Annotated in this window: 44 protein-coding genes and 3 tRNA genes (1 of these 47 cut by a window edge); 8 read left to right on the top strand and 39 right to left on the bottom strand. The window is 61.4% G+C overall.

All coding sequences use genetic code 11. From position 1 onward, the window contains the following. Both CXQ81_RS06735 and CXQ81_RS06730 read left to right on the top strand, forming a co-directional pair. Positions 1-1556, top strand: partial view of a TonB-dependent siderophore receptor gene (locus CXQ81_RS06735; protein WP_101336830.1) — the 3' portion only. 718 nt of this gene lie to the left of the window's left edge; the window shows 1556 of its 2274 coding nt (coding positions 719-2274); its start codon lies off the left edge, out of view; it ends in the stop codon at positions 1554-1556. 300 nt (positions 1557-1856) lie between these two features. Continuing rightward, complete coding sequence (locus CXQ81_RS06730) at positions 1857-4382, top strand: sulfite reductase flavoprotein subunit alpha (RefSeq protein ID WP_101336829.1); 2526 nt, start codon at positions 1857-1859, stop codon at positions 4380-4382. A gap of 101 nt (positions 4383-4483) precedes the next feature. On the opposite strand, the gene CXQ81_RS06725 is transcribed toward CXQ81_RS06730, so the two are convergent. From CXQ81_RS06725 to ptsP, 7 genes are all read right to left on the bottom strand, one after another. Then, positions 4484-6025 (bottom strand): alkaline phosphatase, encoded by a 1542-nt coding sequence (locus CXQ81_RS06725; protein WP_101336828.1) that lies wholly within the window; start codon positions 6023-6025, stop codon positions 4484-4486. 314 nt (positions 6026-6339) lie between these two features. Beyond that, on the bottom strand, positions 6340-6918 hold the full coding sequence (locus tag CXQ81_RS06720) for a hypothetical protein (RefSeq protein ID WP_157832236.1): 579 nt from the start codon (positions 6916-6918) through the stop codon (positions 6340-6342). Further along, positions 6899-8170, bottom strand: coding sequence for a PAAR domain-containing protein (locus tag CXQ81_RS06715; protein ID WP_101336826.1), 1272 nt, complete (start codon positions 8168-8170; stop codon positions 6899-6901). Before CXQ81_RS06715 ends, CXQ81_RS06720 begins: the two co-directional genes overlap by 20 nt. Before the next feature lie 576 nt (positions 8171-8746). Beyond that, on the bottom strand, positions 8747-9118 hold the full coding sequence (locus CXQ81_RS06710) for a DUF6124 family protein (RefSeq protein ID WP_101336825.1): 372 nt from the start codon (positions 9116-9118) through the stop codon (positions 8747-8749). A 951-nt stretch (positions 9119-10069) separates the two neighbouring features. Further along, positions 10070-11812 (bottom strand): PTS fructose-like transporter subunit IIB, encoded by a 1743-nt coding sequence (locus CXQ81_RS06700; RefSeq protein ID WP_101336823.1) that lies wholly within the window; start codon positions 11810-11812, stop codon positions 10070-10072. Positions 11813-11823: 11 nt separating this feature from the next. After that, a complete protein-coding gene (gene pfkB, locus CXQ81_RS06695) occupies positions 11824-12765 on the bottom strand; it encodes a 1-phosphofructokinase (protein ID WP_053259616.1) in 942 nt (313 codons plus the stop codon). Continuing rightward, positions 12765-15626, bottom strand: coding sequence for a phosphoenolpyruvate--protein phosphotransferase (ptsP, locus tag CXQ81_RS06690; protein ID WP_101336822.1), 2862 nt, complete (start codon positions 15624-15626; stop codon positions 12765-12767). The genes pfkB and ptsP overlap by 1 nt, the downstream gene beginning before the upstream one ends. 296 nt (positions 15627-15922) lie before the next feature. On the opposite strand from ptsP, the gene cra reads away from it, so the two are divergent. Then, positions 15923-16918: a catabolite repressor/activator gene (gene cra / locus CXQ81_RS06685; RefSeq protein WP_053259614.1), complete on the top strand. Its 996-nt coding sequence runs from the start codon at positions 15923-15925 to the stop codon at positions 16916-16918. 2 nt (positions 16919-16920) lie between these two features. Beyond that, positions 16921-17709: a TatD family hydrolase gene (locus tag CXQ81_RS06680; RefSeq protein ID WP_101336821.1), complete on the top strand. Its 789-nt coding sequence runs from the start codon at positions 16921-16923 to the stop codon at positions 17707-17709. A 1-nt stretch (position 17710) separates the two neighbouring features. On the opposite strand, the gene CXQ81_RS31715 is transcribed toward CXQ81_RS06680, so the two are convergent. From CXQ81_RS31715 to CXQ81_RS06660, 4 genes are all read right to left on the bottom strand, one after another. Then, a complete protein-coding gene (locus CXQ81_RS31715) occupies positions 17711-18415 on the bottom strand; it encodes a methyl-accepting chemotaxis protein (protein ID WP_371860896.1) in 705 nt (234 codons plus the stop codon). A gap of 1528 nt (positions 18416-19943) precedes the next feature. After that, positions 19944-20780, bottom strand: a complete 837-nt coding sequence (gene ampE / locus CXQ81_RS06670) for a regulatory signaling modulator protein AmpE (RefSeq protein ID WP_007922276.1) — start codon at positions 20778-20780, stop codon at positions 19944-19946. After that, complete coding sequence (gene ampD, locus CXQ81_RS06665; RefSeq protein WP_101336819.1) at positions 20777-21337, bottom strand: 1,6-anhydro-N-acetylmuramyl-L-alanine amidase AmpD; 561 nt, start codon at positions 21335-21337, stop codon at positions 20777-20779. Before ampD ends, ampE begins: the two co-directional genes overlap by 4 nt. A 62-nt stretch (positions 21338-21399) precedes the next feature. Continuing rightward, a complete protein-coding gene (locus tag CXQ81_RS06660; protein ID WP_101336818.1) occupies positions 21400-23604 on the bottom strand; it encodes a DUF1631 domain-containing protein in 2205 nt (734 codons plus the stop codon). Between the two features lie 341 nt (positions 23605-23945). On the opposite strand from CXQ81_RS06660, the gene nadC reads away from it, so the two are divergent. Then, the gene (gene nadC / locus CXQ81_RS06655; protein ID WP_007922269.1) at positions 23946-24794 is read left to right on the top strand and encodes a carboxylating nicotinate-nucleotide diphosphorylase; all 849 of its coding nucleotides are present in this window, start codon (positions 23946-23948) and stop codon (positions 24792-24794) included. Between the two features lie 66 nt (positions 24795-24860). Here nadC and CXQ81_RS06650 read toward each other — a convergent pair whose 3' ends face one another. Beyond that, positions 24861-25157 carry a DUF6388 family protein gene (locus tag CXQ81_RS06650; protein ID WP_007922267.1) on the bottom strand — a complete coding sequence of 99 codons (297 nt, stop codon included), beginning with the start codon at positions 25155-25157 and terminating at the stop codon, positions 24861-24863. 338 nt (positions 25158-25495) lie between these two features. On the opposite strand from CXQ81_RS06650, the gene CXQ81_RS06645 reads away from it, so the two are divergent. After that, entirely contained in the window at positions 25496-26392 is an 897-nt protein-coding gene (locus tag CXQ81_RS06645) for a hypothetical protein (RefSeq protein ID WP_101336817.1), read from the top strand. A gap of 103 nt (positions 26393-26495) precedes the next feature. Here the strand turns inward: CXQ81_RS06645 and CXQ81_RS06640 are convergent, their stop codons facing one another. The 4 genes from CXQ81_RS06640 to CXQ81_RS06625 form a co-directional block, all read right to left on the bottom strand. Further along, complete coding sequence (locus CXQ81_RS06640) at positions 26496-27620, bottom strand: agmatine/peptidylarginine deiminase (protein ID WP_101336816.1); 1125 nt, start codon at positions 27618-27620, stop codon at positions 26496-26498. Positions 27621-27702: 82 nt separating this feature from the next. Then, complete coding sequence (locus tag CXQ81_RS06635) at positions 27703-28806, bottom strand: extracellular solute-binding protein (protein ID WP_101336815.1); 1104 nt, start codon at positions 28804-28806, stop codon at positions 27703-27705. A gap of 2 nt (positions 28807-28808) precedes the next feature. Beyond that, on the bottom strand, positions 28809-29717 hold the full coding sequence (gene aguB, locus CXQ81_RS06630; protein WP_007922261.1) for an N-carbamoylputrescine amidase: 909 nt from the start codon (positions 29715-29717) through the stop codon (positions 28809-28811). 4 nt (positions 29718-29721) lie between these two features. Then, the gene (locus CXQ81_RS06625; protein WP_101336814.1) at positions 29722-30771 is read right to left on the bottom strand and encodes an agmatine/peptidylarginine deiminase; all 1050 of its coding nucleotides are present in this window, start codon (positions 30769-30771) and stop codon (positions 29722-29724) included. Between the two features lie 133 nt (positions 30772-30904). Here CXQ81_RS06625 and CXQ81_RS06620 point away from each other — a divergent pair, with 133 nt between their 5' ends. Then, positions 30905-31765 (top strand): LysR substrate-binding domain-containing protein, encoded by an 861-nt coding sequence (locus CXQ81_RS06620; RefSeq protein ID WP_101336813.1) that lies wholly within the window; start codon positions 30905-30907, stop codon positions 31763-31765. A 136-nt stretch (positions 31766-31901) separates the two neighbouring features. Here CXQ81_RS06620 and CXQ81_RS06615 read toward each other — a convergent pair. The 16 genes from CXQ81_RS06615 to rlmE form a co-directional block, all read right to left on the bottom strand. Next, a tRNA-Thr gene (locus CXQ81_RS06615) sits at positions 31902-31977 on the bottom strand. A 137-nt stretch (positions 31978-32114) separates the two neighbouring features. Then, complete coding sequence (gene pnp / locus CXQ81_RS06610; RefSeq protein WP_007920885.1) at positions 32115-34220, bottom strand: polyribonucleotide nucleotidyltransferase; 2106 nt, start codon at positions 34218-34220, stop codon at positions 32115-32117. A gap of 196 nt (positions 34221-34416) precedes the next feature. Then, positions 34417-34686 (bottom strand): 30S ribosomal protein S15, encoded by a 270-nt coding sequence (gene rpsO, locus CXQ81_RS06605; RefSeq protein WP_009042128.1) that lies wholly within the window; start codon positions 34684-34686, stop codon positions 34417-34419. 140 nt (positions 34687-34826) lie between these two features. Next, positions 34827-35744 (bottom strand): tRNA pseudouridine(55) synthase TruB, encoded by a 918-nt coding sequence (gene truB, locus CXQ81_RS06600; RefSeq protein ID WP_007920884.1) that lies wholly within the window; start codon positions 35742-35744, stop codon positions 34827-34829. A gap of 3 nt (positions 35745-35747) precedes the next feature. Continuing rightward, a complete protein-coding gene (gene rbfA, locus CXQ81_RS06595; RefSeq protein WP_007920881.1) occupies positions 35748-36143 on the bottom strand; it encodes a 30S ribosome-binding factor RbfA in 396 nt (131 codons plus the stop codon). Between the two features lie 159 nt (positions 36144-36302). Further along, positions 36303-38816, bottom strand: coding sequence for a translation initiation factor IF-2 (gene infB, locus CXQ81_RS06590; protein WP_007920879.1), 2514 nt, complete (start codon positions 38814-38816; stop codon positions 36303-36305). 26 nt (positions 38817-38842) lie between these two features. Continuing rightward, entirely contained in the window at positions 38843-40324 is a 1482-nt protein-coding gene (gene nusA, locus CXQ81_RS06585) for a transcription termination factor NusA (protein ID WP_007920878.1), read from the bottom strand. A gap of 47 nt (positions 40325-40371) precedes the next feature. After that, positions 40372-40830, bottom strand: coding sequence for a ribosome maturation factor RimP (rimP, locus tag CXQ81_RS06580; protein WP_157832235.1), 459 nt, complete (start codon positions 40828-40830; stop codon positions 40372-40374). A 130-nt stretch (positions 40831-40960) separates the two neighbouring features. Continuing rightward, positions 40961-41037: transfer RNA gene (locus tag CXQ81_RS06575), tRNA-Met, on the bottom strand. A 96-nt stretch (positions 41038-41133) separates the two neighbouring features. After that, a tRNA-Leu gene (locus CXQ81_RS06570) sits at positions 41134-41219 on the bottom strand. A 29-nt stretch (positions 41220-41248) separates the two neighbouring features. Next, positions 41249-41632: a preprotein translocase subunit SecG gene (gene secG, locus CXQ81_RS06565; protein WP_009042126.1), complete on the bottom strand. Its 384-nt coding sequence runs from the start codon at positions 41630-41632 to the stop codon at positions 41249-41251. Between the two features lie 4 nt (positions 41633-41636). Further along, a complete protein-coding gene (gene tpiA / locus CXQ81_RS06560) occupies positions 41637-42392 on the bottom strand; it encodes a triose-phosphate isomerase (RefSeq protein WP_007920876.1) in 756 nt (251 codons plus the stop codon). A gap of 66 nt (positions 42393-42458) precedes the next feature. After that, positions 42459-43796, bottom strand: a complete 1338-nt coding sequence (gene glmM, locus CXQ81_RS06555; protein WP_101336811.1) for a phosphoglucosamine mutase — start codon at positions 43794-43796, stop codon at positions 42459-42461. A gap of 16 nt (positions 43797-43812) precedes the next feature. Next, positions 43813-44664 (bottom strand): dihydropteroate synthase, encoded by an 852-nt coding sequence (gene folP / locus CXQ81_RS06550; RefSeq protein ID WP_101336810.1) that lies wholly within the window; start codon positions 44662-44664, stop codon positions 43813-43815. A gap of 8 nt (positions 44665-44672) precedes the next feature. Continuing rightward, positions 44673-46577, bottom strand: a complete 1905-nt coding sequence (gene ftsH, locus CXQ81_RS06545; protein ID WP_009046930.1) for an ATP-dependent zinc metalloprotease FtsH — start codon at positions 46575-46577, stop codon at positions 44673-44675. Positions 46578-46778: 201 nt separating this feature from the next. Beyond that, complete coding sequence (gene rlmE / locus CXQ81_RS06540) at positions 46779-47408, bottom strand: 23S rRNA (uridine(2552)-2'-O)-methyltransferase RlmE (RefSeq protein ID WP_101336809.1); 630 nt, start codon at positions 47406-47408, stop codon at positions 46779-46781. A gap of 106 nt (positions 47409-47514) precedes the next feature. Here rlmE and CXQ81_RS06535 point away from each other — a divergent pair, with 106 nt between their 5' ends. Continuing rightward, on the top strand, positions 47515-47823 hold the full coding sequence (locus CXQ81_RS06535) for a YhbY family RNA-binding protein (RefSeq protein WP_007920867.1): 309 nt from the start codon (positions 47515-47517) through the stop codon (positions 47821-47823). A 12-nt stretch (positions 47824-47835) separates the two neighbouring features. On the opposite strand, the gene CXQ81_RS06530 is transcribed toward CXQ81_RS06535, so the two are convergent. The 7 genes from CXQ81_RS06530 to dnaK form a co-directional block, all read right to left on the bottom strand. Then, positions 47836-48240 (bottom strand): hypothetical protein, encoded by a 405-nt coding sequence (locus CXQ81_RS06530; protein ID WP_007920864.1) that lies wholly within the window; start codon positions 48238-48240, stop codon positions 47836-47838. 28 nt (positions 48241-48268) lie between these two features. After that, positions 48269-48745, bottom strand: coding sequence for a transcription elongation factor GreA (gene greA / locus CXQ81_RS06525; protein WP_007920862.1), 477 nt, complete (start codon positions 48743-48745; stop codon positions 48269-48271). Further along, positions 48742-51963 (bottom strand): carbamoyl-phosphate synthase large subunit, encoded by a 3222-nt coding sequence (gene carB / locus CXQ81_RS06520; RefSeq protein ID WP_007920860.1) that lies wholly within the window; start codon positions 51961-51963, stop codon positions 48742-48744. The genes greA and carB overlap by 4 nt, the downstream gene beginning before the upstream one ends. Positions 51964-52067: 104 nt before the next feature. Beyond that, complete coding sequence (gene carA, locus CXQ81_RS06515; RefSeq protein ID WP_007920857.1) at positions 52068-53204, bottom strand: glutamine-hydrolyzing carbamoyl-phosphate synthase small subunit; 1137 nt, start codon at positions 53202-53204, stop codon at positions 52068-52070. Between the two features lie 258 nt (positions 53205-53462). Next, positions 53463-54269: a 4-hydroxy-tetrahydrodipicolinate reductase gene (gene dapB, locus CXQ81_RS06510; protein ID WP_007920855.1), complete on the bottom strand. Its 807-nt coding sequence runs from the start codon at positions 54267-54269 to the stop codon at positions 53463-53465. Positions 54270-54279: 10 nt separating this feature from the next. Next, complete coding sequence (gene dnaJ / locus CXQ81_RS06505) at positions 54280-55404, bottom strand: molecular chaperone DnaJ (protein ID WP_007920853.1); 1125 nt, start codon at positions 55402-55404, stop codon at positions 54280-54282. 324 nt (positions 55405-55728) lie between these two features. Then, positions 55729-57645, bottom strand: coding sequence for a molecular chaperone DnaK (dnaK, locus tag CXQ81_RS06500; protein ID WP_007920851.1), 1917 nt, complete (start codon positions 57643-57645; stop codon positions 55729-55731). Positions 57646-57671 lie beyond the last annotated feature (26 nt).

Genomic DNA, 57671 nt, shown 5'->3' with positions numbered 1-57671 from the left:
ACCGCTGGGGCGTGGCACCGTCCCTGACCTTCGGCCTGGGCACCCCGACCCGCGTCAACTTCAGCTACTACCACATGGAAAGCGACGACCTGCCGGATTCGGGCATTCCCTACGGCTACAGCTCGGCCAACGCCACCGCCCACAAGCACGACAAACCCACCGACGGCGGCGACAGCGACAACTTCTATGGCTTGAAGGATCGGGACTTCCGCAAGACCCGCGCAGACATCAGCACCGTCTCCATCGAGCACGACCTGAACGACAACATGACGCTGAAAAACACCCTGCGTCATGGCAACACCGGCCAGGACTACATCCTCACCCAGCCGGACGACAGCAAGTTCAACGTCAACAAGTACGGCACCGTGTGGCGTCGCGCCAACTCGCGGGTGTCCACCACCGAAACCACCACCAACCAGACCGACCTGTTCGGCGAATTCCAGGCCCTGGGCTTCAAGCACACCTACTCCACCGGCCTTGAGTTCACTGGCGAAGAGACTCGCGTCAGCAGCTACAACATCGCCGGCAACACCGCCAAGGTCTGTAACCCGGGCAGCATCCCCAGCTGCACCTCGCTGAGCAATCCGAACCCGGACGATGCCTGGACCGGCGACATCAGCCGCAACTACTACGGCACCAACACCAAAGCCACCAGCCGCGCGGCCTATGTGTTCGACACCATCGAACTCGATCCGCAATGGCTGCTCAACGTCGGCCTGCGCTACGACACCTTCGACACCGTGGCCAATACCGACACCGCCACCGGGCGCACCAAGATCAAGGACGACAGCCAGTTCTGGAACTGGCAGGCCGGCCTGGTGTGGAAACCGACGGACAACGGCAGCGTTTATGCCTCCTACGCGACCTCGGCCTCGCCAGCGGGCGGCCTGGTGGGTGAAGGCGCGGACGGCAACCCGCTGTCCGCCGGCGCCAGCGTCAGCGATCTGCAACCGGAAGAAACCGTCAACTACGAGCTGGGCACCAAGTGGGACGTGTTCAACGACCGCCTGTCCCTGACCGCCGCGGTGTTCCGTACCGAGAAGAAAAACACCCGCATCCTGGTGGATGCCCTGACCTACCAGAACGCCGGTGAGTCCCGCGTCGACGGCCTGGAGCTGTCGGCCAGCGGCAAGATCACCGACAAGTGGCAAGTCTTCGCCGGCTACAGCTACCTGAAAAGCGAGCTGGTGGACGCCGGCCTCAACGGGCGTAACGGGGTCGTCAGCGCCGGTTCGAACAAAGGCAATGAAATGCCGAACACGCCGAAAAACAGCTTCAGCCTGTGGACCACTTATGAAGTGCTGCCGAAGCTGACCGTCGGTGGCGGTGCGTTCTATGTCGACGAGGTGTATGGCGATGCCGGCAACACCGTGTATGTGCCGTCCTACACCCGCTACGACGCCATGGCCAGCTACAAGCTGAGCAAGAACGTCGACCTGCAGCTGAACGTGCAGAACCTTACCGACAAGACCTACTACGACAAAGCCTACTCGGCGCACTTTGCCAACCAGGCAGCCGGCCGTACCGCCTTGTTCACCACCAACTTCCACTTCTGACGGGTTTCACCTGTAGCCGCTGCCGCAGGCTGCGATCGGGGCGCAGCCCCGCAAAGCTGGCGCTGCGGTATGCCTGACCTGTACGGGCGTCGGGTTTGGCGACTGCTGCGTCGGAATGCCGCCCAAGCCGATCGCTGGAGGACCTGCGGTCCTATCGCAGCCTTCCGCAGCGGCTACAAACGCATGAGCCCCACCTGTTTCGGCAAGTGGGGCTTTTGTGCGTAAGAAAGAATGTTTCTCGACAACTCACGGCATAATGCGCGCCGTGGCACAGACTTAAGAACCAACGAGGCGGTCGATGTGTTGAAGAAAACCCTGTTCCAGTTGCACTGGTTTTTCGGCATCAGCGCCGGCCTGGTCCTGGCCTTGATGGGCATTACCGGAGCGACCGTGTCGTTCCAGGATGAAATCCTGCGTGCCCTCAACCCCTCCACACTGCAGGTGGAGAAACAGCCGGCCGGGGTCCTGCCGCCCGCCGAGCTGGTGGAAAAAATCCAGGCGGCCTCGGGCAAGACCGTGTCGATGCTCACCGTGGAAGCCGACAGCGGCAACGCCGCCCGCGTGTGGTTCACCCCGCCACCGGGCCAGCGCCGTGGCGAAATGCGTTATTTCGACCCCTACACCGGCGAATTCATGGGCGCCGCCCTTGGCCAGGACTTCTTCGGCCTGATGCTGCAACTGCACCGTTTCCTGGCCATGGGCGACAGCGGCCGGCAGATCACCGGCGCCTGCACCCTGATCCTGATTTTCTTCTGCCTGTCCGGCCTCTACCTGCGCTGGCCGCGCCAGGTGGCGAGCTGGCGCGCCTGGCTGACCCTGGACTGGGCGAAAAAAGGCCGTGGCTTCAACTGGGACCTGCACGCCGTGGCCGGGACCTGGTGCCTGTTGTTCTATCTACTGGCCGCGCTGACTGGCTTGTCCTGGTCCTACGAGTGGTACAACAAGGGCCTGAACAAACTGCTGGCCGACTCGCCACAGAGCCAACGCATGAAAAACCGGGGCGCGCCGCCCCAGGGCCCGGCGCCGACCGCCGACTACAACGCCATGTGGCTGGGCATCTACAGCACCGCCGGCAAGGACCTGAGCTCCTACAACATCCGCATGCCGGCGGTGGCCGGCCAGCCGGCGACCGTGTTCTATCTGCTGAAGAATTCGCCCCATGACCGGGCGCTGAACCAGATCACCATCGACCCGAACAGCGGCGTAGTCAGCCGCCATGACCGCTACAGCGACAAGAGCCTCAAGGCGCAGTTGCTGACCAGCATCTATGCCCTGCACGTGGGCAGTTACTTCGGCATTGTCGGGCGGATCCTGGTGACCATTGCTTCGCTGACCATGCCGCTGTTCTTCATCACTGGCTGGCTGCTGTACCTGGATCGCCGGCGCAAGAAACGCCAGATCAAGGACGCGCGCCAGGGCCTGAGCGCCGACACCGGCGATGCCTCGGCCTGGCTGATCGGTTTCGCCAGCCAGAGCGGTTTCGCCGAACAACTGGCCTGGCAGACCGCCGGGCAATTGCAGGCCGCCGGCGTACCGACCAGGGTCCAGCCGCTGGCCAGCGTCAGCGAGCAGGACCTGCTCAATACCCAGAATGCATTGTTCGTGGTCAGCACCTTCGGCGACGGCGAAGCACCGGACAGCGCCCGGGGCTTCGAGCGCAAGGTGCTGGGCCGCGCCCTGTCCCTGGACAACCTCAAGTACGCCGTACTGGGCCTGGGCGACCGGCAATACCCGCACTTCTGTGGTTTTGCCAAGCGCCTGCATGGCTGGCTGGCCGAGCATGGCGGCAACACCCTGTTCGCTCCGGTGGAAGTCGACAGCGGCGACAGCTACGCCCTGCGCCACTGGCAGCAGCAACTGGGCCAGTTGATCGGCCAGGCGCCGGTGGACCTGTGGCAGGCGCCCGCCTACGACAACTGGACCCTGAACCAACGCCTGCTGCTCAACCCCGACAGCAGCGGCTCCGGCGTCTACCTGCTGGGCCTCACCCCGGCGCAACCGAGCAGCTGGCTGGCCGGCGACCTGGTGGAAGTGCTGCCGCGCAATTGCGCGTGGGCCATCGAGTTCTTCCTCGACGGCCTCGGCCTGGACGGCAGCGCCACGGTGCAGCTCGACGGCCTGACGGAAACCCTGACCCAGGCCCTGGCCAGCCGCCAGCTCCCGGAAAACCGTGCCCACCTGGTGGGCCTGCATGCCCAGGCGCTGGTGGATGCCCTGGTGCCGCTGGCCATGCGCGAATACTCCATCGCCTCGATTGCCAGCGACGGCCAGTTGGAACTGTTGGTGCGCCAGGAACGCCACCCCGACGGCAGCCTGGGCATCGGCTCCGGCTGGCTCACCGAGCATGCGCCGGTCGGTTCGGCCATCAGCCTGCGGGTGCGGCGCAACAGCGGCTTCCATCTGCCGGCCGAGCCTTGCCCGCTGATCCTGCTGGGCAACGGCACAGGCCTGGCCGGCTTGCGCAGCCTGCTCAAGGCGCGCATCGCCGACGGCCAGCAAGACAACTGGCTGATCTTCGGCGAGCGCAACGCCGAGCATGACTTCTACTGCAAGGACGAGTTGCAGGAATGGCTGACCGCCGGCGACCTGCGCCGCCTGGACCTGGCCTTCTCCCGCGACCAGGCCGAGAAGATCTACGTCCAGGATCGCCTGCGCCAACAGGCCGAACGCCTCAAGCAATGGCTGGCCGACGGCGCCGCGATCTACATCTGCGGCAGCCTGCAAGGCATGGCCTCGGGCGTGGATCAGGTGCTCAACGAAGTGCTGGGCGCCGAGGTCGTCGAACGGCTGATCGAGCAAGGCCGCTATCGCCGCGACGTCTACTGACCCACTCCACGCTTCTGTAGGAGCGAAGCTTGCTCGCGATAGGCCAAAGGCCGGCAGCGGCCTTGATACCGCCATCGCGGGCAAGCCTCGCTCCTACATGACTACACCGGCTGCAACTTGCGCTCGAACACCGCCACCCCGTCCAGGTCCCGCAGCGTCACCTTCAACTCCCCACTCTGCCCTTCGATCTGCACCTCGCCGAAGAACTGGAACCCGGCGAACGGCGAGGTGTTCTGCGCCGGCGGCGCCTTCTGGAATACCACCTCCGGGCCGAAGGTCTTGTCCAGCGCGTTGGGCCCGAAACTGCCGGCATTCAAAGGCCCGGCGACGAATTCCCAGAACGGTTCGAAATCCTGGAACGCCGCGCGGTCCGGGTGGTAATGGTGCGCCGCGCAGTAATGCACATCCGCCGTCAGCCATACATGGTTGCGCACCTTGTGCTTGCGCAGGAACGCCAGCAACTCGGCGATCTCCAGCTCGCGGCCCTGGGCCGGGCCCGGATCGCCGTTGGCGATCGCCTCCCAGCGCGGCACGCCGGGGCTGACCTCGCCGTCCGGCACGCCAAGGCCGATGGGCATGTCGGCCGCCACCACCTTCCACTGCGCCTTGGAGTGCTTGAGCCCCTGCTTGAGCCAGTCCAGCTGCTCACGGCCAAGAAACGGCTTGGCCGCGCCAAGGTTGTCGTCGTTGCCGCCGCGATAGCTGCGCATGTCCAGCACGAACACATCCAGCAGCGGCCCGTAGCTCAACTTGCGATAGATCCGCCCGCCCTGATCGGCGCTCTGCAAGCGCATCGGCGCGTATTCCAGCCAGGCCTGCCGCGCGCGCCCCACCAGGGTGTGGATATCTTTGCTGGTGTAGCGCTCATCCAGCACCTTGCTCGGCGACCAGTTGTTGACCACTTCGTGGTCGTCCCACTGCCAGATCTGCGGCACCTCGGCGTTGAAGCGCCGCACGTTCTCGTCCAGCAGGTTGTAGCGGTAGTTGCCGCGGTATTCATCGAGGGTCTCGGCGACCTTGCTCTTGGCTTCGGTAGTGATATTGCGCCATACCCGGCCGTTCTCGGTGGTCAACTGCGCCGGCACCGGGCCGTCGGCGTAAATGGTGTCGCCGCTGTGGATAAAAAAGTCCGGCAGGCGCCGGCGCATGGCCTCGTAGATACGCATGCCGCCAATGTCCGGGTTGATGCCAAAACCCTGGCCGACGGTGTCGCCGCTCCACACAAAACGAATATCGCGGCGAGCCTGCGGCACGCTGCGCAAATGGCCGAACCAGGGCTTGCTGCGCACGCCGGTCTGCGCGTCCTCGAAATACACCCGATAAAAAATCGCCTGATCGGTGGGCAGCCCACCCAGCTCGACCCGCGCGGTGAAGTCGGTGCGGGCATCGGCCAGCGGCGAGACGAAGCGCCGCGGATTGCTGAACAGGCTGCGGGTATCCCACTCCACCACCATCCGCGCCGGCCGGTCGGTACGGCTCCAGACCATCGCCCGATCGCCAAGCAAGTCCCCGGACTGCACGCCATCGACCATCTTCGGCCGGTCCTTGGGCGACGCGATCACCGCCGGCGCCAGCCCCGGCAGCAACAACCCCGCCCCCGCCACCTGAATCAAACGCCGCCGACCGAGAGTGAAATCGCTCATGGTTGCTCCCTGACCACCTGTCAAAAGGCAACCTTAGTAGGCGGCGATGAAGGGGATATGACAAGGGACGGGGCTGGCAAATGTCATGGCTGCAAAAACGGGACGCGGTGTTATTCCCGGCACTGGCGGATGCTGGGGGATAAGCGTTGGGGCTGCCTATACGGCAGTGAACGCCTGTTCCGCGAGTGCAGACATTCGTTCAGGCTCGATCATCTGTGGCGAGCTGCTCGTAATCGAATGCTACCTGCCCGCCGCAGCTGTCAGCGTGTGCTCATTCAGGGTGATTCAAGGACGGAAAGGATCAGGCCCGCCATTTACTGTGGAGCAGGACAGCTCTTGGCGGCGGCCTGGAGCGCCTTTGCGTAGTCCACGTAGGTTTCTAGATCGTAAGGTTCGGCGGTTATTTCAAAGCTCGACTCTCCGTCGTAGCCGATCTCCTGCCAGACTTCCAGAGCCCATTTCCGACCATTCTGCGATGCTACCAAGTCAAAAGTATGGCTATTCAGATCACTGCTTTCACCTAGAAAGGAGTAGCGATAATGCAGACTCTTGTACCAGTTAGGTATCGCCGTAATTGCTCTAATGGCGTTTTTTGCGAGTCCCTTATCGGTCTCATTCAACTCATACATTTTGCCAATGATGAATTTTCCAGTTCGTTCTAGTTCTGCTATCGGTACAGGCAGCGGTTCTCGACTGATCAACCGAGAATACTGGCAGTCAAACACCCAGCGACCAGTCTTCACATAGTCGTCGGCGTAGATCACCACGCCGTTGCCCAAGTCCGTCTTGTATACGCTCGTCATTACTTTGAATCCGTAGTTGGCCGCAATCAGAAACAAAGGAGAAAAAATGCTAAAGGCTATCCAGAAGCCTTTACTTCGGTAAAAACTCAAAGTGGCCTCCCGGTACGCCAAGGGGTGTATCACCAGAAATCACGGGATTGATAGCGCCCATGGTCTGGTAAGTGAATTCGAGTAAACGATGGCTATTCTTTCGCTCCTTTTCCAGTGTTTCCCACTTCCTGCACCATTCTTTCCCAGGTGCTGCGTTGCCACTGATTCCGCAAAGATCGCCCATGCGGCGCTCCTCGAACGAACCCCAGGTGTTCTTGTAGTCCGAGCGTCGAACAAAGGCGTGCACCTTGATCTGCAGATGATTGGCCAGCAACTGCGCCAGGCTCTCATTCGTCTGCGAAAAGAACTGAATGCCGTCTTCGACGGGGAAGTCCGAGCGATTACCCATGCCGGTCCTACAGGCGTAACTGTCGATCTGCGCCGAACTGGTAAACGCCGAAGGTAAAATTTTACCGTAGCTCAGTACATCCAAGGACATTTGGAAGTCCCCGGCAAGCTGATAGCCAAAGGCGATCCGATGCGGCACGCCGTGGCTGAATAGCGATAGGTGTTCGATGGGGGATTGCTTACGGTCCTTGCCCTGGTTCAGGTAGTCGATCAGCTCCTGGACGTTGGCCACGCCAATAAAGCCAGCACCATAGGCATCAGCGGATTCACGTGCCGCACTGAGCATTGCTTCGCTGTATGACGGGGTGAACACTACCAGCGTCCGCGCCAGGGCGGGCTTGCTGCGCTTGAATTCGGCCAGTTCGCGCACAGCCTGGCCGATGAACATCATCTGGTTGCCCGAGCTTGTGTCGTGCTGGCTGCCGGCGACTGCGATTAGCTCGGGAGTCAACGGCTCCTTCGGGGTTGTTAAGGACGAACTGCCAGGTTGCACCAGAGCGCCCGAGAGCAAGGCGCGCTGCTCCAGTTGTGGATCGGCCAACAGCTCAGACATCAGCTGATCGTTCACTGAGCCGTCCGCGCGCACGGCACCTAGCTTGGCGAAGTCAACGATAGCCTGGATTGCTGCACCACCGAACTGGAAGCCTCCGAAAGTATCGGGGCTGCCCGAGATGATCGTTCCGCCGTGACTGGTAGGGCTGCCCAGGTGAGCCATTGGGCGCCCGTTCAAGATGATCGAGGGAAACCCCGTGGTGATAACCGCACCACAACCGCAAGTGTCACCGACTCGGGCGGCGCCCATGAAGTTGATGTTTATGTCACCAGAAGCGGAGGTAATTGGAGTGGTGCCATGACCGGGAAGTGGGCAGATGTGTTTGTCACCCAGGCGAGCAGAGGGGAGCATTTATCATCCTTGCGTTAACTGATCCGTGAGGGAGGCTCTGATTCTTTGCAACTCCCCGAACCTAGCAAGTGGCGAAAGGCAAGGCTGTAAGACGATTCTGAACTTTGATGAGGTGGCTGTTTTGGTAGTTCGCCTCTTACGGGTCTACAGACAAAAAAACGCCCCGACCGGGATCGAGGCGAGCTCCCACTCTACCGACCATTAACGCCAGTCGTTAACGCGAGTTGGGCCATACCTTCAATGCGTTTATGGCAGCTGCCTATTCGGCAGTGAACTACGCGCGGCGGGTGCGCGGGTTGTCGATATTTTTCTAAGCTGCCTATTCGGCAGTGAACTAGACAAATATCCCAATAGCACCATGATTTCAAAGAGAAATCATGCTGAACACCGTATTTACCCCTCTTTTCGGGGACCTTTGTAAGTGCTTGATTTACATAGGTCCGGAATCCGCTCGGAAAAAAGGGTCAGCGTCAGGGAGCAGAGCACCGGTGCTCAGACTAGCGTCATGGATTTGCTTTGTCTGACCCGACCAGCCGCGAATATCAAGAAGGATCGCAGCCAGCGGGCCGTTGCCGATCAGCGACGATTTCCGTCGAGCAAGGCATCCACCACTCCGCGCGCCATCTCCACGGAATGCACCAACGACCAGATCAGGCCACGCTCGATACCGCTGGCGTGTTCGGTGATCTCGTCGGAAACCTCCTCGGCGGATTTAAGCAGCATGGACACGTGAAGCAACGCCTCTTCGGCGCTGATGCCGGGACGGACGGTGAAGAGCGAATCCTTACCCGCAGGCCCCGCCGCGGTGGGTTTCAAGGCTGCGAGCAACGAACCTTCCACCGGATGGTTGGCCAGCGCCTGACAGACCTGCTCATTGGCCTGGTCGTGGTCTGGATTGCGGCGTGAGAACGGCAGGGAAACGGGTGGATCGGGGACGAGTTTTTTCATGGTGTAACTCCCGAGCAATGGAGCTTTCACCCGTCGCTGCTAAACGATTGAGGGTGGCAGCTGGACGCGGGTTAGCAGACCAGGGCTCAGGAACCCGGCGCACCCGAAGGTGCCCCACGTACAGCCGCCATAACAGACCAGCCAGAATGAAATCCGACCGTGAAGGCATGGTGTCTTAATACGCCTGAGACTTACCGAGCTGCTAAACCCGATCACTGAAAAACCAGTGACAAACCCGAGGCTAGACAGCGCCCTTCCCAGACGCAAGCGGCCCGGAGTTTCTCGGAAAAGCCTTACAAAGGAAAGCGAAGCGCCTCACTTTCAGACAGCGTCTTACACGACAAACCTGTCAGCCGCGGGACCTGATCGCGAGCAAGCTCGCACCTACAAAAGGCTCCGATATAACCGCGATCTCTGTAGCCGCTGCCGAAGGCTGCGATAGGACCGAAGGTCCTCCAGCGGGCTCAAGATCCTGCGCCTGCTGCGCAGTCGATCGCAGCCTCGCAGGCTCGGCAGCGGCTACAGGGTTTAGCGCCGACTGGTAGGTCGCGCATGCCTTTGGCTTTGGCTTTGGCTTTTGATTCTGCTCTTGATCCACCCGCCCCATCGGGAGGCCGAGCGGAGGTGTTCATCAGGGGGATGGCGCGCAGCGCCCCTCGACGCAGTCGAGGACATCGTATGGAGGTCGAAGCGAAGCCGACCGGAGTCGATGCCCCCTGAGGGACGCCGGAGCGAGGGAACCTGAGCGCAGCGAAGGCCGTACGCAGGGGCAAGCGTTTTTGCTTACTTTTTTGGCGTCTGAAAAAAGTGAGTCGCCGTAAGGACGAAACCGCCAGCAGCCGTGACCGCAGAAACGGATATGTACCCCGTCCAAAAAATGCAGCGCCAGCGCGAACGCCATCGCGGGCAAGCCTCGCTCCTACGGAAACGAGGCAAGCCCGCCTGAGGCACTCAGGCCTTGACCGGCTCCAGCGCCAGCTCAGCCGCCTCCGGCCGCTTCACCACCGCATACACCACCGCCGTCAACAAACTCCCCGCCACAATCGCCAGCAAATACAACAACGCATGATTGATCGCATTCGGAATCAACATCACAAACAACCCACCATGGGGCGCCATCAGCTTGCAGCCGAAATACATCGACAGCGCCCCGGTCAGCGCGCCGCCAGCGATGCTCGCCGGGATCACCCGCAACGGGTCCTTGGCGGCGAACGGAATCGCCCCTTCGGAGATAAAGCACAGCCCCAGCACCAGCGCCGCCTTGCCGGCTTCCCGCTCGCTCTGGGCAAACTTGCGCCGGGCGATAAAGGTGGCGATGCCCAGGCCAATCGGCGGCACCATGCCGGCGGCCATGGTCGCCGCCATCGGTGCATAACTCTGCGACGCCAGCAGCCCCACGGAGAAGGCATAGGCCGCCTTGTTGATCGGCCCGCCCAGGTCGACGCACATCATGCCGCCGAGCAATACCCCCAGCAGGATCGCGTTGGTGGTACCCATGCTGTCGAGGAAGTGGGTCAGGCCGGCGAGCATCCCCGCCACCGGCTTGCCGACCACGTAGATCATCACCAGGCCGGTGAACAGGCTGGCCAGCAACGGGATGATCAGGATCGGCTTCAAGGCCTCCAGGCTCTGGGGCAAGCGCGCGTATTTACTGATGGCCTTGGCCGCATAGCCGGCGATGAAACCGGCAATGATCCCGCCGATAAAGCCCGCGCCCAGGGTGCTGGCGAGCATGCCGCCGATCATCCCCGGCGCCAGACCCGGGCGGTCGGCGATGGAATAGGCGATGTAACCGGCCAGCAGCGGCACCATCAGCTTGAACGCAGTGTCGCCGCCGATCTGCATCAACGCCGCGGCCAGGGTGCCCTCCTCCTTGAACGCGGTGATGCCGAAGACGAAGGACAAGGCGATCATCAAGCCCCCCGCCACCACCATCGGCAGCATGAACGACACACCGGTCAGCAGGTGCTTGTAGACCCCGGTTTTCTCTTGCTTGGCCGGCGCCGCGCCAGCGCCCGCCGCTGCCGATTCCACCTGGCCTTCGGCCAGGGCCTTGTTCAGGGTCGCCTCCGATTGTTTGAGGGCGATGCCGGTGCCGCAGCGGTAGATCTTCTTGCCGGCGAAGCGCTCGGTGGGCACTTCGATGTCCGCGGCCAACAGCACCACGTCCGCCGCGGCGATGGCTTCGGCGCTCAACGGATTGCGCGCACCCACCGAGCCCTGGGTTTCCACTTGCAGCTCGTACCCCAAGCGCTTGGCGGTCTGCTGCAAGGCCTCGGCCGCCATGAAGGTGTGGGCCACGCCGGTCGGGCAAGCGGTGACCGCCACCAGCCGGGGCGCGTTCTTGCTGGCCGGCGCCGGCTCGGCCACGGCTGCGGCCGCGACATACACCTGGGCCTCCTCGGCGCCACGGCGCAGCACGCCGTCGACGTCCTGCAGGGCCACGGAGGGCGAGCTCTGGAACACCCGCTTGCCAACGAAACGCGACATGTCCAAAGGCCCGGTGCTGACCACCAGCACCCACTCGGCCGCTTCGAGGGTGGCGGCCGACAACTGCCGTTCCGGGTGCGCCTCGTCATGGACTTCGACACTGGTGCTCCAGCCCTGGCGCTGGGCCGCGGCATCCAGCAACCGGGCGCACAGCACACTGGTGACCATGCCGTTCGGGCAGGCGGTAACAATGGCTAACTTCATGACCAACCCTCTTATTGTTCTATGAGGGGATGAACGCGCACCCCCTGTTCAAGCTGTGCCAACTGCGCGGCATCGGTGATGCCGAAACCGATCTGGGTCACGGCCATGGCGGCGATGGCCGTGGCGGTGCGCAGAGTCTGTTCAAAAGCGTGGGCGCTGAGCAGGCCGTGGAGCATACCGGCCAGCAACGAGTCGCCAGCGCCGACGGTACTGGCCACGCTGACCTTGGGCGGCAACGCCTGCAGGGCTGGCGCGGCACTGAACCAGTTCACGCCTTCGGCGCCATGGGAAATCACTACATGCTCGACGCCCTGGGCGTGCAGGCGCCTGGCGGCTGCGGCCTGGGTCGCCAGCGACAGCAGCGGGCTGCCCAGGGCCTCGGCCAGTTCCTCGGTGTTCGGCTTGACCAGCCAGGGCCCGGCGGCCAGGCCGGCGCGCAGGGCTTCGCCGCTGGTGTCCAGCGCCACTTTCAGCCCCAGTGCCTTGAGACGGGTCAGCAAGGCGTGCAGCCATTGCGGGCTGACGCCGCGCGGCAGGCTGCCGGCCACCACCACCGCGTCATGCCCCGGGGCGATCTGTTCCAGGCGTTCGAGCAGCGCCTGTTGCGCCGCCGCGTCGACCTCCGGGCCGGGGCCGTTGAGGTCGGTGATGCGCCCATCCTGTTCGGCCAGCTTGATGTTGCTGCGGGTTTCCCCCGGCACGCGAATAAAGGCGTCGACAAAACCGCGCCGGGCGAACAACGCCTCGAAGGCCTGGGGATTGTCTGCACCAAGAAAGCCGCTGACGGTCAGCTGATGGCCAAGGTCGGCCAGCACCTGGGCCACGTTCACGCCCTTGCCGGCGGCGTGAGTGTGCATGGCTTCGCTGCGGTTGACCTGCCCCGGTTCCAGGCGCGTCAGCTGGACGGTGAGGTCCAGCGCCGGGTTCAGGGTCAGGGTAAGAATCTTTGCCATTACATGGCCTCCACAAGGGCGCGCACATCGTTCGCGCTGCCGACGGCCAGGGCCTGTTCAGCAAGGGTTTGCGCCTGGGTCAGGCTGAGTTCGCGAATGCGTGCCTTGACCTCGGCGATGCTACGTCCGGAGACGCTCAGTTCGTCCACGCCCAGGCCGACCAGCACCGGCACCGCCAGCGGATCGGCCGCCAGCTCGCCGCACACGCCGACCCACTTGCCGTGGGCATGGGCCGCGCGCACGGTGATGTCGATCAGTTGCAGCACCGCCGGGTGCAGGCCGTCGGCCTGGGCCGACAGGGTCGGGTGGCCACGGTCGATGGCCAGGGTGTATTGGGTCAGGTCGTTGGTGCCGACGCTGAAGAAGTCCACTTCCTTGGCCAGCACCGGCGCCAGCAAGGCGGCGGACGGCACTTCGATCATGATCCCCAGCTGCAGGTCAGCCACCGGGATTTCCTGGCGCAGGCGCTCGGTCATGTCGCGGGCGGCGCGCCATTCGTCGACGCTGCCGACCATGGGGAACATGATCCGCAGCGGGCGGTTGTCCGCCGAGCGCAGCAGCGCGCGCAGCTGGGCTTCCATGATCTGCGGACGTTGCAGGGTCAGGCGGATGCCGCGCACGCCGAGGAAGGGGTTTTCTTCCTTGGCGATCGGCCAGTACGGCAGCGGTTTGTCGCCGCCGACATCCAGGGTGCGCACCACCAGCGGCCGCCCGGCCAGGCCATCGAGCACGCGGCGGTATTCGGCTTCCTGGGTGGCTTCGTCCGGCGCTTGCGGGTGGGCCATGAAAATCAGCTCGGTGCGCAGCAGGCCAATGCCTTCGGCGCCGTTGTCCACGGCGCTGGTCACGCCCGCGCTTTCACCGATATTGGCGAAGACCTCGACGTGATGGCCATCAGTGGTGTGCGCCAGTTGATGGCGCTGTTCGGCGGCGGCCTTGAGCCGTTGCTCGCGGGTATCGCGCTCTTCGGTGGCCCGTTGCAGGGTGCCGGCATCGGCATCCACATGCAGGCGACCGCGCTGGCCATCGAGCAGCAGCGGCGTGCCCGGCTTGAGCAGCAGCACGCCAGCCCCGGCGCCGACCAGCGCCGGAATCCCCAGGGCGCGGGCAACGATCGCGCTGTGGGCGGTGGCGCCGCCACGGGCGGTAAGAATGCCGGCCACCCGCGCCGGATCGAGGCGCGCCACGTCCGACGGGCCGACCTCATCCATCACCAGGATGTAGGGTTCATCCGGCTCGACCGGGGTCTGCACTCCGCACAGCTGGGCCAGCACCCGGCGGCCGATGTCCCGCAGGTCGGCGGCGCGTTCGGCCAGCAGCGCATCGTGCAAGGCTTCCTGTTGCCGGGCGGCGGCTTCGATCACCGTCATCCAGGCCGCTGCGGCGCTTTCGCCCTGCTTGAGGCGGGTGTCGACTTCGTCGGTCAGTTCCGGGTCGTCGAGCATTTCCTGGTGGGTCACGAAAATCTCGCGAATCGCCTTGGCCTTGCTGCGCTGGATCAGGCCGTCGATGTCATGACGGACCTCGGCCAGGGCCTGTTGCAGGCGCTCGCGCTCGCTGGCGGTGGATTCGCCGCGCAACGGGTAGTCGAATGGCTGGATCACCTGGATATGCGCCGGGCCGATGGCGATGCCGGGCGCCGCCGGGATGGCCTGGACCAGGCTGCCGGAAGCCGGCGCGCTGATGGGCACCTCGATTTCTTCCGGCACTTCCTGGGGCGCACTGGCTTGCGCCACCGGCTCGACTTCTTCCCCCAGCCCTTCGGCGATGGCCGCCAGCAAGGCTGGCAGGGCGTCGGCGGCGATGTTCGGTTCGGCGATCAGCTCCAGGGTCTGGCCACGGCGGGCGCCGAGGCTCAGCAGCTTGCTCAGGCTCTTCACCGAGACGGCGGAGCCCGGTGTGTCGACGATGCGCACGCGGATCTCGCCCTCGAAGCTTTTCGCCAACTGCGCCAGGATCTTCGCCGGGCGCGCATGCAAGCCATGGGCGTTGGCCAGCACGATGCGCGCGCTCGGCCAGTCGGCCGGCAGTTCGCCACCCAGCACTTCCAGCACCGCACGGCTGCTGGTGGCCCGGCCCAGTTCATGGCCACGGCCTTCGATCAGCAGCGCGCACAGGCGCTCGAGCAGGGCCTGGTGGGCCTCGCCCAGGCTGGCCAGGCAGAACAGCCCGGCCAGGGGTTGGCCGAGGTAACGAATCGGTTTGTCCGGGGTGACGAAGGCCAGGCCCGGGCGCTTGACGGTCTGCTCGCTGTGCAGCCACCACAGGCCATCGCCCAGGGGCAGCGCCTCGACCTGTTGCAGCACGGCGGCAAAACCGTTGCTGACGCAATCGGCCTGGCGCAACAGGCGGGCGCCGCGCCATACCAGTTCTTCGAAATCTTCGGCGGCCACGCCCAGGCCGATCATCTGCGCATCCAGCGCCAGCTCCTGTGGCGCGCCTTGCAGCAGTTTCAGCAGGGCTTCGGGCGAGCTGGCGCGACGCAGGGCCTGGCCCAGGTCGGTTTCGCCGAGGGCGCGGGTCAAGAGTTGCAGCAGGCGCAGGTGTTCGTCGGATTTGGCGGCGATGCCGATCGCCAGATAGACGATCTGGCCATCGCCCCAGTCCACGCCCTCGGGAAATTGCAGCAGGCGCACGCCAGTGGCGAACACCTGGTCGCGGGTTTCCGGGGTGCCGTGGGGAATGGCAATACCTTGACCGAGAAAGGTCGAGCCCTGGGCTTCGCGGGCCTGCAGGCCAGCCAGGTAACCTTCGGCGACCAGGCCGTCGGCCACCAGTTTGTCGGCGAGCAGGTGCAGTGCGGCGGACTTATCCACGGCCGACTGGCCCATGGATATCTGCTCAATAGTGAGCTCGAGCATGCTTTCTCCTATTTAGCGCTGGGGCGCTAGGTATTGTTTTGAGTGAATCAGTCAGGCGGCGTTAATGCCACAAACGGGACCGTCGGCTTGGCAAGGCCCTGTTTCCGTTTGCTCATATTCCTAGAAAATACGCGTGCTGAAACGTTTAATCTACAATGACGGGCACGTTACTCGATAATCAATCATCCTTGAAGTCCTACCTGTCGGCTGCACGTTCCGACATTGGTCGCCTGCCCATATCGGTTAGGATTGGCGAAAATGTCGGGGCAAGCTCCAGAAAACAAGGAAAACCCGGGTTGAAACTCAGCGATATCGCCAGACTGGCCGGTGTGTCCGTCACCACCGCCAGCTACGTCATCAACGGCAAGGCCGAACAGCAACGCATCAGCAACGCGACCGTCGAACGGGTCCGGGCGGTGGTCGAGGAACATGGCTTCACGCCCAACCCTCAAGCCGCCGGGCTACGCAGTCGGCGGACCCGGACCCTGGGTTTCATCCTGCCAGACCTGGAAAACCCCAGTTACGCGCGTATTGCCAAGTTGCTCGAGCAAGGTGCCCGCGCCCGTGGCTACCAGCTGCTGATCGCCAGCTCCGACGATGCCCCGGACAGCGAGCGGCAGTTGCTGCAACTGTTCCGCGCGCGCCGCTGCGATGCGCTGTTCGTCGCCAGTTGCCTGCCGCCGGAGGATGACACCTATCGCCTGTTGCAGGCCCAGGGCCTGCCGATCATCGCCATCGACCGGGTGATGGAGCCGGAGTTTTTCTGCTCGGTGATCAGCGACGACCAGCAAGCCAGCCTGCAATTGACCCGCAGCCTGCTGCAGCCCCAGCCGCGGCAGATCGCCCTGATCGGCGCCCGCCCCGAGCTGGGCATCAGCCGCGAACGCGCCGCCGGCTTCAAGCAGGCGCTGGAAGGTTTCGACGGCCAGGTGCTGATCGAACAGGGCGAAGCCTTCAGCCGCGACTGCGGGCGCCAGTTGATGGAGGCGCTGCTGGAGCGCCTGGGCCATCTGCCGGATGCCCTGGTGACCACCTCCTATGTGTTGCTGCAAGGGGTGTTCGACGCGCTGCATGACTTTCCGCTCAAGTCGCGGCCGCTGCGCCTGGGCACCTTCGGCGATACCCAACTGCTGGACTTTTTGCCGCTGCCGGTGAATGCCATGGCCCAGCAGCACCAGCTGATCGCCGACAAGGCCCTGCAACTGGCCCTGGCCGCCATTGAAGAAGCCCATTACCAACCCGGCGTGAACGCCATCGCCCGGACCTTCAAGCAGCGCATTCACGAGGCTTGAACGTGGAACTGATCGACAGCCACACCCATCTGGATTTTCCGGATTTCGACGCGGATCGTCAGGCGCTGCTGGCGGCCAGCCGCGCCCTCGGCGTGCGGCGGATGGTGGTGCTGGGGGTTTATCAGCGCAATTGGCAGCGGCTCTGGGAGCTAGTGCAGAGCGATGCCGACCTGCACGCCGCCTTCGGCCTGCACCCGGTTTATCTCGACGAGCACCAACCGGCCGACCTGGTTGAGCTGGGCGACTGGCTGAGCCGCCTGGCGGGCCATCCGCAGCTGTGCGCGGTGGGTGAGATCGGCCTGGACTATTTTCTCGAACAGCTGGATCGCCAGCGCCAGCAGCAGCTGTTCGAAGCGCAACTGCAACTGGCCGCGGACTTCCAGCTGCCGGCCCTGCTCCATGTACGGCGCAGCCATGCCGCGGTGATTGCCACCCTCAAGCGCTTCAAGCTCAAGCGCGCCGGCATCATCCACGCCTTCGCCGGCAGCCGCGAGGAAGCCCGCGAGTACCTCAAGCTGGGGTTCAAACTGGGCCTGGGGGGCGCCGCGACCTGGCCGCAGGCCCTGCGCCTGCGCAAGGTCATCGCCGACTTGCCGCTGGACGCGGTGGTGCTGGAAACCGACTCGCCGGACATGGCGCCGGCCATGTACCCCGGCCAGCGCAACAGCCCGCAGCACCTGCCCGACATCTGCGCGGCCCTGGCCGAAATCATGGCCATCAGCCCCGAACAATTGGCGGCGGCCAGTACCGCCAACGCTTGCGCGCTGTTCGGCTGGCCCCACAGCGCCTGAATCAGACCCGGAACGCGCTGATCAACTGCTTCAACTGCACCACCTGCGCGGACAACTGGCGGCTGGCGTTTTCAGTCTGGTACGCGCCTTCGGCGGTGCGCTCGCCGGCGCGGTTGATCTCGACGATGTTCTGATCGATGTCGTGGGCCACCGCGGTCTGCTGCTCCACCGCCGCGGCGATCTGCTGGTTCTGGTCGACGATCATGCCCACCGCCCCGAGGATGTTCTCCAGCGCCTGCTGGACCTTTTCCGACTGTCCGACCGTGCCATTGGCCATCTGGTGGCTGATGCCCATGGCCTTGACCGCCGCCCCCACGCCGCCGTGGAGCTTGACGATCATCTGCTCGATTTCCTCGGTCGATTGCTGGGTGCGCTTGGCCAGGGTCCGCACCTCGTCGGCCACCACCGCAAAGCCGCGCCCCTGCTCGCCAGCACGGGCCGCTTCGATGGCGGCGTTGAGGGCCAGCAGGTTGGTCTGCTCGGCGATGCTCTTGATCACCTCCAGCACCCGGCTGATGGCCTGGCTGTCGCTGGCCAGCTGGTTGATCACCAGCACCGACTGGTCGATCTCGCTGGCCAACTGGGCAATGCTGCCTTGCTGGGATTCCACCAAGCCGCGCCCGCTGACGGTCTCGTCGTTGACGCTGTGGGCGCTGCTGACCGCGGCCGCAGCGCTGCGCGCGACTTCCTGGGACGTGGCGGACATCTGGTTCATCGCCGTCGCCACCTGCTCGATCTGGCTGCGCTGCCCCGCCACCGCCTGGTTGCTCTGGGCCGATACGGCTTCCACCTGCCCGGCCTGGTGCTCGACTTCGCCGACGGTCTTGCCCACTAGCTCGATCAGGTCGTGGATCTTCGCCACGGTGCCGTTGAACACAGTGCCCAGTTCCCCCAACTCATCGCGGCTCTGGGCATCGAAGGTGACGGTCATGTCCCCGGCCGCCACCTTGTCCATCATCGCACCCAGGCGTTTGAGGGTGGTGCGGGTCGAGACATAGAACGCGCCGTAGAGATAGAAGATCAGCAGGAACACCGCCGCCAGCGCCACCACCAGCAGCACCATGTGCGTGCGGTTCTGCCCCAGCCGTTGTTGCAGTTCCTCGCCGAGGAACTTCAGGGTCGCCTCGTTGAGCTGGTAGGTCTGCGCCATCAACCCGCTGACCTGGTCGTAAAAACCCTGCCAGGGCGCATCCAGGGTATCGGCCATCACCACCTGCTCTTCGAACAGCTCGCTGGCTTGCTTGAGGCTGCCTTTACTGGCGCTGGCCAGGGCGTCCAGCGCGCCCTGGGCGGCCTTGCTCGATCCCAGCGCATCCTGCAGTTTCAGGCCGTATTCGGCCTGGAGCTTTTCGATCTGCACCAGCAACTCGTCGAAACGGGTGCTGGCGGATGAGTTGAGAAAGCCTTGGCCCAGGGAATACGCGCCCATCGCCCGCCCTTCGCCGAGGACCTGGGTCACCTGGGGCGTGACGCTGGTCAGCAGTTCGCTCAACTGCCGCACATCGCTCTGGGTGTCGCGGCTCAGGCCCGACTGGCTGGCGATGATCTGGCTGAAAATCTGCGCACTGCCCAGGAGCTTGCCAATCAGCGCGCTTTTGCTTTGCAGCGAGCTTTCCGCCTGTTGCGCCTTGAAGGCGGCGATCATTTCATCGCGCTTGCCGTCGAACACGCCGATCTGCTCGGGGTCCACGGTGACCGCAGCCAAGCCCTGCAAGCGCTCAAGCACGGACTTTTCCAGGGTGCCTATCTTGCTCTCGATATCCCCGGCCTTGCCGGACTGCCCCAGGGTCGCGTTGATCTGCACCATGTTGTTCAGGGTTTCCAGGTCGCGGCGCAGGGTCAGGCTGCTGCCCAACAGGTCCAGGCTTTGCAGCTCGACCTGGGTGCCCTGGAATTCACGGTAGGAATCGCGCACCAGATAAAAGTTGGTGACCAGCATCGGCAGGAAAAACAGCACGCTGATCAGGCTGAACTTCATGCCGAAGCTCAGGCGGTTCATCAGGGCAATGGCGGGATAGAGCAAGCTCTTCACAAGAAGTCTCCCTTTTTGCTTTTATTTTTATTGGCAGGTACGCGAAGACGGCAGATAGCCACTATTTGGCGCTGCTTCTGTATAGCTCAAATCGGCAAAAGGGTTTGTAACTTAAGGTTAACCGCGGGGACGGCGGACGGATGGAAGGCTTCAGTTGCGCTGGCGAGACCGGGGCTCGCCAGCGCTCACTCGCGGCTCGTCGTCAGGGCAGCACGGTCCACAGGGCGAAACCGGCGTACCAGAGCACCGCGGCCCGCAGCAACAGTTCCCAGATCCGGTCCAGGCTGAGAATGCCGTCCGGCCCGGTGATCGGCGCGGGGATTTCCGCGGCGACCAGGCCGACCTTTTCCACCAGCTGCGCGGCGCTGATGTTCCAGTTCAGCAGTTCGTGGAGCATCACGCGGCTGACCGCGACGAAGTTGCCCACCAGGGCGAAGCTGGCCGCCAGCAGGCGTACCGGCAACCAGTCGAAGGCATGCCGCAGTTGCCCGGCGCGCTCGGCGACCGCCGGGTTCTTGCTGTGCTCGGCGGCCAGCGCCAGCAGGCGATAGCTCAATGCGGCCACCGGGCCCAGCAGGAAGTACCAGAAGATCACCGCGAAAAAGCTCTGGTAGGCCTGCCACAACAGGTGCCCCTGAACCCGCTCGAGCAACTGCTCGCCACTGTCGGCGCAGATATCCAGGTCGCGCTTGGCGACATGTGCCGCGGCTTGCAGGTCCTCGCGGCGCCAGGCATCGCGAAACGGTCCGAGTTCGCCCAGCAGGTCGCCCCGCCCCAGGCTGTAGATCACCACCAGCAGATGCACCGGCAACGCCAGCAGGCCGTAGGCCAGCGGCTCCAGTACCAGCAACAGCAACCCCAGCAGCACTGCCGGCAGCAGCACCAGCAGCGCCAGCACCCACCAGGGACGCTTGGCCAGACGCGGACTGGCCTCCTGCCCAAGCAATTGACGCAGCCACGGCTCGTCATGCTGAACGCGCTGGCGCAAGGCCGAGAACTTCTCGATCCAGACCGCCAGCAACAACACCAGAAAACTCATTGTCCTTCCCCTTCGTTCAGGGCCGCGCGATAGCGTACCCAGTCGAATCCGGGCCCCGGATCGGTCTTGCGCCCCGGAGCGATATCGCTGTGCCCACAAATCCGCTGTGGGGTAATGGCCTTGAAGGCCTGCCGCAACTGCCGGGTCAAGGCAACCAGCGCGTCGTACTGGGCATCGGTGAATGGCAGCTCGTCGGTGCCTTCCAGTTCGATCCCCAGGGAAAAATCATTGCAGCTTTCGCGCCCGTCGAACCACGACACGCCAGCGTGCCAGGCGCGGTCCAGACAGGAGACAAACTGAGTCACGGTTCCGTCACGTTCGATCAAAAAATGCGCGGACACGCGCAGGTCGGCGATCCCGGCAAAATAGGGGTGCTCTGTGACATCGAGACGGTTCTGGAAGAATTCCTGCACTTTGCCCGTCGCGAACTGGGCCGGCGGCAGGCTGATGTTGTGGATCACCAGCAGGGAAATTTCATCCGCGGGGCGTGCGTTGAAATTGGGTGACGGGCAATGGCGAACGCCGTGACACCAGCCGCTTGCGGGGTCCAACTGCATACCGATTCCTTCAACGAAGCCTGTGACGGCTCAGTATGCCGCGTTCCACGCCCAGGTTGCGATCACTTGCCGCGATTGAGTCGCTGCAAATTGCCGATCACCGATTCCAGCGCCCGATCGAACAGCAAGGTGTCGTCCAGCTCACGCACGGCCCCGCGCTGAAACTCCAGGGCCAGGCCGACCCGGGTGCGCTCCAGGACCTTCATGCCGGTGCGGTTGACGAAGATGTACTTGTCGCCGGGTTGCACGATGGCCGCCAGCTTGCAGCGCACGCTGTTGTCCTCGTCCTCGAGGAATTCGACCCAGGCCCCCAGCCGCAGCTGTTCGACCCGCAGCAACCCGGGATCGTTGGCCGCCAGCGCCAGGGGCGCGGCCTCCAGCGGGCCCTCTTCGGCACAGGGCAGGATGATGTGCTCCTCGACCGCGACCATCGCCGGCTGCTCGTCCGCCACACCTGGCCGATGCTGCCCGGCGTCCTGAGCAAAGTGCTCGAACGCCTGCAGGTGCAAGGCTTCCAGCTGGCTGAAGAACTCGCTGGTGGCGAACGGATCGAACGCTGCGCTGTTCAAGCCGTCGCGCAGCGCCTTGAGCAGGTCGGGCACCAGCGCCAGCAGCTGCATGGCGGCATCCGGATCGGTGTGACGCTGCACGCTCCAGATCAGTTGCTCCATGGTCTGCAGCCCCTGGCGCCATTCGCTGGACTGCTCGCCATGCTTGAGACAGGTCAACAGCAAGACCTTGCTCCAGGCCTGTTGCACGAACTCGACGACCGTCAGCGGCAGGACCTTGCCCAGCAACCCTTCGTTCAACGCCTGCTCGACGCGACGGCGCGCCAGTTCGGCCTTGGCCCGGCCCTCTTCGGCGTCACGGGTGCGTTGTTCCAGCAGCTCGCTGCGGCGCCGCTCGTCACTGGTGAAGGCGAGAAACTCGGCGAGCAGCTCGGAAAAGATCGCCGGGTCGTCGACGAAGTCGCTCAACAGCCGCTGCACCACCTGCTCGATGCGCAGGTACAGGCTATCGCGCTGATAATCGTCGCAACTGCCCCAGCCCATGGCCGCGGCGGCGATTTCATTGAGCAGGCGGCGTGCCGGATGGCTGCTGCGGCTGAAGAAACTCTTGTCCAGCACCGCGACCTTGAGCATGGGGATCTGCAAGCGGCCGATCAGGGTCTTCAAGGATTCCGGCAGGTTGCGATCGGCCAGGATGAATTCGAAGAGCATGGCCACCAGGTTGATCACGTCCTCGTCGGCCACCCCGACCACCCGCGACTTGCCGCTTTTCACGCTGACCCGGGTCAGCAGCTGTTCCAAGTGGTTGCGCAGGTCGAAATCGTCCTGGGTGCCCGCCGGCACGTAGTGCTGCAGGTGAGACAGCAGGCGCAGCAGGTCACGGGTGGAAATGGGCTGGGTTTCGGCGCTCGCCTCGAGGGTCGGCACCACGCTGCCGCGGACATGCGACAGCAGCTCCTGCAAGGCGGCGAACACTTGCTGAACGCTTTCGTCCATCTGCGCCTCGCCGGGCTCCGGCGTGGCCTGGATACTCGCGGCCGCCTGATCGATAGACCGGCGCGCCGGCGCGGGCTTGAGCTCCGGCAACACGCCCGTGGCGGCCAACAGCTGATTGGCTTCGGCGTACAGCTGGTCGGCTTCGCTGAGCACATAACGTTCGAACAGCTTGAGAATGATCAGCTTGACCTTGATCTCCACCCCCAGGCTGCGCCCGGACTCGAGGAAATACTCGCAGAGCATGGCCGGGCCCAAGGGGTTGCTGCGGTCATCCAGGCGCTTGCCCAGCAGCGCGTTCAGGCGCGCGGTGAGCTGGCCAAGGGCAAAGCCGTCACGGTTGCCGGCCTTGGCGACCATCGCCTCGAGGGCCACGGTGCGCTCCAGGTCATCCCGGCAGGTGTCAGCGGGTGGGACGTAGGCGACGGCCTGGGCGATCGCCGGCGCAGGGTCGTACTGGACCAGGCCGACAAAGACCTCGAAGAGTTTTTCCAGGAAGCCGCGCTCGATGCTTTTGCGTTTCAGGCGCAGGTCGCGCATGGCTTCGAAAAAGGTGTTCTGGTCGACATTGTTCTGGGCCCGGTCGGCCATCTCGAACAAGGTGTCGTCGGCGTTATCGAACAGTTCCTGCAGGCCATGGCGCAGTTGCTGGGCGGCCTTGTCACGGACCTGAAGCAGAATCACAGGCAGGCGGGCGAGCGGCGAAGGGTTCGCCTGATCCGTAGCCACCTTGTGCAAAGGCACTACATTCCCGTCGTTGTGCATCCAAGCCTCCTGAAAGGTTTTCTCTGCCGCGCAATAAAAGGTCGGTCGACGCTCACAGTCGAGTCCCAGCAGGCATCGATACGCACCGCTGCATTTCAAATATTGGGGAGCCAAGCAAACGTCAAAGCTATGACGTCAATTAGAAGTCGGATTATCTGGCAAAAGCCCCTTCTTGTGCCAGCAGACTCTGCGCGGGCTTTGAAATAGTGCTCCTATAGCGACCGCCCTTTCTCGCAAACGGCTCATGCCAGGCGACCAAATGCAGGTACTGGAGGGGCGCCGCCTTGGGTTCGCTTGCGCCATGGCCCTATAATCGGGCCACTTTGTTTGTGGAGCCTGCTATGCCGAATCTACGCCTCGCCGACCTGACCGCCGAAATCGAAGCCAACGTGCGCCGTGCGTTGCTGGAAGACATCGGCAGCGGCGATATCACCGCGCAACTGATCCCGGCCGAACGCCTGGCCAAAGCCACCATCATTACCCGCGAAGCGGCGATCGTCAGTGGCACGGCCTGGGTTGACGCGGTGTTCCGCCAGCTCGATCCGCGGGTCGCCGTGCATTGGCAGGTGCGTGACGGCGAGCGCGTCAGCCCCAACCAGGCCTTGTTCCACCTCGAAGGTCCGGCCCGTTCGCTGCTCAGCGGCGAACGCTGCGCCCTGAACTTCCTGCAGCTGCTGTCCGGCGTGGCCACCCGCGCGCAGTATTACGCCGACTTCGTCGCCGATACCCAGGTCAAGTTGCTGGATACCCGCAAGACCCTGCCGGGGCTGCGCCTGGCGCAGAAGTACGCGGTGACCTGCGGTGGCTGCCACAACCACCGCATCGGCCTGTACGACGCCTTCCTGATCAAGGAAAACCATATTGCCGCGTGCGGCGGTATCGCCCAGGCGATCAGCGCCGCCCACAGGATCGCCCCGGGCAAGCCGGTGGAAGTCGAAGTGGAAAGCCTGGAAGAACTCAAGGAAGCCCTGGCGGCGGGCGCGGACATCATCATGCTCGACGAGCTGAGCCTGGACGACATGCGTGAAGCGGTTCGCCTGAATGCCGGCAAGGCCAAGCTGGAAGCCAGCGGCGGGATCAATGAAAGCACCTTGCGCCCGATCGCCGAGACCGGCGTCGACTACATTTCGATCGGGGCGATGACCAAGGATGTGAAGGCGGTCGACCTGTCGATGCGCTTGAGCCTCTGATTTTCAAAAGCCTGCGCGATACCCCCAAAGAAAAACGCCAGCCCCTGAAAGACTGGCGTTTTTGCATCAGTCGTCGATTTCGTTGAGTTCCAGGTAGTCCTGAAGGTCCATGCCCAGGGCCTCGGCCACCTCCTGATGGACCTCCAGGCGCATGGCCTTGAGCTCCTCGGGCGACTCGGCCACCAACTCCAGCACAAGCTCCCACGGCTCGATGCCGCGCGACTCCGCTTCGTCCTCGAACGCCCACTGGGCCTGCTGCTTCTGCTCCTGCGGGCTCAGGGCGCTGATTTCTTCCTGCAAGGAAGGCGTGGCAGCCAGGTACTTTTCAAGGGCTACGTCAATTCTGGCTTCTTTAGGAATCATCTCGTTCTCTCTGATCATGGGAATGGAAGATGGATCTGGATCGTTGGGATCTCTTTGCCGCAAAAAAGCGCTGTGAAAGCCGATTTATCTGGCCGTGAACCATTCGGGATCATCTGAAAACCATTCAGACAGGCTGCGAATATAGGACCTTTGTCTGCGGATGCATACGAATCGTTACAGCGCACCGACAAAAAACCTGTCCGTTCGCTCAAGGCACTTTCACGAAAAATACGTTGTTACACTCCACTCCCCGAGCCACCTTCTTGCCCCTGAAACAAGAAGGCAAGGACGCAGTCATAGCGATGTGCCATATCGGCACTTCACAAGGAAACCCAGTGATGTTCAGCCGCACTCAGCGTTCGTCCGCCTTCCTCGCCACCAGCCTCTCCACCCTGATCCTCAGCAGCCTGTCACTCTCCGCCCAGGCCGTCGAATTCAACTCCAGCAGCGCCTCGTACTCGGACAGGATCTCGGCCCTGCACCAGGAAGTAGACCTCAAGTACACCGTCCGCCCCAGCGGCTTCACCGTGGACGACCTGCAAAAGCTGCAGGACGGCCTCAAGAGCAGCAGCGCCGAACTGGAAAAGCTCAAGGACGTCGTCAACAGCCAGGCGCGCCTGATCGAAGAGTTCAAACGCAACACCGGCAGCAGCTCCAGCTCCACTGCCAGTGAGGTGAGCAACCTCAAGAAAACCACCGGCGAGCAAGCCAACCAGCTGAAAAAGCTGGAAACCCAGCTTGAAGAGTTCAAGCGCAACAGCGGCACAAGCTCCAGTTCGAGCACCAGTGAAGTGAACAGCCTCAAGCGCGTTACCAGCGACCAGGCCAACGAACTGGACAAGCTCGGCAAGCAGATCGAGGAGCTCAAGCGTGGCAGCAGTTCAAGCTCCAGCTCGAACTCCAGCGAACTGACCAGCCTCAAGAGCACGGTCAGTACTCAAGCCAGCACCCTGGATAAGCTGGCAAGTCAGATCGATGACCTCAAGCGCGGCAGCAGCTCAAGCTCCAGTTCGAGTTCCAGCGAGCTGTCCAGCCTCAAGAGCACGGTCAGTACTCAAGCCAGCACCCTGGATAAGCTGGCGAGTCAGATCGATGACCTCAAGCGTGGCAGCAGCTCAAGCTCCAGTTCGAGTTCCAGCGAGCTGTCCAGCCTCAAGAGCGAGGTCAGCAATCAGGGCCAGAACCTGGACCAACTCAAACGCAGCCTCGAGGACCTGAGAAGCAAGGTGAAGTGATTCAAAGCCAGTAAACACGACAAAGCCCGCTCGATGCGGGCTTTGTTGTATAGAAGAATCGAGTCAGATCCGCTCCCTAGGTCTTACGCACCCAAAAGCCACCTCACACCCGTGGCAGATGCTTGCTCACGCAATGAATGCCGCCGCCACCCGCGGCGATCGGGTCGATATTGACCTGTTCCACCACCCGCCCCGGATAAAGCCTGGCCAGCAGGTCCTTGCAGTACTGGTCCGCCGCCGCGTCACCAAACTGCGGAGCGATCACCGCGCCGTTGATCGGCAGGAAGTTGATGTAACCCGGCGCGAAATCCGGGTTGTCGCGGGTATACAGGTTGCTGCGCATCCTGGTCGGCGGCGGCAGGGTGTGGACCACCAGCTTGCGGCCATCGGCGTCGGTGGCGGCATTGAGGATTTCCAGGTGCCTGCGCGTCACGGCGTAGTCGTAGGACCCGGGGTCATTGTCCAGGTTGGCGATGACCACGCCGGGCTTGACGAAGCGCGCATAAAAATCGACATGGGCATCGGTGATGTCCTTGTCCTTGATACCCGGCAACCAGATGATCTTGCGCAGGCCGAGGTTGGCCTTCAGCTCGGCTTCGATCTGCGCCTTGCCCAGCCCCGGGTTGCGGTTGTCGTTGATCCAGCAGCTCTCGGTGATGATCGCGGTGCCATGCCCGTCCACCTCGATGCCGCCGCCCTCGCCCACCAGCGCGCTACGAACGTAGTCGGCCTCCATCTCCTCGCTCAGGGTATCGGCCACGCGGGTGTCGTTGGCCGAGGTCTGCTTGTCGCCCCAGCCGTTGAAGTTGAAATCCACCAGGCCCAGGCCGCCCGCGCCGTCGACCACGAAGCAGCCGCCGTAGTCGCGCACCCAGACGTCGTCCAGCGACAAGGTCAGGAAGTCGATATTGCTGGTGCCACACTTGCTCTTGGCCAATGACAGCTGGCTGGCGCGACACAGCACGGTCACCGGTTGATACTTGGCGATGGTCCTGGCCAGCAGGGCGATGGTGTCGTTCACCGCGCCCGCCCAGTCCTCCCAGACCCGGGACGACGCGCCGAAGGCCAGGATCACCCGCTCCTGCGGGCCGTGCTCGTCGGGCATGTACCAGTTGCCGGCCGAGGCGGCGAAAATGCGCGGGGCGCCAAAGCCGAGGCCAAGGGAGGCGGCGGCACCGACTCCGCTGGCCGCCATCAGCTGCTTGATGAAGTCACGGCGTGTAGACATGAGGTGTTCTCTGTTGAGTGAATCTCGAAGGGCGTGGCCACCCGATTACCAGGTGCCCGCCCTGCTCTGGCGGTTGCTGGCCTCAGTCGTGAAGGCTGGTCTTGAAGGTGGTCCAGGCGCGCATTCGCGCCCGCATGTCGCGCTGCGCAATGTCCTTGCCGGGGATCAGCCGCCCATAGGTGGCCGCGTCCACATAGATATCCGGATTATTGCGCATGTCGGCCGCCACCATCGGCCTGGCCTTGGCGCTGGAGGTGGGATAGCCGGTGGCGTTGCTGATCGCCGCCATGTTTTGCGGGCGCATGATGAAGTTGATCAGCGCATAGGCGTATTCCGGGTGGCGGGCATCGGCCGGGATGGCCATGGTGTCCATCCACACCGTGGTGCCCTCCCGCGGAATACGGTATTGGAAGCGCGCCCCCTTGCCGGCCTCGTCGGCGGTACGCTGGGCCTGGGTCATGTCGCCGCTGTAGCCGAGGGACAGGCAGATGTCGCCATTGACCAGCTGGGTCACCGGCTGCGACTGGAACTTGCGGATGTACGGCTTGATGCCCTTGAGCAACGCCACCGCCTCGGCCAGTTCGTCCGGCTTGCTGCTGCGCGGGTCGTGGCCCAGGTAGTTGAGCACCACGGCCAGCACTTCGTCGGGCGAGTCGATCATGGAGATGCCGCAATCGGCGAACTTCGCCGCGACCTCGGGCTTGAAGATCATATCCAGGCTGTTCACTGGCGCATTATTCAGACGCTTGTCGATCATCGCCTGGTTCCAGGTCAGGCCGATGGTGCCCCAGGTGTAGGGCACGGTGGCATTCCGCGAATGTGGATACAGGGCCTGCAACGTGCGCAAGCCGGGCTCGATGTCATCCAGGTGCTCGAGCTTGCCCTGATCGAGCTTCTGCAGGGCACTGGCGCGCATCAGGCGTTCGGCCACGGTGTCGCCGGGGAAGATCAGGTCATAACCACTGTGGCCGGACATCATTTTGGCTTCCAGCGTCTCGCTGCTGTCCATCACGTCGTAGATGACCTGGATACCGGTCTCGTGAGTGAAGGCAGCCAAGGTCTGCGGGGCGAAGTAGTCCGCCCAGTTGTACAGGCGCAGGACCTTGTCCTCGGCCTGGACGCTGAACTGCGAACAACCCAGGCCAAGGCCCAAGGCAAGCACCGACAGTTTCTTGATGAGATTCATCTTCAGGCTCCCTGGCGCGACCAGTGTTCATGGGTTCGGCAACCGTCCAGGCCCAGCAGCGGGCCGTACATTTCCGGGCGGCGATCCCGGTAGATGCCCCAGCTCAGGCGTTCCTCGGCCATGGCGGCAAGATCCAGCCGCTGTACCAGCACGCCCGTAGTGTCACGGTCAGCCTCGGCCAGCAGCTTGCCCTTGTGATCAGTGATGAAGGACGAGCCGTAGAAACTCATCCGCAACTGCGGATCGGTGGTTGCCGTCTCTTGCCCGACACGGTTGGCCGCTATCACCGGCAGGATGTTGGCGGCCGCGTGGCCACGCTGGGTCAGTTGCCAGTGGTCGCGCGAGTCCAGCCCGGCGGCGCCCGGCTCGGAGCCGATGGCCGTGGGATAGAGCAGCACCTGCGCGCCCATCAAGGCCAGGCAGCGGGCGGTCTCGGGGAACCACTGGTCCCAGCAGATGCCCACGCCTATGCGGCCGAAAGCGGTATCCCAGACGCGGAAGCCGGTATCGCCGGGGCTGAAGTACTCCTTCTCCTGGTAGCCGATGGCGTTGGGGATGTGGGTCTTGCGGTAGACGCCAAGCAGGCGGCCGTCGGCATCGGCCACCGCCAGCGAGTTGAAGAAGGCGTTGCCGGCACGCTCGAACCAGCTCAGCGGCAACACCACGCCCAGTTCTCGGGCAAGGTCGGCGAAGCGCCGGAGTACGGCACTTTTGCCATATTCCTGCGCCAAGGCCAGGTGCTTGTGGTCCTGCTCGATGCAGAAGTACGGGGTGGCGAACAGCTCCTGCAGGAGGATCAATTGCGCGCCCTTGGCGGCGGCTTCCCGCACCAGTTGCTCGGCCTGGTCGAGGTTGTCCTCCAGATTCCAGCTGCAGGCGAACTGGGTGGTGGCGACGGTCAGATGAGTCATGGCATTACCCCTTCAGCGGCCAGGCCGGTTGCTGCTGGGTGATGCAGTGCACACCACCGCCGCCGTGGGCCAGCTGGTTGATCCGCACCGGCACCACCTCACGCCCGGGGAAAGCCAGGCGCAGGGTCGCCGCGGCCTCGTCATCGGCTGCGATACCGTAGGCCGGCATGATGATCGCGCCATTGGCGATGTAGAAATTGGTGTAGGAAGCGCAGAACACCTCGGCCTCCTGGTCCACGGCATCGCTGGCTTCGAAGAGTTCGAGCATTTCGAAGCGGCGTCCCTGGGCATCGGTGGCCAGTTCCAGGGCGCGGCGGTTCTCGCGCACGACCTCGGCGTACACCGAAGATGAATCCCGGGTCGCGTCCACCAGCAGCACACCGGGTCGGGCGAAGGCGCAGACGCCGTCGACGTGGCCGTCGGTCATGTCGCCGGTCACGTAGTTGGGATCGCCGGGCAGCCAGATGGTTTTCTTCACGCCCAGCAGGCGCGCGAAGATCTCCTCCATTTCGGCCTTGCTCATGCCGGGGTTGCGGTTGCCGTTGAGCAGTACCGATTCGGTGGTGATCAGGGTGCCCTGCCCGTCCACATGGATGGCGCCGCCTTCGTTGGTCAGCGATGTGTCGAAGCATTGCAGGCCGAGGCTGTCGAGGATCCGCCGCGCCAGGCTTTGGTCCAGGTCGCAAGCCGACTTGCCGCCCCAGGCGTTGAAGCGCCAGTTGACTCCGGCCGTGCCCAGGCGCGGATGGCAGACGAAACTCGGGCCGGAGTCGCGGCACCAGCTGTCGTTGATTGCCAGCTCGACCAGCTCGATATTCGCTCCACACAACTCACGGGCTCGCGCCACTGCGCAGGGGTCAACCACCATCTTCACCGGTTCGAAACGGGCGATAGCGTTGGCCACACGGGCAAAGTCGACCTGCACCTCGGCCAGGGTCACGCCCCAGCTGTTTTCCCACAGGGCCTGGTTATGGGGAAAAGCCATCCAGGTGGCGGCGTGCTGTACCCATTCGGCGGGCATGAACCAGCCGTTCTGCGCATCGTTGAATTGCATACAAGTGCCTTCAGTTAAGATTTTGTTATCACTGAAAACCGCGACCGCGGCCATGACTTGTATGCTAGGCCTGTAAAAACGACCGAACAAACGATAGATTTTGTCGAATTCTGATTAGCTGGGCTTATCAATCATGCTTAAACACTGGCCACCCCTGAATGCCCTGCGCGGCTTCGAGGCCGCCGCCCGCCTGGGCAGCTTCCACAAGGCCGCCGAAGAGCTGCACCTCACCCAGTCGGCCATCAGCCAGCATATTCGCAGCCTGGAAAGTTTCCTCGAACAGCCGCTGTTCTTCCGCAACGGCCGCAGCGTGGCCTTGACCGATGCCGGCTTCGACCTGCTCAGCACCACCCAGTCGCTGTTGCAACAACTGGCCGTGGGCATCCGTCGCCTGGACCAGTACCGCAAACCCAATCAACTGGTGGTCAACACCACCCCGGCCTTTGCCCGCCACTGGCTGGTGCCGCGCCTGGCGGACTTTCACCGGCTTCATCCGCAGGTTGACCTGTGGCTGCTGACCACCGACGAAACACCCGACATGGCCACCCAGACCATCGACATCGCCGTGCGCGACGACCTCAGCGCCCAGGCCGAATGCAGCTTTCGCGTGTTGCTGGAAGACCGCCTGTACCCGGCCTGCCATCCCGCCTTGCTGGAACAGGCAGCGGACGCGCGCACCACCCTGCACGGCGAGCGCGAGATGGACTGGAGCCATTGGCAGGTACAGGGCGGCATCGACGTCGGCCAGCACAGCCAGGGGCTGAACTTCTCCGACCCCGGCCTGTTGCTGGACGCCGCCAGCCAAGGTTTGGGGATAGCCCTGGTCAGCCAGCTGCTGGCCGGCCGCGCCCGGGATCAGGGGCTGCTGGTGGCGCTGGCGGAGCAGACCGTACGCGGCCCGAACTGGAGCTGGCTGGTGCACCGCGACAGCGAAGGCGATGCCCTCACCCGCAGCTTCTGCGACTGGCTGGCCGGGGCCCTTGGCAAGGCTTGAGCAGGTTTCCTGGCGGAGCCGGGACATCCATCAATCGCCCGGGCACACATCACGAACACCAGAAACGACAAAGCCCGCACTGGGCGGGCTTTGTAGGTATCTGACAGGCATTCATGGATTGCTTGAAACGGCTGACTGGTGCCCGAGACAGGAATCGAACCTGCGACCTTCGCGTTACGAGTGCGCTGCTCTACCGGCTGAGCTACACGGGCGCTGGGCTAAACCTAGCACCGGGACCGGGGTTTTGCCATGTCACCCGCCCGACAGGGAGCAAGGCACAAACGGCACATAGCAAAACGCCCCGAACCAGTCGGGGCGTCTGCTTGTTCAGCTTACAGCGTCAGGGGTCTTAAACGCCCGAAGCCTTGGCTGCTGCCACGTCTTTGATGGACAGCTTGATACGGCCGCGGTTGTCCACGTCCAGCACCAGCACTTCCACTTCCTGACCTTCTTTCAGGATGTCGGTCACTTTCTCGACGCGAGCATCGCTCAACATGGAGATGTGAACCAGACCGTCCTTGCCAGGCAGGATGTTGACGAATGCGCCGAAGTCGACGATGCGCTCAACCTTGCCAACGTAGATCTTGCCGATCTCGGCTTCCGCGGTGATACCCAGAACGCGCTGACGCGCAGCTTCTGCGGCTTCCTTGGTTTCGCCGAAGATCTTGATCGAGCCGTCGTCTTCGATGTCGATCGAAGCCTTGGTCTCTTCGCAGATCGCACGGATGGTCGCGCCGCCTTTACCGATGACATCACGGATTTTGTCGGTGTCGATCTTCATCGCGATCATGGTCGGAGCGTTGGCCGACAGTTCGGTACGCGACTGGCCAATGATCTGGTTCATCTGGCCGAGGATGTTCAGGCGAGCTTCCAGGGCCTGGCCCAGGGCGATCTCCATGATTTCTTCGGTGATGCCCTTGATCTTGATGTCCATCTGCAGCGCGGTGACGCCTTTGGCGGTACCGGCTACCTTGAAGTCCATGTCACCCAGGTGGTCTTCGTCACCCAGGATGTCGGTCAGGACGGCGAATTTCTCGCCTTCCTTGACCAGGCCCATGGCGATACCGGCAACCGGTGCCTTCATCGGCACGCCAGCGTCCATCAGTGCCAGGGAAGCACCACACACGGAAGCCATGGAGCTGGAACCGTTGGACTCGGTGATTTCCGATACTACGCGGATGGTGTAAGGGAACACGTCGGCGGCTGGCAGCATGGCCTGAACCGAACGACGGGCCAGACGGCCGTGACCGATTTCACGACGACCAGCGCCACCCATGCGACCGCACTCGCCCACCGAGAACGGAGGGAAGTTGTAGTGCAGCATGAAGGGGTCTTTTTTCTCGCCTTCCAGGGTGTCCAGCAGCTGTGCGTCACGGGCAGTACCCAGGGTCGCGACGACCAGGGCCTGAGTCTCGCCACGGGTGAACAGGGCCGAACCGTGGGTCTTCGGCAGAACGCCGACTTCGATGTTCAGCGGACGTACGGTGCGGGTGTCGCGGCCGTCGATACGTGGCTTGCCGTTGACGATGTTTTCGCGAACGGTGCGGTATTCGATTTCACCGAAAGCGGCTTTGACGTCGCCGGCGGAAGGCTGGCCTTCTTCGCCGGACAGCTTGGCGACGACCTGGTCTTTCAGCTCGCCCAGGCGTGCATAACGGTCGGCCTTGACGGTGATGGTGTAAGCCTGGGAGATCGCTTCGCCGAACTCGGAGCGGATAGCGCCCAGCAGGTCGGTGGCTTCTGGAGCCGGAGCCCAGTCCCAGGTTGGCTTGGCGGCTTCGGCAGCCAGCTCTTTGACGGCCTGGATAACGGCCTGGAATTCGTCGTGGGCGAACAGTACGGCGCCCAGCATCTGGTCTTCGGTCAGCTCTTTGGCTTCCGATTCAACCATCAGTACCGCTTCTTCGGTACCGGCTACGACCATGTCCAGACTAGATGCCTGAAGCTGCTCGTAAGTCGGGTTCAGCAGGTAGCCGGTGCTTTCATGGAAAGCAACGCGGGCAGCACCGATCGGACCATCGAAAGGAATGCCGGAAATCGCCAGCGCGGCCGAGGTACCGATCATCGCAGCGATGTCCGGATCGGTCTTCTTGCTGGTGGAAACCACGGTGCAGACAACCTGCACTTCGTTCATGAAGCCTTCTGGGAACAGAGGGCGGATCGGGCGGTCGATCAGACGCGAGGTCAGGGTTTCTTTCTCGGAAGGACGGCCTTCACGCTTGAAGAAACCGCCAGGGATCTTACCGGCAGCGTAAGTCTTTTCCTGGTAGTGAACAGACAGAGGGAAGAAACCCTTGCCTGGATCGGCTTGTTTGGCGCCAACCACGGTCACCAATACGCTGACGTCGTCGTCAACGGTGACCAATACTGCGCCGGAGGCCTGACGGGCGATACGGCCAGTCTCGAGGGTAACGGTCGACTGACCGAACTGGAATTTTTTGATTACCGGGTTCACGGTGTCCTACCTTCTTTGTGGCTCTTGGGGGAACTGGTTTCTTGCGAAATTCTTGGGCAACTCCGGGAATCGGCCCGGCCTTTATTGTCCAGGTAAAACTACGGTCCAGATAAAACTTGAGGCTGGGAGCCTGCCATGCGCCTGCGGGAAACCCACTGACGCACGGCAAACAACCAACCTCTAGCGCAATCGCTGATTAGCGACGCAGACCCAGGCGACCGATCAGAGCGCTGTAACGGCTCAGGTCTTTGCCTTTCAGGTAGTCCAGCAGCTTACGACGCTGGTTAACCATGCGGATCAGACCACGACGGGAGTGGTGGTCTTTACCGTTGGCCTTGAAGTGACCTTGCAGTTTGTTGATGTTGGCGGTCAGCAGTGCAACTTGCACTTCTGGCGAACCAGTGTCACCAACAGCTTGCTGGTAGTCGGTTACGATTTGAGCTTTTTCTTCAACGCTGAGTGCCATTTGGCTTTCCTCTCAAAAGGCAGCGTTTCGAGAAACGCCACCAACAGGCCAGGGACAAATCCCCGTATCTATAAATGAGCTGTGACCGTGCCTGTTAACAGCCACCCTCTCCAGCCTGCGGTTACACAGGCTGGTTCCGGTCATTCCGACCGAATCAGTCGACGCGGCGCGATGCGCCCGTCTTCGCTCACTTCACCGATACCGATAAAGCGACCGTTGTGATCCTGTACCCGCACCATGCCGAACTTCGGTGCATCGGGAGCCCGTACCGGCTGGCCGTTGAGCCAGTAGAACGCGCTGTGCTCGGAGAACTGCAGCAGCGGCCAATCCAGCAGGCCGCTGTCCGATGGCATCAGGAAGCGATCCACCGCTTCGTTGCCGCCTTCGGCATGTACCGCTTCAAGCTCTTCCAGCGTGACGGTCTGGGCCAGACTGAAAGGGCCGGCCTGGGTGCGACGCAGTTCCGCGACGTATGCACCACACCCCAGCTTCTCACCGATATCCTCCACCAGGGTGCGGATATAGGTGCCTTTGCTGCAGTCCACCGCTAGCCGCGCAGTATCGCCTTCAAAGGCCAGTAATTCCAAGCGCGCAATAGTAACAGAACGCGCTTCGCGCTCCACCACTTCGCCGGCACGGGCCAGCTTGTAAAGTGGCTGGCCATCACGCTTGAGGGCTGAGTACATCGGCGGTATCTGGCTGATTTGCCCACGAAATTCCGGCAGCACCGCTTCAATATCGGCGCGACCAACGGTCACTTCGCGAGTCTGCAGGACTTCACCCTCGGCATCGGCCGTGGTGGTGGTCTTGCCCAACTGCATCAGGGTTTCGTAACCCTTGTCGGAATCGAGCAGGTATTGCGAGAACTTGGTCGCCTCGCCAAAGCACAACGGCAACACGCCGGTGGCCAGGGGATCGAGGCTGCCGGTATGCCCGGCCTTCTCGGCGTTGAGCAACCAGCGGACTTTCTGCAGCGCCGCGTTGGAGGTGAACCCCAGCGGCTTGTCGAGCAGGATGATACCGCTGACGTTACGACGGATACGCTTGACCTGAGCCACCGCTTACTCCTTGGCGTCTTCGGGTGTAGCGGCGTGCTGGCTGTCTTCGGCCACGGCGCGCTCGATCAGGGCCGACAGATGCGCACCCCGCACGACGCTTTCGTCGTAGTGGAAGTGCAGCTGTGGAACGCTGCGCAACTTCATCTCGCGAGCCAGCTGCATACGCAGGAAGCCGGCGGCCGAATTGAGCACCTTGATGCTCTGAGCGATATCGTCAGCGTTGTCCTGGCCCATCACGGTGATGAAGATCTTGGCGTGACCGACATCACGGCTGACTTCAACGGCGGTGATGGTGACCAGGCCGACGCGCGGATCTTTGACTTCACGACGGATCAGCTGAGCGAGCTCACGCTGCATCTGGTCGCCGATACGTTGGGTGCGGCTGTATTCTTTTGCCATGTCTTGTTACCTGTTGCTGCCTCACGGTGAAACCCGCAAGGTCTGAAAGCGGCAAACGCCCGGCCTGACAGAAGCCAGACCGGGCGTTGCGTTTAGAGTCCGGACGATGCGCCGTGCATTTGCATGCAACTGGCCATCATGGCTCTTGAAGTGCGCGAGTTAGAGGCTGCGAGCAACCTGAACCTTCTCGAAGACTTCGATCTTGTCGCCGACTTTGACGTCGTTGTAGCTCTTCACGCCGATACCGCATTCCATGCCGGCACGCACTTCGGAAGCGTCATCCTTGAAGCGGCGCAGGGATTCCAGCTCGCCTTCGAAGATAACGATGTCTTCACGCAGTACACGGATTGGACGGTTACGGTGAACGACACCCTCGATCACCATGCAACCGGCGATCGCGCCGAACTTCGGCGAACGGAACACGTCACGAACCTCGGCAACACCCAGGATGTTCTCCCGAACGTCGCTGCCCAGCATACCGGTCAGGGCTTTCTTGACGTCTTCGATGATGTCGTAGATCACGTTGTAATAACGCATATCCAGACCTTCCTGCTCGACGATCTTGCGAGCGCCGGCATCGGCACGCACGTTGAAGCCGAACAGTACAGCGTTGGAAGCCAGGGCCAGGTTGGCGTCGCTTTCGGTGATACCACCGACGCCGCCGCCGACTACGCGCACTTGCACTTCGTCGTTACCCAGGCCGTTCAGAGCGCCTTGCAGGGCTTCCAGCGAACCACGGACGTCGGATTTGAGGACGATGTTGAGCGTCTTCTTCTCTTCCTGGCCCATGCTTTCGAAGATGTTTTCCAGCTTGCCGGCGTGAGCGCGAGCCAGTTTGACTTCGCGGAACTTGCCTTGACGGAACAGAGCCACTTCACGGGCTTTCTTCTCGTCGGCAACCACGCTCATCTCGTCGCCAGCGTCCGGGGTACCGTCCAGGCCGAGGATCTCGACCGGAATGGCCGGACCTGCTTCCTTGATCGGCTTGCCGTTCTCGTCGAGCATGGCGCGCACGCGGCCATAGTTCGAGCCGACCAGCACCATGTCGCCTTGACGCAGGGTACCGTCCTGAACCAGTACGGTCGCCACCGGGCCACGGCCCTTGTCGAGACGCGATTCAACCACGACACCACGGCCAGGAGCCGAAGGAGTGGCGGTCAGTTCGAGCACTTCGGCCTGCAGCAGTACGGCTTCGAGCAATTCGTCGACGCCGGTACCCATCTTCGCGGAAACCGGAACGAATGGAGTATCGCCACCCCAGTCTTCGGAAGTCACGCCGTGAACCGACAGTTCGCTACGGATGCGATCGAGGTCGGCACCCGGCTTGTCGATCTTGTTCACCGCGACCACCAGAGGTACGCCAGCCGCCTGAGCGTGCTGAACGGCTTCAACGGTCTGCGGCATCACGCCGTCGTCCGCTGCAACCACCAGGATCACGATGTCGGTCGCCTTGGCACCACGAGCACGCATGGCGGTAAACGCGGCGTGACCCGGTGTATCGAGGAAGGTAACCATGCCGCGTTCGGTTTCAACGTGGTACGCGCCGATGTGCTGGGTGATGCCGCCGGCTTCGCCAGCCGCTACCTTGGCACGACGGATGTAGTCGAGCAGCGAGGTCTTACCGTGGTCAACGTGACCCATTACGGTCACGACTGGCGCACGAGGAACCGCTTCACCTTCGAACTTCAGGGACTCGGCCAGGGAATCTTCCAGGGCGGTGTCGCTGATCAGGGTCACTTTGTGGCCCAATTCTTCAGCAACCAGCTGGGCAGTTTCCTGGTCCAGTACCTGGTTGATGGTGGCCGGTGTGCCCAGCTTGAACATGAACTTGATGATTTCGGCAGCCTTGACCGACATCTGCTGGGCGAGATCGCCAACAGTGATGGTTTCGCCGATCTTCACTTCACGCACGACCGGGCCGGTTGGGCTCTGGAAGCCGTGAGCGTTGCGTTTCTTCAGCTTGGCCTTGCCGCGACCACCACGACGGAAGCCATCGCTTTCTTCGTCGGTGGTACGTGGGGCAACGCGTGGAGCCGGAGCCTTTTCCTTGACGGAAGCACGATGCGGAGCGTTTTTACGCTCGCCATCGCCACCACGACGGTTGTCGTCGTTACGGCTCTTGTCCGGGCGACGCTGCTCGTCCTTCTTGCGCACTTCAGCGACCGGCGCTGGAGCGACAACAGGGACATCTTCAACAATCGGCTCGGCAACCACCGCAGGTGCGGCAACCGCTTCAACGGCAGCAGGTTGCGCAGCAGCAGGCTGGCGACGCGCTTCTTCTTCGGCGCGACGCTTGGCTTCTTCTTCAGCCTTCTGACGTGCAGCATTTTCTACTGCGCGACGTTCTTCCAGTTCACGCTGGCGCTCGGCTTCGATTTCTTCCGGGCTGCGCTGTACGAAGACTTTCTTCTTGCGTACTTCAACGCTGATGCTTTTGCTGCCGGCCACGCGCAGGGTGCTGGTGGTTTTACGCTGCAACGTAATCTTGCGCGGTTCTTCCACTTTCGCCTTGTGGCTGCTCTTCAAGTGAGTCAGCAACGATTGCTTCTCACTGTCGGTCACATGTTCCTCGGCGGCGGTGTGCGGCAGACCTGCCTCACGCATCTGCTGCAACAGGCGCTCTACCGGTGTTTTGACCTCATCGGCCAGTTGTTTCACCGTGACTTGCGTCATGCACTTCTCTCCTCAGGCCGCGCCTATTACTCGAACCAATGGGCTCGGGCGGCCATGATCAACTTGCCGGCACGATCATCGTCAATGCCGTCGATGTCGAGCAGGTCGTCAATAGACTGCTCGGCCAGGTCTTCGCGGGTAATTACGCCGCGCACCGCCAGTTCCATCGCCAAATCCTTGTCCATACCCTCAAGCGAGAGCAGGTCTTCGGCCGGATGGGCGTCTGCCAGCTTTTCCTCAGTAGCGATGGCTTTAGTCAACAAGCGATCCTTGGCACGAGCGCGAAGCTCGTTGACGATGTCTTCGTCAAAGCCGTCGATGTTGAGCATTTCTTCCAACGGTACGTAGGCAATCTCTTCCAGGCTGGTGAAGCCTTCATCAACCAGCACCTGTGCCAGCTCTTCGTCGACTTCCAGCTCGTCGATGAAGTTGCGCAGGATGTCGCCGGTTTCAGCTTGCTGCTTAGCCTGGATGTCCGATTCGGTCATCACGTTCAGGGTCCAGCCAGTCAACTGGCTGGCCAGACGCACGTTCTGACCACCGCGACCGATGGCCTGAGCCAGATTGTCTGCGCCAACGGCGATGTCCATGGCATGGGCATCTTCGTCGACGATAATTGCCGCGACTTCAGCCGGCGACATGGCGTTGATCACGAACTGCGCCGGGTTGTCGTCCCACAGGACGATATCCACTCGCTCACCGCCCAACTCACCGGAAACGGCCTGGACGCGCGAACCGCGCATGCCAATGCACGCGCCCTGAGGGTCAATGCGCTTGTCTTTGGAACGGACCGCAATCTTGGCGCGCGAACCCGGATCACGGGAGGCAGCCATGACTTCGATCAGGCCTTCGGCGATTTCCGGCACTTCGATACGGAACAGCTCGATCAGCATTTCCGGCGCGGTGCGCGACAGGATCAGCTGCGGGCCGCGGTTCTCGGTGCGGATTTCCTTGAGCAGCGCACGAAGACGCACGCCAACACGGAAAGTCTCGCGGGAAATGATGTCTTCACGGGCCAACAGCGCTTCAGCATTGTTACCCAGGTCGACGATCACGTTGTCGCGGGTCACTTTTTTCACGGTGCCGGAGATGATTTCACCCAAGCGCTCGCGGTAAGCGTCAACGACTTGAGCACGTTCGGCTTCGCGGACTTTCTGCACGATGACCTGTTTGGCGGTCTGCGCAGCAATGCGGCCGAATTCGATCGACTCGATCTTTTCCTCGACGACATCACCGACTTTCGCGCCCGGATGGGTTTCCTGGACCTTGCTCGGCCAGGTTTCCACAGCCGGATCGTCCAGATCGGCTTCCTCGACTACCGTCCAGCGACGGAAAGTCTCGTAAGCACCGGTGTGGCGATTGATTTCCACACGCAGATCGACTTCGTCCTCGAAACGCTTTTTGGTAGCAGTGGCCAGAGCCAGCTCCAGCGCTTCAAAAATTACGCTTGCCGGTACACCCTTTTCATTGGATACCGACTCAACAACCAGCAGTACTTCTTTGCTCATCGTACGCCTCGCCTTTCGCAAGCCATTGGATCCGCGGGATCCGCGTCTCAGTCAAAACTGGGAATTATGTGGGCCTTGTCGATCATGTCGATCGGCAACAGGAACTCGTGGTCTTCCACCTGCACCACGACGTCCTGCTCCTCCACCCCGCGGAGAAGGCCCTGAAAATTACGCCGGCCTTCAAAAGGCGAGCGCAGCTTGATCTTCACTTGTTCACCGACATACTTGGCAAACTGTTCAAGGGTGAACAGCGGGCGTTCCATGCCAGGAGAGGAAACTTCAAGGGTGTATTCAACGGAGATCGGATCTTCGACATCCAGAACGCCGCTGATCTGACGGCTGACGATGGCACAGTCGTCCACCAGCACACCGCCTTCTTTATCGATATAAACGCGCAACAGTGAGTGGCGACCTTGAGCCGAAAACTCGACACCCCAGCATTCATAGCCAAGGGCCACGACCACCGGGGCCAACAAGGCCTGCAACTGTTCTAGCTTGCTCGACACCTGAACCCCCTCGTGCATGCTTGTGCAAATAAAAAATGGGCGAAGCGCCCATCCCGGAAACGCCGTTGAATAGCGGCGTTATAAAGTGTCCAGCTAACAAAAAGCCCCTGAAAAGGGGCTCCGCTAAAACTGGTTGCGGGGGCCGGATTTGAACCGACGACCTTCGGGTTATGAGCCCGACGAGCTACCAGACTGCTCCACCCCGCGACAAAGCTGGGGCGGAAGTATACGACCGATCCCTTTTTGGGTCAATGTAACCTTCCACCTACAAGAAAGCCCGCAACAGCGGGCTCTCCTGATAATTGGTACCGAGAAGGGGACTCGAACCCCTACACCCTATGGGCACAACCACCTCAAGGTTGCGTGTCTACCAATTCCACCACCTCGGCATAGACTACGTTACTGCGTGAAACTCTTCTTACTTCTGCTCTTGAGCTGGAGGTACGTCAGTCGCATTGGTTGCCGACTTTTGCTCTTGGAGCACCGGGACATCATCAGAAGCCGGTTTTTGCTTTGGCGCTTCAAGCACCGCTGGATCTGGCAAACCTACTTGAGTCAGCTCATGAGCTTTCTCTTTAGCAAAGTAACCTAACCCTAAGCTGGTTATGAAAAAACCTGCGGCAAGTATAGCAGTAAACTTACTAAGAAAGGTAGAGGAACCTTGGCTTCCGAACACAGTATTTGAAGCACCTGCTCCGAAAGACGCGCCAGCGTCCGCACCTTTACCCTGCTGCAGCAATACCAGAGCTACTACGCCCAGCGCACCCAGCAGATGAAAAACGACTACGACTGTTTCCAGCATTTTTTCAGTTTCCCGCGGCGCGACAAATCGCACCGAACTCATCTGCATTCAGGGAAGCTCCACCAATGAGCCCCCCATCGATATCCGGCATGCCGAACAGTTCGACCGCATTGGCCGCCTTCACGCTGCCGCCGTATAGAAGCCGCACACCTCGTGCCACTTCAGAATTCTCTGCCGCCAACTGCGCCCGAATGGCTGCGTGCACATCCTGGGCCTGTTGCGGCGAAGCAGTCAGCCCGGTACCAATGGCCCAGACCGGCTCGTAAGCGATAACGGCATTGGCAAACGCGCCAACACCCAACTCTTCGATGATGCTGCCCAGCTGACGCCCGACAACTTCAAGAGTCTTCCCGGCTTCGCGCTGCTCGAGGGTTTCCCCTACACACAAGACCGGCTTCAAGCCACAAGCCTGTGCTGCTGCAAATTTGCGATTCAGCGTACCGTCACGCTCACCCATCATCAGGCGACGCTCGGAATGCCCAACCAACACCAGGGAACAACCTGCATCCACCAACTGACTCGGAGCAATCTCTCCTGTCAGCGCACCTTGCATGGGCTCCACCGCAGAATTCTGCGCGCCGACCGAAATCGACTTGCCTTTCAAGCCATCAATCACTTGATTGATATACAAGCAAGGCGGGAATACCGCGACATCAACACCGCTAGGCAAGGCCAGATGACGCAGGCCATTGATCAGCTCAGCGACGCTGGCGCGGGTACCGTGCATTTTCCAGTTACCAGCTACCATAGGGCGACGCATGCTGTACCTCGTCGGTCAAAGTGGGCGCAGATGTTACCCAACCGCATCAACACTGGCAAGCCGAAATCAGGCAGAAACTTCCGCAACCAGTTTTGCCAGTTCGTCAGCATAGCCACGGACCTGGGCTTCATCATCGCCCTCGACCATGACGCGAACCAAAGGCTCGGTGCCCGACTTGCGCAGTAACACCCGCCCACGCCCAGCCATCGCGGTAGTGACGCGCGCGCAGGCCTCTTTCACAGCCGGATGCTCGACAGGATTGGCACCACCGCCAAAACGGACATTGATCAGAATCTGCGGACATTTGCGCAGCGCCTGACGCGACTGTGCCAAGCCTTCATCACGCCGCTTCAGTGCCATCAGCACCTGCAGGGCGGCAATGATCGCATCACCCGTAGTGGTGTGCTGGAAGCACACGATATGGCCGGAGTTTTCACCGCCTACCAGCCATTGGCGCTCAAGCAGCTCGGCAATGACATAACGGTCACCGACATTGGCGCGCACGAATGGAATACCCAGATCAGCCAAGGCCAGCTCGAGACCCAGATTGCTCATCAAGGTACCAACCACACCGCCCTGCAGTTTGTTACGCGCATGCAGGTCTCGGGCAATGATGAACAGAAGTTCGTCGCCGTCGACGATGGCGCCTGTATGGTCGACCATCAACACCCGGTCGCCATCGCCATCGAAGGCGATACCCAGATCGGCGTGCTCGGCCAATACCGCAGCCTGTAACTGCCCCATGTGGGTCGAGCCGCAATTGTCGTTGATGTTCAGACCGTTAGGCTGTGCGGAGAGCACCACTACTTCAGCGCCCAACTCACGGAAAACACTTGGCGCTACCTTGTAGGTCGCACCATGGGCACAATCGACAACAATCTTCAGACCCGCAAAGCTGGTACTGGAAGGAACGCTGCTCTTACAGAATTCAATGTAACGGCCCGAGGCGTCATTGATGCGCGATACCTTACCCAGCTTGCTGGACTCCACCACAGTCATCGGCGCATCCAGCAACTCTTCGATCATCAACTCGACTTCATCCGGGAGCTTGGTGCCTTCACCCGAGAAGAACTTGATGCCGTTGTCATCGTGAGGATTATGCGACGCACTGATCACAATCCCCGCCTCGGCATGGAAAGTGCGGGTCAGATAGGCAATAGCAGGAGTGGGCATCGGACCCAGCAGCATTACATCCGCACCAGCAGCGGACAGGCCCGCCTCAAGCGCAGACTCGAACATGTAACCGGAAATGCGCGTGTCTTTACCCACCAACACACGACAGGCACCCATACTGCGAAAGGCCATACCCGCAGCCCAGCCCAGCTTGAGCATGAAATCGGGAGTAATAGGGTACACGCCCACACGACCGCGAATGCCGTCGGTGCCAAAGTATTTCTTGCTCATAAGTGCTCCATCATTCTTATTCGGCTGATTCCACAGCTGTAATCATCCGCACGACATCCAGCGTCTCGGCCACATCATGGACCCGCAGGATCTTTGCGCCTTTGGACATTGCCAGAGCAGCAAGAGCCAGCCCGCCATACAGGCGCTCTCCGACAGGACGGTTCAATGCCTGACCTATCATGCTCTTTCGTGAAACTCCGACCAGCAGAGGTCGACCAAGGGCATGCAGGGCGTCCATATGCTTGAACAGGGTCAAGTTGTGCTGCAGGGTCTTCGCGAAACCAAAACCTGGATCCAGAATGATCCGTTCCGGCCCAATACCCACTGCAGCGCACTGAGCCATACGCTCAGCCAGGAACTCACCCACCTCCTTGGTTACATCCCGATACTGCGGATTGTCCTGCATATCGCCTGGCTCACCGAGCATATGCATAAGGCAAACCGGTAAGCCTGTGGCCGCCGCCGCATCCAGCGCACCATCCCGTCGCAACGAACGGACATCATTGATCAACCCCGCACCCAGGCGCGCAGTTTCGCGCATGACAGCAGGCGTGGATGTATCGACCGAAATAATGACATCCAGTTCTCGATGGATGCGTTCGACGATAGGTGCTACCCGCTCAAGCTCTTCAAGCGGCGATACCGCCCGCGCACCAGGACGAGTGGACTCGCCCCCCACATCGATGAGCGTCGCGCCCGCCAGCACCATACCTTCGGCATGGCGCAAGGCAGCATCAAGCTGGCTGAAACGGCCACCATCGGAGAAGGAGTCGGGAGTTACATTAAGAATGCCCATGACATGCGTATGGGCCAAATCAAGAACCCGGTTGCCGCAAGGCAACCGGGTCGAGGACGACATAGAAGTCATTTCAAACCTTAGTGGTCAGCAGCCGGGCCGCCGATCGGTGTCTCTGGACGTTCGTTCTGCACCACCGGAGGCGTGGTACCCGAGCCGCCCTCCCAATCGCGAGGCTCGCGAGGGGTACGACCAGCCATGATGTCGTCGATCTGCTCGGCATCGATGGTTTCATACTTCATCAAGGCATCGGCCATCGCATCCAGCTTGTCGCGGTTATCCGTGAGGATCTGCTTGGCGGTGCCATAGCACTGGTCGATGATGCTACGAACTTCGGAGTCGATCAGCTTGGCGGTTTCCGCAGACAGGCTTGCATGCTGGCTGCCAGCACTGCGCCCCAGAAAGACTTCGCCCTCTTCTTCGGCGTACATCAACGGCCCCAGCTTTTCGGAAAGCCCCCACTTGGTCACCATGTTCCGCGCAATCTGACTGGCGCGCATGATGTCGTTGGAAGCTCCGGTAGTTACACCGTCAAAGCCCAACGTCATTTCTTCCGCGATACGACCGCCGTACAGCGAACAGATCTGACTGATCAGCGCACGCTTGGACAGACTGTAGCGATCCTCTTCCGGCAGGAACATGGTTACACCCAGAGCCCGACCACGCGGGATGATCGAAACCTTGTAGACCGGATCATGCTCAGGCACTACGCGACCGACAATGGCGTGACCTGCTTCGTGATAGGCCGTGTTCTGCTTTTCCTTCTCGGACATGACCATGGATTTGCGCTCGGCGCCCATCATGATCTTGTCTTTTGCCAGCTCGAACTCTTTCATCTCGACAATGCGCTTGCCGCTACGGGCAGCGAAGAGCGACGCCTCGTTCACCAGGTTGGCCAAGTCGGCACCAGAAAAGCCGGGCGTACCGCGGGCAATCACTGCCGGGGCGACATCTTCACCCATAGGCACTTTACGCATGTGAACTTTCAAAATCTGCTCACGGCCACGGATATCCGGCAAACCAACCACAACCTGACGGTCGAAGCGACCAGGACGCAGCAGCGCCGGGTCCAGCACATCAGGACGGTTGGTGGCGGCAATAACAATGATGCCGTCGTTCATCTCAAAGCCATCCATCTCTACCAGCAGCTGGTTGAGAGTCTGTTCGCGCTCATCATGACCACCACCCATGCCGGCACCACGATGGCGACCAACGGCATCGATCTCGTCGATGAAGATGATGCACGGAGCATGTTTCTTGGCCTGTTCGAACATATCGCGGACGCGGCTGGCACCTACACCAACGAACATTTCGACGAAGTCGGAACCGGAGATGGTGAAGAATGGAACCTTGGCTTCACCAGCAATGGCCTTGGCCAGCAAAGTCTTACCAGTACCCGGCGGGCCAACCATCAGCACGCCGCGAGGAATACGACCGCCCAGGCGCTGGAACTTGCCCGGATCGCGGAGAAACTCGACCAGTTCACCCACTTCTTCCTTGGCCTCGTCGCAACCCGCGACATCCGCCAATGTGGTTTTCACTTGATCTTCGGACAACAGACGCGCCTTGCTCTTGCCGAAGCTCATCGGCCCGCCCTTGCCACCAGCACCACCCTGCATCTGCCGCATGAAGAACATGAAGACGGCGATGATCACCAGGATCGGGAAGCTGGCAACCAGTAGTTGGGTCCAGATGCTTTGCTGCTCAGGCTGCTTGCCTTCGACGACCACGTGGTTATCCACCAGATCACCGATCAGGCCGTTGTCCTGAATCGCAGGACGAATGGTCTTGAAGCTATCGCCATCGTTGCGCTTGCCGGTAATCACATAACCATCAACGGCTACGCGCTCGACCTTGCCATCCTTAACTTGCTGGATAAAGTCGGAATAGTTGAGGGTCTGCGGCTCGTTAGGGCTGGAGAAGTTGTTCATCACCGTCACCAGGACAGCCGCGATGATCAACCACAGGATCAGATTCTTTGCCATATCGTTCAATTAACTACCCTCTGAAGCAAGCTCCGCTGCTGGCGCGCGCTTCGCATGATATTCACCGACCTAACTTACTACATTACCTACAGCTCTGGCAGGCGCTGTCTGTAACCCTTTGTGAAACCCAGATTACACAATATTCGCTTAAGCCCCCGGGGCGAAATACGAAAAAACTATCAACCCGGTCAAAAACAACCTTTACTCGATACGCCCGCGAAAGCCACGTCCCAGCAGATACTGCTCGCGAGAACGATCACGGGAAGAACTCGGTTTGCGCATCACCACCTTGTCGAACATCTTGCGAACGTTCTTGTGGTATTCGTCGAAACCTTCTCCCTGGAAAATCTTTATCAGGAAGTCACCACCGGGACGCAGAACCCGCCCCGCCAAATCAAGTGCCAACTCGCACAGAAACATCGCCCGCGGCATATCTACGGCAGGCGTACCACTCATATTGGGGGCCATATCGGAAATCACAAGGTCCACCTGGGAATTTCCGACCGCCTCGAGGATTCGAGCCAACACTGCATCTTCGGTGAAGTCGCCCTGAATGAAGGTGACATCAGGGATGCTATCCATTTCCAGAATGTCGGAAGCGATCAGTCGCCCCTGCCCGCCGATCAGACGACTGGTCACCTGCGACCAACCCCCTGGTGCCGCGCCCAGATCGATAACACTCATTCCAGGACGGATCAGGCGATCCTTTTCCTGGATTTCCAGCAGCTTGTAGCTGGCACGCGAACGGTACCCATCTTTTTGCGCCATTTTGACGAATGGGTCGTTGAAGTGCTCTTTCAGCCAGTTATGGCTTGTCTTGGAACGGGCCACGGGCCACCTCAAAAAATAAAACGGGTCGTGATTAACTGGGCGGTCCCGGACGCGCTCGGGTAAACTGGCCGCCGCTTTTTACAAGATCAGACGCAGGGGTCAGATTATGCCGCTCACTCAAGAGCAGAAGAAACAGTACAAATCCATTGGCCACCATCTGAAACCAGTATTGACTGTGGCTGACAACGGTTTGACCGAAGGTGTGTTGGCCGAACTTGAACGCGCCTTGAGCGATCATGAGCTGATCAAGATCAAGCTCAACATCCTCGAACGCGAATCCCGCCTGGAAGCCATTGCAGAACTGTGCAAGGCCGGCAAAGCGGATCTGGTGCAGGTCATCGGCAAAATGGCGTTGATTTATCGCAAGAACGCCAAGGTAAACAAGCAACTGTCCAACGTCCATCGCTTCCACTGACGTCGACAGGGGTCAAGGGCGTGCTTCGCGCGCCCTGCCACTCCACCCAGGCACCGGCTGCAATACCAGCACCAGACCGGAAAAAGCCAAGACAAGATAGCTGAACAGCTGCCAGCGCTCGACATCCGACAGCCCGAAGCGCACCACGAAATACATCGTGCACGCACATAACGCCACCAACAGCAGCTGCCCTCGCATATCCCGCCACAGGCTCGCCAGCCCTTCAGCACGCACCAATACCAGCACCTGAAGAACGATGCATACCGCTGAAAAACCAACCAGCAGCGCATTCAGCACATTACCGATCTCTTCGATCAGCAGCGGCGCCAGGCCAATCTGGCCCAGCACCGGCAACAAGCCGACATGCAACAACCACACACCACCGACCCACAACATCTGAGTCAGTTGCCAAAGCATGGCGCCTGCATTCAGCAGGCGCCCTCGTTCAGACGTGGCGGACTTCGACAATCTCATACTCGATCACGCCGCTAGGCGTTTTAACGGCAACCACATCACCCTCTTCCTTGGCGATCAAGGCACGGGCAATGGGCGAACCTACAGAGATCTTTCCGAGCTTGATATCAGCCTCATCCTCACCAACGATCTGGTAAGTGACGCTCTCATCGGTTTCGACGTTGGCGATTTCGACGGTAGTGCCGAAAATCACCTTGCCTGTATGAGGAATGCTCGTCACATCGATGACAACCGAGTTTTGCAGGCGACCTTCAATATCACGGATGCGCGCTTCAACCATTCCCTGCTCCTCGCGGGCAGCATGGTATTCAGCGTTTTCCTTGAGGTCACCGAGTTCTCGAGCCTCACCGATGGCCTGACTCAAGCGTGGCCGCTCGACCTTGCTTAGGAACGTCAACTCTTCTTCCAGGGCCTTGGAACCCTGGACGGTCATTGGGTATTTATTCATGCCTTCAATCCTGCATGTAGATCCTGCAAGCGACGCACGGTCTTTTCCGGACCGAACTTGAGCGCCTCACAGATGGCCTCGCCCGCAGCAATGGTGGTGGTGCAGTAGATCTTGTGCTGCAAGGCGTTACGACGAATGGAATAAGAGTCAGCGATCGACTGACGACCTTCGGTGGTGTTGATGATCAGCGTGACTTCGTCATTCTTGATCATGTCGACCACGTGCGGACGACCTTCAGTCACCTTGTTCACACGGCGCACCTTCAGGCCTGCCGCCTCGATCAGCTTGGCAGTACCGGCAGTAGCGACCACTTCGAAGCCCAAGTTGATCAGATCACGAGCCACACCCGCAACCAGCGGCTTGTCGTCGTCACGCACGCTGATGAACGCGGTACCACCAGTCGGCAGCACTTCGCTAGCGCCCATCTGGGCCTTGGCGAAGGCTTCGCCGAAGGTGTCACCGACACCCATCACTTCGCCGGTCGACTTCATCTCTGGGCCGAGGATCGGATCGACACCCGGGAATTTGGCGAACGGGAACACCGCTTCCTTGACGCTGTAGAAGTTAGGAATGATTTCCTTGGTGAAGCCCAGCTCTTTCAGGGTCTTACCCGCCATGACGCGCGCGGCGATCATCGCCAGGGAGACACCGATGCACTTGGAAACGAACGGCACGGTACGGGAAGCACGCGGGTTCACTTCGATGACGTAGATCTGCTCACCCTGCAGGGCCAGCTGCACGTTCATCAGGCCGACCACACCCAGCTCCAGGGCCATCTTCTTGACCTGTTCGCGCATCTCGTCCTGGATGTGCGCAGGCAGCGAGTACGGCGGCAGCGAGCAAGCGGAGTCACCGGAGTGTACGCCAGCCTGTTCAATGTGCTGCATGATCGCGCCGATCACCACATCCTTGCCGTCGCAGACCGCGTCCACGTCCATCTCGATGGCGCAGTTGAGGAAGTGGTCCAGCAGCACCGGACTGTCGTTGGACACTTGCACCGCTTCACGCAGGTAGCGCTTGAGCTCTTCTTCTTCGTAAACGATTTCCATCGCCCGGCCGCCCAGCACATAGGACGGACGCACCACCAGCGGGTAGCCGATCTTGGCCGCGGCACGAATCGCTTCGTCTTCGCTGCGCACGGTGGCGTTTGGCGGCTGACGCAGGTTCAGGCGCTCGACCATCTGCTGGAAACGTTCGCGGTCTTCGGCACGGTCGATGGCGTCAGGGCTGGTACCGATGATCGGCACGCCAGCCGCTTCCAGGGCACGCGCCAGTTTCAGCGGAGTCTGGCCGCCGTACTGGACAATCACGCCTTTTGGCTTCTCGACGCGGACGATTTCCAGTACGTCTTCCAGGGTCACTGGCTCGAAGTACAGGCGATCGGAGGTGTCGTAGTCAGTGGAAACGGTTTCCGGGTTGCAGTTGACCATGATGGTTTCGTAACCATCGTCACGCAGCGCCAGTGCCGCGTGCACGCAGCAGTAGTCGAACTCGATGCCCTGGCCGATACGGTTCGGACCGCCACCCAGGATCATGATCTTGTCGCGCCCCGAAGGTGCAGCCTCGCACTCTTCCTCATAGGTCGAGTACAGGTAGGCGGTATCGGTGGCGAACTCGGCCGCGCAGGTGTCGACGCGCTTGTAGACCGGGAACACTTCCAGCTTGTGGCGGTGGGTACGCAGGTTCTTCTCGGTCACGCCCAGCAGCTTGGCCAGACGCTGGTCGGAGAAACCTTTGCGCTTGAGGCGGAACATCAGGTCGCGGTCGATGGCCGACAGGCCCAGAGTCTTGACCTTCTCCTCTTCCTTGATCAGATCTTCGATCTGCACCAGGAACCAAGGGTCGATCATGTTCATGCCGAAGATCTGCTCGACGGTCATGCCGGCACGGAACGCATCAGCCACGTACCAGATACGCTCGGCGCCCGGCACGGTCAGCTCGCGCTTGAGCACGTTCATGCTTTCCGGGTTGCTCAGGTCGAGCTTCGGATCCAGACCGCAGACACCCACTTCCAGGCCACGCAGTGCTTTCTGCAGGGATTCCTGGAAGGTCCGGCCGATGGCCATCACCTCACCCACCGACTTCATCTGAGTGGTCAGGCGGGCATCGGCCTTGGCGAATTTTTCGAAGGCGAAGCGTGGCAGCTTGGTCACGACGTAGTCGATGGACGGCTCGAAGGACGCTGGGGTCTTGCCACCGGTGATGTCGTTCGACAGCTCGTCCAGGGTGTAACCCACGGCCAGCTTGGCGGCGACCTTGGCGATCGGGAAGCCGGTGGCTTTCGAAGCCAGGGCCGAAGAACGGGATACCCGCGGGTTCATCTCGATCACCACCATACGGCCAGTGTTCGGGCAGATGCCGAACTGGACGTTGGAGCCACCGGTTTCCACGCCGATCTCACGCAGTACCGCCAGGGAGGCGTTGCGCAGTATCTGGTATTCCTTGTCGGTCAGGGTTTGCGCAGGAGCCACGGTGATCGAGTCACCGGTGTGCACGCCCATCGGGTCGAAGTTTTCGATCGAGCAAACGATGATGCAGTTGTCCTTCTTATCGCGGACCACCTCCATCTCGTATTCTTTCCAGCCGATCAGCGATTCGTCGATCAGCAGTTCCTTGGTCGGCGACAGGTCCAGGCCACGAGCGCAGATTTCTTCGAACTCTTCACGGTTGTAGGCAATGCCACCACCGGTGCCGCCCATGGTGAAGGACGGGCGGATGATGCACGGGAAGCCCAGCTTCTCGAGGACCGCATTGGCCTCGTCCATGCTGTGGGCGATACCGGAGCGCGGGCACTCCAGGCCGATCGCCTTCATCGCGGTGTCGAAGCGCGAACGGTCTTCGGCCTTGTCGATGGTGTCGGCATTGGCGCCGATCATTTCCACGCCGAACTTCTCCAGAACGCCTTCACGCTCCAGGTCCAGGGCGCAGTTCAACGCAGTCTGGCCACCCATGGTCGGCAGCAGAGCGTCCGGACGTTCTTTCTCGATGATCTTGGCAACGGTCTGCCACTTGATCGGCTCGATGTAGGTGGCGTCGGCCATGGCCGGGTCGGTCATGATGGTCGCCGGGTTCGAGTTCACCAGGATGACCCGGTAACCCTCTTCGCGCAGGGCCTTGCAGGCCTGGGCGCCGGAGTAGTCGAATTCGCAAGCCTGGCCGATCACGATCGGGCCAGCGCCGAGAATCAGGATGCTTTTAATGTCTGTACGTTTTGGCATGGGTTGTCACTCAAATCCGCAGGTCAGTCGGCAAGCCGTCTTGATCAAATCTCTGAAGCGCTGAAGGGGCCGCCGATGCCGGGGCCACCTTCAGGGGCGAGCACTCAGCGTCGCTTGGCCATCTCGTTGATGAAACGATCGAACAGCGGCGCCACATCGTTCGGGCCCGGGCTCGCTTCAGGGTGGCCCTGGAAGCTGAACGCGCTCTTGTCGGTACGTTCGATGCCTTGCAAGGTACCGTCGAACAGCGATTTGTGGATCGCCCGCACGTTGCCTGGCAGGGTGGCTTCGTCCACCGCAAAACCGTGGTTCTGGCTGGTGATCATCACTACACCGCTGTCCAGGTCCTGGACCGGGTGGTTGGCACCGTGGTGGCCGTGCCCCATCTTCACCGTCTTGGCGCCGGAGGCCAGTGCCAGCAGTTGGTGGCCCAGGCAGATACCGAAGACCGGGATCTCGGTTTCCAGCACGTCCTTGATCGCCTGGATGGCGTAATCGCAAGGCTCGGGGTCGCCAGGGCCGTTGGACAGAAACACGCCGTCAGGCTTGAGTGCCAGGACGTCGCTGGCCGGAGTTTGCGCAGGCACTACGGTCACGCGGCAACCGCGCTCGACCAGCATGCGCAGGATGTTCAGCTTGACGCCGTAGTCGTAGGCAACCACGTGGTACGGCAGCTCGGAAGCCTCGATGGTCGGATGACTGTCGGTCTTCAGGCTCCAGACGCTGGAGCGCCACTCGTAGCTTTCCTTGGTGCTGACGACCTTCGCCAGATCCATGCCTTTCAGGCCAGGGAAGCCGCGCGCTGCGGCAATCGCCGCTTCGTCGGAAATGTTGTCGCCGGCCATGATGCAGCCGTTCTGCGCGCCTTTCTCGCGCAGGATGCGCGTCAGGCGACGGGTGTCGATACCGGCGATCGCCACAACGTTGTTGGCTTTCAGGTAGTCGGACAGGGACAGGGTGTTACGCCAGTTGCTCGCAACCAGTGGCAAGTCGCGAATCACCAGACCGGCCGACCAGACACGATCGGACTCGGCGTCTTCCGGCGTGGTGCCGGTATTGCCGATATGCGGGTAAGTCAGGGTAACGATCTGTTGGGCGTAGGAAGGATCGGTAAGGATTTCCTGATAGCCGGTCATTGCGGTGTTAAACACCACCTCACCAACGGTTTGACCGTCGGCTCCAATGGCTTCGCCGCGAAAAATGCTGCCATCAGCAAGGGCGAGTATGGCTGGCTTAGTCAAGAAGACCTCCCGTAAATAAAGCCTGAAAGGGCGATCGCAGGTTGTAAAAAAGCGGAGTGACGTATGGACACGTCACTCCGCTTCTTCACCGAATTATTCTGCGCGCTTTTAGTGGACACACTAAAGCTGTAGCTTACAGAAAAAGGCTTTTTTGGTCCACCGCTAAAGAGCCTTAAAGGCAGAGGAATGCGACAGAACATCGCTTAGCGGGGTAAAACAGGGCTCAAGCGCGAAGCCTGGCCCTGTTTTGGATGCATCTCAACGCAGATCCAGCACATCCTGCATGTCATAAAGACCCGCCGGACGACCGTCCAGCCACAACGCAGCACGTACCGCCCCCTTGGCGAAAGTCATGCGACTGGAGGCCTTGTGGGTGATCTCCAGACGCTCGCCCTCAGCAGCGAACAACACCGTGTGATCGCCCACCACATCACCACCCCGGACCGTGGCAAAACCAATGGTCTCACGCTCACGAGCGCCGGTATGGCCTTCACGGCCATACACCGCGACCTTCTGCAGATCACGCCCCAGCGCATCGGCAATCACCTCGCCCATGCGCAAGGCAGTCCCCGAAGGCGCGTCGATCTTGTGCCGGTGATGCGCCTCGATGATTTCGATGTCTGCATCATCGCCCAGCACACGGGCCGCCATGTCGAGCAGCTTCAGCGACAGATTGACGCCAACGCTGAAGTTGGCGGCGAACACGATCGGAATATCCTTGCCCGCCTCGGCCAGCACCTGCTTTTCCTTGGCGCCCAAGCCCGTGGTACCGATCACCATGGCCTTGCCTGCCTTGCGGCAGAACGCCAGGTTCTTCAGCATCACTTCCGGCAGTGTGAAATCGATCAACACATCGAATTCATCGGCAACCTTTTCCAGGCTGTCGGACATCGGCACACCGATGCGCCCCAGCGATGCCAGCTCGCCAGCATCGGCACCGACCAACGAACTGCCAGGCCGCACGATCGCCGCGGTAAGCCCGGAGAGCGGCGAGCGCTGTTGCACAGCCTCCACCAGGTTCTTACCCATGCGCCCTGCGGCGCCCATCACAGCTATACGTCGCATGCTTCGCTCCTTACAGGTCGCCGAAGAAGCGCTTCACGCCTTCGAACCAGCCAGTGGTTTTCGGCGAGTGGGTATTGTCGTCCGCCAGGGAACCACGCAACTCTTCGAGCAATTCACGCTGACGACGACTCAGGTTCACCGGCGTTTCCACCGCAACCCGGCACATCAAGTCGCCAGCACCGCCACCACGCACCGGAGCCACACCCTTGCCGCGCACACGGAACTGCTTGCCGGTCTGGGTGCCCTCAGGGATCTTCAGCTTGACCCGGCCATCCAGCGTCGGGATTTCCAGCTCGCCGCCCAGCGCCGCGTCAACGAAGCTGATAGGCACTTCACAGAACAGGTGCTTGCCGTCGCGCTGGAAGATCGAGTGCTCACGCACATTGATCACCACATACAGGTCGCCCGTAGGGCCGCCCTGGGTCCCCGCCTCGCCTTCGCCGGACAGACGAATGCGGTCGCCGGTATCGACACCCGCCGGCACTTTCACCGACAGTGTCTTGTACTCTTCGACGCGACCTTCGCCATGACAGGAATCGCACGGATCGGAAATGATCTTGCCCTGGCCATGGCAACGCGGGCAGGTCTGCTGCACCGAGAAGAAGCCCTGCTGCATGCGCACCTGGCCGATACCGCCACAGGTCGGGCAGGTCACAGGCGAGGAGCCTTTCTTGGCGCCCGAGCCGTCGCAAGGCTTGCAGTTGACCAGCGTCGGAACGCGGATATTCACGGTGGTGCCGCGCACCGCCTCTTCCAGATTCAGCTCCAGGGTGTAGCGCAAGTCGCTGCCACGCTGAGCCCCGCCACGGGAGCCGCCACGGCCACCACCAAAGAAATCACTGAAGACATCGCCAAAGATGTCGGAGAAGTTCTGACCACCGAAGCCGGCGCCACCACCGCCCATGCTCGGATCGACACCGGCGTGACCGTACTGGTCATAAGCCGCGCGCTTGCTCGAGTCAGACAATACTTCGTAGGCCTCGTTGGCCTCCTTGAACATATCTTCCGACGCTTTGTCGCCGGGATTACGGTCCGGGTGGTGCTTCATCGCCAGGCGGCGGTAAGCCTTTTTCAGGTCGGCTTCGCTCGAGCCTCGCTCCACACCCAATACTTCGTAATAGTCACGCTTTGCCATAAGTCTTCGCACTCTTAAGGACGTTCGACAACGCTCTCCTGAGCCTCGTCAAACTCGTTGAGCCCCAATACAGGCCCGGACCCAACTCACGTCAATTCAACGATCCTGGTCTTGGATAGACGACCAACAGACTGGCCGACAACTGCGGTAATCCCGAACGGAAAGCAGGAGCATTTCCGACCGTACCGCCAGCGCGCGAAAAGAGCCGCACGCCGTAAAAAATTCGCTTGCTCCAGACACGCCAACGCGGGAGCAAGCTCCCGCGCGGCGACATCCTACCAGTCACCGCACAAAGGCAGTCAACCGGCCGACCAACAAGCAGTCTTACTTGTGGTCTTTTACTTCTTCGAACTCAGCGTCGACGACGTCGTCGGCTTTCTCGGCCGATTCACCCTGCGAAGCTGCGCCTTCTGCCGGCTGAGCCTGCTCGGCGTACATCTTCTGAGCGACCGGAGCGGACACTTTCGACAGCTCTTCGACCTTCGCGTCGATGGCAGCCTTGTCGTCGCCTTTGATAGCGGCTTCAAGGGCAACCACGGCAGCTTCGATCGCAGCCTTCTCTTCAGCAGTCACTTTGTCGCCCGCATCAGCGATCATCTTGCGAGTCGAGTGAACCAGGGCATCGCCTTGGTTGCGCGCGCTGGCCAGCTCTTCGAACTTGCGGTCTTCTTCGGCGTTGACTTCAGCATCACGAACCATCTGCTGAATTTCTTCCTCGGACAGACCGGAGTTGGCCTTGATCACGATCGACTGGGTCTTGCCGGTCGCCTTGTCTTTCGCACCTACGTGCAGGATGCCGTTGGCGTCGATGTCGAAGGTCACTTCGATTTGCGGCACGCCACGTGGAGCTGGTGGAATCTCGGCCAGGTCGAACTTGCCCAGGGACTTGTTCTGCGCGGCTTGCTTACGCTCGCCCTGCAGCACGTGAATGGTCACTGCGCCCTGGTTGTCGTCGGCAGTCGAGAACACTTGCGATTTCTTGGTAGGAATCGTGGTGTTTTTCTCGATCAGCGCGGTCATCACGCCACCCATGGTTTCGATACCCAGGGTCAGCGGGCTGACGTCCAGCAGCAGTACGTCTTTCACGTCACCGGCCAGTACCGCGCCCTGGATGGCAGCACCCATGGCAACGGCTTCGTCCGGGTTCACGTCCTTGCGTGCTTCTTTACCGAAGAAATCGGTGACCAGCTTCTGCACCAGCGGCATGCGGGTCTGACCGCCAACCAGGATCACGTCGTCGATCTTGCTGACGTCGATACCGGCGTCTTTCATGGCGATGCGGCAAGGTTCGATGGTGCGCTGAACCAGGTCTTCAACCAGCGATTCCAGCTTGGCGCGTGAGATCTTCACGTTCAGGTGCTTAGGACCGGTGGCATCTGCAGTGATGTACGGCAGGTTGACATCGGTCTGCTGGCTCGAGGACAGCTCGATCTTGGCTTTTTCAGCGGCCTCTTTCAGGCGCTGCATGGCCAGCGGGTCACCCTTGAGGTTCATGCCGCTTTCTTTCTTGAACTCGTCCACGAGGTAGTCGATCAGGCGGATGTCGAAGTCTTCACCACCGAGGAAGGTGTCACCGTTGGTTGCCAGTACTTCGAACTGGTGCTCGCCATCGACTTCAGCGATTTCGATCACGGATACGTCGAAGGTACCGCCACCCAGGTCATAAACGATCACGGTGTGATCGCCCTTGGCCTTGTCCATGCCGTAAGCCAGAGCGGCCGCGGTCGGTTCGTTGATGATGCGTTTTACATCCAGGCCCGCGATGCGGCCGGCGTCTTTGGTCGCCTGGCGCTGGCTGTCGTTGAAGTAGGCCGGAACGGTGATCACCGCTTCGGTCACAGCCTCGCCGAGGTAGTCTTCGGCGGTCTTCTTCATTTTCTTGAGGATTTCAGCCGAGATCTGTGGCGGAGCCATTTTCTGGCCGTTCACTTCAACCCAGGCGTCGTTGTTGTCAGCCTTGACGATCTTGTAAGGGACCATCTGGATGTCTTTCTGTACGACTTCTTCGTCAAAACGGCGACCGATCAGACGCTTCACCGCGTACAGGGTGTTGTGCGGGTTGGTCACGGCCTGACGCTTGGCCGACTGACCAACCAGGATTTCGCCATCGTTGGCGTAAGCGATGATGGACGGCGTGGTACGCGCGCCTTCAGCGTTTTCGATAACTTTTACGTTGCCGTTTTCAAGAATGGAGACGCAGGAGTTGGTAGTCCCCAGGTCGATACCGATAATTTTGCCCATGTTAACTCTCCCGAAACTTTAGATTT

The organism is Pseudomonas sp. 09C 129 (assembly GCF_002843625.1).
GTDB lineage: Bacteria > Pseudomonadota > Gammaproteobacteria > Pseudomonadales > Pseudomonadaceae > Aquipseudomonas > Aquipseudomonas chlororaphis.
Note: the sequence above shows the minus strand (reverse complement) of the source record. Positions and strands in the feature narration are given on the sequence as shown.

Excerpts from the sequence above, each read along its gene's own strand:
- CXQ81_RS06725 (WP_101336828.1), bottom strand. The coding sequence starts at position 6,025 with ATGAGCGATTTCACTCTCGGTCGGCGGCGTTTGATTCAGGTGGCGGGG.
- CXQ81_RS06715 (WP_101336826.1), bottom strand. The coding sequence starts at position 8,170 with ATGCTCCCCTCTGCTCGCCTGGGTGACAAACACATCTGCCCACTTCCC.
- CXQ81_RS06710 (WP_101336825.1), bottom strand. The coding sequence starts at position 9,118 with ATGAAAAAACTCGTCCCCGATCCACCCGTTTCCCTGCCGTTCTCACGC.
- CXQ81_RS06700 (WP_101336823.1), bottom strand. The coding sequence starts at position 11,812 with ATGAAGTTAGCCATTGTTACCGCCTGCCCGAACGGCATGGTCACCAGT.
- pfkB (WP_053259616.1), bottom strand. The coding sequence starts at position 12,765 with ATGGCAAAGATTCTTACCCTGACCCTGAACCCGGCGCTGGACCTCACC.
- ptsP (WP_101336822.1), bottom strand. The coding sequence starts at position 15,626 with ATGCTCGAGCTCACTATTGAGCAGATATCCATGGGCCAGTCGGCCGTG.
- CXQ81_RS31715 (WP_371860896.1), bottom strand. The coding sequence starts at position 18,415 with ATGTCCGCCACGTCCCAGGAAGTCGCGCGCAGCGCTGCGGCCGCGGTC.
- ampE (WP_007922276.1), bottom strand. The coding sequence starts at position 20,780 with ATGAGTTTTCTGGTGTTGTTGCTGGCGGTCTGGATCGAGAAGTTCTCG.
- ampD (WP_101336819.1), bottom strand. The coding sequence starts at position 21,337 with ATGCAGTTGGACCCCGCAAGCGGCTGGTGTCACGGCGTTCGCCATTGC.
- CXQ81_RS06660 (WP_101336818.1), bottom strand. The coding sequence starts at position 23,604 with ATGCACAACGACGGGAATGTAGTGCCTTTGCACAAGGTGGCTACGGAT.
- nadC (WP_007922269.1), top strand. The coding sequence starts at position 23,946 with ATGCCGAATCTACGCCTCGCCGACCTGACCGCCGAAATCGAAGCCAAC.
- CXQ81_RS06650 (WP_007922267.1), bottom strand. The coding sequence starts at position 25,157 with ATGATTCCTAAAGAAGCCAGAATTGACGTAGCCCTTGAAAAGTACCTG.
- CXQ81_RS06645 (WP_101336817.1), top strand. The coding sequence starts at position 25,496 with ATGTTCAGCCGCACTCAGCGTTCGTCCGCCTTCCTCGCCACCAGCCTC.
- CXQ81_RS06640 (WP_101336816.1), bottom strand. The coding sequence starts at position 27,620 with ATGTCTACACGCCGTGACTTCATCAAGCAGCTGATGGCGGCCAGCGGA.
- CXQ81_RS06635 (WP_101336815.1), bottom strand. The coding sequence starts at position 28,806 with ATGAATCTCATCAAGAAACTGTCGGTGCTTGCCTTGGGCCTTGGCCTG.
- aguB (WP_007922261.1), bottom strand. The coding sequence starts at position 29,717 with ATGACTCATCTGACCGTCGCCACCACCCAGTTCGCCTGCAGCTGGAAT.
- CXQ81_RS06625 (WP_101336814.1), bottom strand. The coding sequence starts at position 30,771 with ATGCAATTCAACGATGCGCAGAACGGCTGGTTCATGCCCGCCGAATGG.
- CXQ81_RS06620 (WP_101336813.1), top strand. The coding sequence starts at position 30,905 with ATGCTTAAACACTGGCCACCCCTGAATGCCCTGCGCGGCTTCGAGGCC.
- rpsO (WP_009042128.1), bottom strand. The coding sequence starts at position 34,686 with ATGGCACTCAGCGTTGAAGAAAAAGCTCAAATCGTAACCGACTACCAG.
- rbfA (WP_007920881.1), bottom strand. The coding sequence starts at position 36,143 with ATGGCAAAAGAATACAGCCGCACCCAACGTATCGGCGACCAGATGCAG.
- infB (WP_007920879.1), bottom strand. The coding sequence starts at position 38,816 with ATGACGCAAGTCACGGTGAAACAACTGGCCGATGAGGTCAAAACACCG.
- nusA (WP_007920878.1), bottom strand. The coding sequence starts at position 40,324 with ATGAGCAAAGAAGTACTGCTGGTTGTTGAGTCGGTATCCAATGAAAAG.
- secG (WP_009042126.1), bottom strand. The coding sequence starts at position 41,632 with ATGCTGGAAACAGTCGTAGTCGTTTTTCATCTGCTGGGTGCGCTGGGC.
- tpiA (WP_007920876.1), bottom strand. The coding sequence starts at position 42,392 with ATGCGTCGCCCTATGGTAGCTGGTAACTGGAAAATGCACGGTACCCGC.
- glmM (WP_101336811.1), bottom strand. The coding sequence starts at position 43,796 with ATGAGCAAGAAATACTTTGGCACCGACGGCATTCGCGGTCGTGTGGGC.
- folP (WP_101336810.1), bottom strand. The coding sequence starts at position 44,664 with ATGACTTCTATGTCGTCCTCGACCCGGTTGCCTTGCGGCAACCGGGTT.
- ftsH (WP_009046930.1), bottom strand. The coding sequence starts at position 46,577 with ATGGCAAAGAATCTGATCCTGTGGTTGATCATCGCGGCTGTCCTGGTG.
- CXQ81_RS06535 (WP_007920867.1), top strand. The coding sequence starts at position 47,515 with ATGCCGCTCACTCAAGAGCAGAAGAAACAGTACAAATCCATTGGCCAC.
- CXQ81_RS06530 (WP_007920864.1), bottom strand. The coding sequence starts at position 48,240 with ATGCTTTGGCAACTGACTCAGATGTTGTGGGTCGGTGGTGTGTGGTTG.
- greA (WP_007920862.1), bottom strand. The coding sequence starts at position 48,745 with ATGAATAAATACCCAATGACCGTCCAGGGTTCCAAGGCCCTGGAAGAA.
- carB (WP_007920860.1), bottom strand. The coding sequence starts at position 51,963 with ATGCCAAAACGTACAGACATTAAAAGCATCCTGATTCTCGGCGCTGGC.
- dapB (WP_007920855.1), bottom strand. The coding sequence starts at position 54,269 with ATGCGACGTATAGCTGTGATGGGCGCCGCAGGGCGCATGGGTAAGAAC.
- dnaJ (WP_007920853.1), bottom strand. The coding sequence starts at position 55,404 with ATGGCAAAGCGTGACTATTACGAAGTATTGGGTGTGGAGCGAGGCTCG.
- dnaK (WP_007920851.1), bottom strand. The coding sequence starts at position 57,645 with ATGGGCAAAATTATCGGTATCGACCTGGGGACTACCAACTCCTGCGTC.